Raw genomic sequence first — 57,671 nt, 5'->3', positions numbered from 1 at the left:
CAGGGGTTCTGGATGCCGGGAACGCTTACCTGGCAAGCAAACGGAGGCGGCTGACGGTTTTTTTTCGAGTACGCCGCGGCAGCTTGAGACGGCGTTGCCAAGGCCTGTTTTTGTGCGTCATTCCCCACAACTGGGCGAGCGTGAACCGCGGCGGGTCGTGAGCGGCGCCCGCCCGGTGTGGGTGCCGCCCGCTGCGTTCTACCCGGCGCTCGCCGCGACCCGTGCAGCGAGCCTCGCGTCATAGCTCGAATGCACGTGCACGCGCTTTTGCTCCGGATACGCATACGTATACGCTTTACGCAGCGCCAGCGACGCCTCGTGAAAACCGGACAGTATCAGCTTCTGCTTGTTGGGATAGTTGGCGATATCGCCCACCGCAAAGATGCCGGGGCGCGAACTTTCGTAGTTCGACGTATCGACGTCGACGCGCCCCGCGTGCAGGCTCAACCCCCAGTCCGCGATCGGCCCGAGGTCGGCGACGAGTCCGTACAGCGCCACGATATGCTCGGCCTCGAGTTGCGTGGCGCCGCCTATCTGCCGGATCTCGATTGATTCGAGCTTGCCGTCCGTCGCATGCAGGCCGGCGATTGCCCCGACCATGAAGTCCATCTCGCCGGCTTCTACCGCACGCCGCATCTTCTCGACACTCGAGTCCACAGCGCTAAAGCCATTGCGCCGATGCACGAGCGTGAGCTTGCCCGCCACCGAGCGCAGCGCCAGCGCCCAATCGAGCGCGGAATCGCCGCCACCCGCTACCACTACGTTCTTGCCGGCGAAGTCGGCGAGGTTGCGCACGCTGTAATGCACATGCCGACCTTCCAGCGGCACGGCTTCTTCCAGCGCAAGGCGTTGCGGCGCGAACGCGCCGTTGCCGGCCGCCAGCATGATGGCGGCCGCATCGAATTCGAGGCCTTGACTGGTTTTGACAGTCCAGCGGCCGTCCTCGCGTTGCTCGACGGTGTCGACGCGCTGGCCCAGATGGATCGGCACATCGAACGGCCGGCATTGCTCCAGCAGACGCTCGACCAGATTGCGGGCCGTGCATGAAGGAATGGCGGGAATATCGTAGATCGGCTTGTCGGGATACAGCTCCGTGCATTGACCGCCCACCCGTTCGAGCGCGTCGACAATCTGGCACGACAGGCCGATCACGCCCGCCTCGAACGCGGCAAACAGGCCGACCGGCCCGGCGCCGACGATCAGGACGTCGGTACGCAAGACGCCCCCGGCTTGCTGCGGCGCGGGCGATCCCGGCGATGCATCTGGCGGCGGTGCAGCTTCTGAAGTCATTCGGCGTCCTTGAGGTTGGGCGCGCCCCAGCGGAATGGTGAAAGAGCCGGGCACAGATCCAGCCCCGCTGAGCGCATATGGTCTCTCCACCATACAGACTCAACCGCCCCGCCGCAACGATGACACCACGAACCGTGTGGGCAGCCTCGCCCGCGCCGCTGCCAGTCCTTAGAATTGATGCATGATGCCGACGTATGCGCCCGTCTGCGATTCGCCCTGCAGCGGACTCGTGCTGGAGCTGCCTTCGCGCGGATTGGCGAGCAGCGAGAAGTCGGCCTGCTTGCCGTTGTCCACATAAGCGAGCGTGCCGTAGAGGAAGGTCCGCTTGGTCAGGTTGTAGGTCGTGCTGAGCGTGTACAGGGTGGCGTGGCCGGACGGATCGTGCGTCGTATCGCCGCCACCGTCGCCCACGTTCACGTAGAAGCCCGCGGCCGTCACGGCCCAGGCCCGGTTCACTGAATACGTTGCACCGAGCCAGTAGTAGTTGGCGCTGTCCGCCAGTCCGGCCGGCGTATCCGGCGCCGAGTAATGCGTGTAGGCGCCCTGGATCTTGATCGAATCGAAGTGCACGTTCGCGCCAACGAAGAACTCGCGCGAACTGGTGAAGATGTTGGTGAACTGGCCGTTGTTGTCGCGCAGTTCATCGTAGATGCCGCGCACGTCGAACAACTGCGAGTGGTACGAAAGCATCACGCCGTCCGAGCGGCCGAACTCGCCGGGCGCGCCGTTATTAAAGCCGTTCGCCTGATTGCCGAAGGCGTACTGGCCTTGCACGTCAAAGCCGGCAAAGACCGGGCTGTGATATTCGATGTTGTTGCTGGTCTGCTGCCAGTTGCGCCCGCGTACCAGCGAAGCCGACGAAAACGCCTGCTGCACCATCGGGTCGAATTCCCACACGCCGTCGCTGTCGATAAACAGATTGCGGCCGGCCTGCAGCGTGCCCCACTGATCGCTTTTCAGGCCAACGAATGCCCGGCGTGAAAACATCCGGCCGCCGCTCGTCGTGCCGTTAATCGCCTGCAAGCCGGTTTCCAGGGTGAAGATTGCGTTCAGGCCGCCACCCAGATCCTCATTGCCCTTGAAGCCCAGCATGCTGGTGCCCCAGTCGCCGCCTTCGGCGCTCCAGCTGGTCGCCGTGCCGCCATTGGCGGTGCTGACATGGTTCAGGTATTGCACGCCGGCATCCATGCGGCCATAGAGAACGACACTCGATTGTGCATGCGCGAGAGGGCTTGCCACCAGCAAGGTGGTCATTAGTTTTGTACGTAGTTTCATTGTCGTGTCGAATGCCATATCGTGGTTTCGCCCGTGTGCGGGCCGTCTTTTGCGACGCGGGATACGCTGATTGCGAATGAATCCGTGAATTGCGAAAACCATGCACTGCGCCACGCAGTAGCCCACGCAGTAACGGGCGCACCCGATTAAGGCTTAACTGTTGGAATTGCTTTAAGCGACGGCCGGATAGTGGTTCTTTTAAACACTTGCAAAAGCGCTCGCACTATAGGTGATACAGGTTTAACCGTATATTTCGCTTATGGCAATTACTATTTGACGCTGTTGCACTCGACATACAGCGTGAACGTCTGCCTTGCGCGAAGCATTTCTGGATGCGCCGCGCCGCAGGTCCGCGCTAAGATAAGCGTTTGCTCCCGGCCTGCACGGCTAAACCCGCTTGGCGCCCTCCGATGAATGCCCCTGACCTGACCGACGACGAACACCTTGGCCTGTACCTGCGCAACACCGACACCGGCGCCGAATGGTGGCGCGTCACCGTGGCGGATAGACCACAAACCTATCGCCTCGAACACGCCGTTCAGCCCGCCGAGGGCAACGCTGCGGTCGATATCGATCTGGTGGTCGACGCGGAGAATCTGCGCGCCAAGCTGAAGAAGTGGCATCGCGAAGGGTTTGCTTTCGAGGCGCGCGGTTCGGCGCCGCAAGCGGATGCGCAGCAACGGGCGGCGTTCATGCCTGAGCTGCAACGCGCTGCGGCGCAAAAACGGCGTGCCGCTCCGCGTGCGGCAGAAGCCAGGGGCCCGGATGAAGGATATGCCAACACTGAACCCGGCCACCCAGGGCCAGCCTCGATAACAAACAGCGCTGCCACCGTGCTCATCGGCGAAGTCGCTGTGCCATGTGGCGCCGGCGGCCCGCTGGTGCCGCGCGTCAACCCGGCGTATCTGTTCTCGGCGCGCTTTAACGACATCGTCGAAGATATCGTCGAGAACAAACGGGTCATGCTGATCGGCCACACCGGTGCGGGCAAGACCAGCCTGATCGAGCAGGTTGCGGCGCGGGCCCGTCATGGCGTGGTGCGCTCCAACATGAACGGCCAGACGACAGTCGGCGACTTCGTCGGCTTCTGGACCGTCAAGGGCGGCGAAACGCTCTGGGTCGACGGCGTCTTGCCCACGGCGATGCGCGAAGGGCTCTGGCTGATTGTCGACGAGATCGACTTCGCCGAGCCGTCCATTCTCGCTGCGCTGACTGCGGTACTCGAACCGCATGGCCGGCTCACACTGAAGGAAAAAGGCAACGAGGTGGTCGCGCCGCATCCGGCGTTCCGGTTGTTCGCCACGGCGAACGCAGTTGGCGCAATGAGCCAGTTCCGCCATCTGTATCAAGGCGCGAATCTGATGAACGAAGCCTTTCTCGACCGCTGGCGTGTGTACCTGCTCGACTATCTGTCGCCGGCCGAAGAAACCGACGTGCTGCTGCGCACACTCGCGCCGCATATGACGCGCCCCCTCGCCACCACGCTTGCAGCGATCGCGGCCGACTGCCGGGCGGCGTTCGCGCGCGAGGACCTGTCCAGCGCATTTTCGACACGGCGCCTGCTCGACTGGGCCGAACTGATGCTGCGCACCGGCGACCCCGAACGCGCCGCCGGCCCCGCTATCTACGCCAAGGTGAGCCCGGAAGACGCCACGCTGATCCGCGGCATCATTCGTCATCACATCGCACCCGCGGAGTGAGCGCAATGCACCCGGCGCGCGACGCCAAAGGCTTCGAGTTCGAATCCGCGCTCAGCAAGATTGCGCGCGTCCTCACGGGACAATACGGCGTGAGCGTCGTGTTCAGCCCGGATGGGCCGCGGGTCGAACAGGGACGCATTGTGATTCCCGACTACGAGGTCGGCGACAGCCTCTCCACCGACGTGCTGGTCGGCTATCTGGACCTGCTGGTGGCGCGCGCCAAACATTCCGCGCTGCCGCAACTCGAAGCGTTGCCGCAGGGCGTCGCGGCCAGTCTGGCGCAAGTGATCGAAGACCATCGCGTGTGTACCCAGTTGCTCGACGAGTATCCCGGCGCGCGCTGGTTTATCGGCAAGCTGCGCGCGCATGCCGCCGCGCGCACGCAGCAAAAGTGGAATCGGCTGCGCTGGCGCGACCGTTTCGTCTGGCGTGTGGAACGTGCGTTGTGGGATGAACCTGCCAGCGGCGCGGAGGCAAGCCACTCGCTTTCGGCTGCGCTCGTGGCCGCGCAGGATCTGCTGGAGCGCGCAGGCCGCAGCCGCTCGACCGCGGACAGTATCGCGGCGGCGCAGGCGATCCTCGCGCGGGTTCGCGCGCTCTCGGCGGGTGACGTCAACAACATGATGTTCACCGCCGGCACCGTCGAGGACATCGACACCGATCCGCTGCATGCAACGTTCGAGCCGTTCGAAAGCGACGGCACCCGCGCGAGCGAAGAAAGCGCGGCACCCTCCCCCTCTGAACCGGCCGGCAGTGCCGAAGCGCTGAACGGCGCCGGCATGGGCCACGCGCTCGCCGACGCGCAACCGTCCGCGGCCCGCGCCGACAGCACGACGCAAACGCTGCGCGCTTCCGCGCGCATGGTGATGTCGATCCCGCTCGCCACCGAATTCGACGTCGTCAACGACCAGACCGGGCGCGGCGACCTGGCCGCATGGCGCGAGTTGCGCACGCGGGCCCGTGCCGAAACCGCCCAGCTCAAGGAAAAGCTCGAACGCGCCCTCAGCGCCGACGAACGCACGCGCTGGCGGCGCGAGCAGGAGCGCGGCGAGATTGACACGCCTTCGCTGGCGAAGCTTGCCACCTCGCCCGGCTATCGCACGCCGTTCAAGGTGAAGCGGGCGACCAAAGGACGCGACGTTGCGGTCACCTTGCTGATCGACCGCAGCGGCTCGATGGCCGGGCGCAAGATCGAACTGGCGCAGCTATGCGCGGCGGCGCTCGGCGATGCGTTGACGCAGTTGGGCTTCGATTGCGAGGTGCTCGGCTACAGTTCGATCGAGTCACCGCAGATGAAGCAGCTATACGAGCGCCAGCGTGCCGCCGGCGCCGATCTGCACCGCTACAACCGCCTCGTCGAGCGGCTCGATCTGCAGGTCTACAAGCGCTTCGGCTTGGCGGATCTGAGCGGGTTGACGGGCATCGACTGCGGCCACGAAAACCCCGACGGCGAGGCGCTCGCCTGGGCCGCGACCCGCCTGGCGGATCACGCTGCCGAGCGGCGCATCCTGATGGTGTTCTCCGACGGCTATCCGGCGACCGGCGACGGCGACCCGCTCGTGTTGCGCAGCGATCTGCGCGAACGGGTCGCCGCCATCCAGAAGCGCGGCATCGAACTGGTGGGGATCGGCGTGCTCACGGACGCGGTGGAGGCGTTTTATCCACACAATGTGGTCGTGAGCCGGCTGGCCGAACTGCCCTCGACGGTCTTCTCCGTGCTGAGCGCGATGTTGCTTAAACGCTAGCCGCCTTCGTGGGGTATACGTGGCTGGTCAATCGCGCGTCAGCCATGCCTGGTCGCGCGTACAAGGCGCCCTCACAGTGCATTCAGCGGAATCTTCAGATAGCGCACGCCGTTATCCTCCGCCGCCGGTAGCGCCCCGGCGCGGATATTGACCTGGATTGCCGGAAGGATCAGCGTCGGCATACCGAGCGTGAGGTCGCGCGCCGTGCGCATTGCCACAAACTCTTCTTCCGTCACACCGTCGTGCAGATGTATGTTGCTGCGCTGCTGCTCGGCGACGGTAGTGAGCCACTGAGGCTCGCGCGTGGCGGGCGGATAGTCGTGGCACATGAAGAGCCGTGTATGCGCAGGCAACGCAAGCAGCTTGCGCACGGAGTGGTAGAGCGTCCGCGCGTCGCCGCCTGGAAAATCGCAGCGTGCCGAGCCCACGTCCGGCATGAACAGCGTATCGCCGACAAACACCGCGTCCCCGATCTGGTAAGCCAGGTCAGCCGCCGTATGACCGGGCACGTGGAGCGCGCGCGCCGTCAGTGAGCCGATCGCGAACGTTTCGTCCGCGGCGAACAGATGATCGAACTGCGTGCCGTCGGGCTGGACTTCCACGCCAAGATTGAATATGCCTTTAAATATGCGCTGCACGGCGCGAATGTTCTCGCCAATCGCCGTGCGGCCGCCGAGCGTCTGTTTCAGAAACGGCGCAGCGGAGAGATGGTCGGCATGCGCATGCGTCTCGAGCAGCCACTCCACCCGCAGCCCGTGCTGGCGAACGAAGTCGACTACGCGCTGCGCAGACACCGTCGAAGTACGGCCCGACTTCGGATCGTAATCGAGCACCGGATCGATCACTGCACAGGCCGAACCCTCGCCCGCGTGCACCACGTAGGTCACGGTGGAGGTGGTCTGATCGAAGAAGGCTTCTACGAGGGGCGGCATGGTCGGCTCCGGATAATCGCGCGAAAGCTCTATTATCGATGAACCCGGCAATAGTCCGGGCGACGTCGCGCAATGCGAGCAGTTGGTCCGCCTGGACGGCCGAACCGGTCCATTTGCCGTTCGAAAATTTGCCGTACGAAATCCTGAAGCGCTGCGGCGCCGCAGGGCACCCGGACGCGCCATATTGACGAGCCATATTGACGAGCCACATGGACGTTGCCGGAACGGGACATCCGGCTCATACTTGAATCGTTGAAATAATAAGGATTACAAACATTATTTGAAACAAACGAGGCTGGCATTGCAAAAAAAGCACTGCTCCGGTCTCGTGCGGCAAAGCGCAGGCCCGAAGTCGGGCGCAGACGCTTCATTCCGCCGTCTTCACGGTGCATGTGTCGATAACTTCGAATAACAGTCAATGAGACAAACGACATGAACGAAATACGTCGCACAGCAGGCCGTTCATTGCGTGGCAAGCATGCGCTGCGCCCCATTTCCGCGGCAATCCTGATAGGCGTCGCACCGCCCATTTACGCGTTGACGGTACTGAATTCGAGCACGACAACGCAAACGCTCTCGACAGATACCAGCTATCAGCTCAACGCCGGTTCAATGGTATCGACCACTATCGGAAATGCAATAAACGTCGAAGGCATAGCTCCCGTCACGTTGATAAACGCAGGAACGATCATCAGTTCGGTAAACAATCAGGCCGCAGGAATCCGCTTCGACGTGAGCGGTTCGCTGATCAATCAGGCCACCGGCCGCATCTCCGGCAATACATACGGCGTGTTCATGAATGGTGGCGGCAGCAACAACAACGTGACCAACATGGGGGATATCAGTGTGCAGGCGAGCCACGCCATTGCATACGGCGGTACAACGAGCGGCACCATTGACAATTTCGGCACGCTCAACGGCGGCACTGCCGGGCCGGTCGGCTTGACGGCCGACGGCATTTACCTGGACTCCACGGGAACGGTAACCGTCAACAACCATGTGGGCGCATCGATCCGCTCGGGTGTGAACGGCTCGAGCTATGGCGTGGGCATAGCGGTGGTCAGCGGTTCCGTGACGATCAACAACGACGGGACGATCAACAGCTACCATGAGGGCGTGGTGGCCACCACCACTACCGCGGTGAACGTGACGAACAGCAGCACCGGTGTCATTCGGGGCACCCTCGGGCCGGGTGTCCAGTTCGACTACACGGGCACGCTCGTCAACAATGGGGCGATCTCGAGCACATTGGCACCGGGTGTCGACATCAGCTATGGTCAGATCACCAACAATGGCCAGATCTCCAGTGCATCGGCGGCGGCCATCCAGTTAGGCGGGAAGGACAACAGCGTAACGTTGGGCACCGGTTCCGCATTGAGCGGCGCGAACAACGAATCGATCCTCAGCATCTCCCCCGGCAATACCCTCACGCTGACCGGTACGGATACCGAAAACGGCAATTTCACCTCCGCTTCGCTTTCAACCGGCTTCGCTCAATTGACGCTCACGTCCGGCAGCAACTGGACGCTGGGCGGCAACGTCACCATGAGCGGCAGCTCCGCCGCGACCGAGAGTATCCTGGGCCACCTGACGCTGGGCGGCACGCTTCTCAACAGCCCGGGCAGCGGCGCCACGATCGCCAGCGGCGGCGAACTGATATTGGGCACGGGCGGCGCGGGCGGCAGCGTGACAGGCAATATCGTCAACAACGGTCTGCTCGAATTCAACCGCAGCGACAGCGCGATCTTCAACAACCAGATAACCGGCAGCGGGACGATGCTGCAGGACGGCACCGGAACCACGATCCTGACGGGGACCGGATCGACCCAGGGCAATGTCTCGGTCAACGCCGGCACGCTGCTGCTCGCCCAGAGCGGCACGTTCAACACCGCCGGCAACTACGCCACCGCGGCGGGCGCCACCACCGCGGTGCTGGGCCGGGCCACGCTCGTAGCAGGCAACCAGTTCACGATGAACGGCACGCTCGACAGCGTGGCGGGCAACGCCTCGCCTCCCGTGACGGCGAGCACGGCGACAATTGGAAGCGGCACCACCTTCAACCTGGCGGGCTACACGGCAACGCCAGCCGAGAGCGCCTCGCAGCTTGCTTCCAGCGTCTTTACCGAGATCCATACGACGGCGCCCGGCGGGCTGAGCGGCGCCTTCTCGACCGTCTGGATCGGCGGTTCGGCCGGTCCGGCGGACTACCTGACCCTGACTTCGGCGTACACCGCGCAAGACTATAAGGTTGGGGTAGGACTGACATGGTACGCGGCGTTGAGCACAACGCCGCAAGCAGCCAATGGTGTCTTTACGCTCTCCAGCGCCGCCGATTCGTTCAATATGGACGTCCCGCTCGCCGACCAGCCGGCCAATCCCGCCACCGGCTGGGACGGCAAGACGCTCACCAAGGCCGGCGCCGGCACGCTGCAGCTCTCCGGGGCCAATACTTACACGGGCGCCACCCTGATCGACGGCGGCACGCTGCAGGCCGGCGCCGCCAACGTTTTTGCCAGCAGTTCGCAGGTGGCGGTCGCCGCGGGCGCATTGCTCGACCTGAACAGCTTCGACCAGCAGGCGAACAACCTGACCGGCTCCGGCAACGTCTCGCTGGGCACCGCGACCCTGACGGCCAACAACACGGCCAGCACCACCTTCGGCGGCATCATCAGCGGCAGCGGCGGCCTGAACAAGACGGGGGCTGGCCCCCTGATCCTTTCCGGGGACAGCAGCTACACCGGCGCCACCACGATCGCCGCCGGCGCGCTGCTGCTCAGCAATGGCGCGCAACTCGCCGGCACGCCACAGGTGACGGTAGCCCAGGGCGCGACGCTGGGCGGTTATGGCGGCGTGGGCGGCAACGTGACCAACAACGGCTTGCTGGCCGTCGCCGACGCAGCCCCCGGTTTCTCCGGCGCAGGCGCCGGCAGTTTCACGGTGGGAGGACAACTGGTCAACAGTGGAGAAATCCGTATGGCCAGTCCAACCCCGGCCAGCACGCTGACCGTTGCGGGCAATTACACCGGCAACAACGGTCTGCTGAGCCTGAGTACCGCGCTGGGCGGCGACCCGTCCCCGACCGATCGCCTTGTCGTGCGCGGCAACACCACCGGGCAAACTTCAGTAGCAGTCCAGAATGCTGGCGGCGAAGGCGGAGAGACGGCCAACGGCATCCAGATCATTCAGGTCGACGGCCAGTCAAACGGCGTGTTTTCGCTAAATGGACGGGTGGTTGCAGGCGCCTACCAGTATGACCTGTACAAAGGGGGCATCAATACGCCCGACGATGGCGACTGGTACCTGCGCTCGCTTTCGCTGGGCCCCTCCCCCGAGCCTGTGCCGCGTCCGGAAACAGGCGGTTACCTCAGCAACCAGGTGGCTGCGCAGGACATGTTTATCCATACCTTGCATGACCGGGCCGGACTTCCCGACCCCGCTGGCACGGATGGCGCCGCGGGCGACGCGCCGACGGCCTGGGTACGCGCTACCGGTGGCCGCGTCGACAGTCAGGCGGCGGGAGGACTGGTCGCTGAAGCGACCGACTCGGCGCTCGTCCAGGCAGGCATCGACCTGTTTCATCGCGTGGCGAACAATCAGCGGTGGCAGGCCGGCATCATGGCCGGCTACGGATCGGCTACGACCGACTCCAGTTCGCAGGGCAACCCCGCTACGGCGCGCAGCTATGTCAACGGCACCAATGCAGGCATATACGGCACCTGGCACGGCAACGCAGCGGGTTCCGACGGCCCGTATGTCGATAGCTGGGTGCAGTACACGCACTACGACAATACAGTCAACGGCAGCGGTTTGAGCGGCGAAAGCTACAGCAGCCAGGTCTGGTCCGGATCGGTGGAGGGCGGCTGGGCGTTCATGCTCGGGCATACCAGCACCGGCCCCGTGCTTCTCGAACCGCAGGTCCAGTTCATCTACTCGGGCTACCAGATGGACGACCATACCGAAAGCAACGGCACGGTTGTCCATAGCGAGGACAGCGGCGGGCTGATCACGCGGCTGGGCGCCCGTCTGTTTCACGCGCCCGGGTCGAGCACGGCGCCGGCCTGGCTGCCCTTTATCGAAGTCAACTGGTGGCACAACTCGAGCGGCAATGCGATTGCCTTCGACAATACCGTCATCACGCAGGACGGCCCGAAAAACCGGGCGGAGCTGAAGGTGGGGCTGCAGGCCCAGTTGGCAAAGCAATGGCGGGTCTGGGGACACCTCGGATTCCAGCAGGGCGATGGAGGTTACCGCAGTTTCGACGGACTGCTCGGCGCGCGATACATGTGGTGATCGCGCGATGACCTCCCCTGCATCGACACGCCGGCGCCCGCCGGCCCGACGCCGCGCAATGAAACCGGCGTGCGCGAGCGACTCGCGCAGCGTCGTGCCGATCGGTCCGCCCGCCGACAGCGCTCCTGTGATCTGCACGCCCGAGCCTGCTGCGCTCGCCTGCGGGATCACTCGCCCGGACCAGTGATGTGCGTCGTTGGAGGACGCTTGAGCGACCGGCAGACATATCGACGCGAGGCGCGAGCAGATCGAACCGGGGCCGCGCTCGTCTTGCAGGGTTGTCATGTCCCCTGCAAGACGGATCAGCGTGAGCGCGGCGCCATGAGCGGGCGCCTCGAACGCCCCGGGTGCAGCCGCGGCCAACGTTGCGCTGGGAAACACTGTCGCAACGGAGCACTGCATCGATCAGGATTGCATATCGATCTGCGGCCTGAGATTCGCTTGATTGAACGCATCGACTTTCACCGCCTTTCTCCATGCTCATTGAATAGCACCCTTCGCTTACCGAGGGTTTCACTCTAGAAATCTTCAGTCCGGGAATGCCGATAATTGGGTGAGAGAGCCTTGGGCTCGCTGCTGCAGTGCCGCAGCGGCGCAGGATGGGAGGCGCCGCCCCGCGCCGAAAGTACAAGGCCTGACGTACCCAACAGGCCTTTCACGGAGTGTGAATGCGCAAGCTCGGATTCAAGCAAAAACTCTGGCTGCCGCTCCTCGTCAGCCTGACCGCCCTGCTGCTGGTATCGGTCTCGGCGGCTTATTTGTCGTATCAAACCCGCATCGACGAGCGCAAGAACGACCTGGTCAACGTTGCGCATATCGGCCTGTCGATTGTCGAGGAGTACGCGGCGCTGGCGCAGGCCGGCAAACTCACCGAAGCTCAGGCGCGCCAGCAGGCGCTCGAACGCTTGCGCGGCATCCGTTATGGCGAGGACGGCTACTTTCTCGTCATCAACTCACGGCCGCAGATGGTGATGCACCCGATGAAGCCGGCGATGGAAGGCAAGGACCTGAGCGATGCCGCCGATGCCGATGGCCGCCATCATTACGTGAGCTTCGCCTCGGCTGCGCAGGCGCCGCAAGGCGGCTTCGTCGACTACGTATTTCCGCGGCCGCACCTGAGCGCGGCCAACGCGGTCGACAAGCTCGGCTACGTAGTGCGCTACGCGCCATGGGACTGGATCATCGCAACCGGCGCCTATACCGACGATATCGCCGCCGCGTTCCACAACTCGCTGTACGCGGCAGGCGGCGTGTTCCTCGTGCTGGCGCTGCTGCTGGCCCTGCTGGTGGCGCTCACCAATCGCAGTATCGAACGCACGATTGGCGGCGATCCGCATGATGCCGCCGACGTCACCGAAGCGATTGCGTCGGGCAACCTTGCGGTGCCCATCCGTACCCGCAGAAACGACACCGATAGCCTGATGCAAACCATCCGCCGCATGCGCGACGCACTCAAGCGCACCATCGGCGAGATACGCGGCGTGGCCGATCACGTGGCCATCACCGCGCGCGAAATTGCCAGCGGCAACGCGGACCTCTCGGCCCGCACCGAAAGCCAGGCGGCGGCGTTGCAGCAAACCGCATCGAGCCTCGAGCAGATGACCTCGATGGTCCATCAAACGGCGGAAAACGCCCGCAGCGCGAGCCAGCTTGCCACCAGCGCCGCGCAGGTCACCGACCGCGGCGGCGCGATGGTGGTCGAAGCGGTCGCCACCATGCGCGACATCTCCGACGAATCGCAGAAGATGGTGGACATCATCGCGGTGATCGAAGGCATCGCGTTCCAGACCAATATTCTTGCGCTGAACGCCGCCGTCGAAGCGGCGCGCGCCGGCGAAGAAGGCCGCGGCTTCGCGGTGGTGGCCGGCGAGGTGCGCAATCTCGCGCAGCGCAGCGCGAGCGCCGCGAAGGAAATTCGCGGCTTGATCCAGCACGCCGTGGACAAGGTCGGCGTGGGCGCCGAACTGGTGGAAAGGACCGGTACGACGATTCAGGAAGCGCAAACCGCCATGGCGCGAGTGACCGCCATCGTGCAGGAAATCGCGGCGGCGGTGGGCCAGCAAAGCCAGGGGATCGAGCAGATCAATCTGGCCGTCACACAGATGGACAACGTAACGCAACAGAATGCGGCGCTCGTCGAACAAGCCGCGGCTGCGGCACAGTCCTTCGAAGACCAGGCGCGCCAGCTGCAAGCGGCTGTGGCTGCCTTCAAGGTGGGCGAGGCAGCGCCGGATGCGGTGAATGCAGCGGATGCGGTAGCTTACGGGCGGCGTTAGGCCGCCTTCAGCGGAGTTGAGCCGGGCTCGCCAATCGGGCGCGCCGCCGTGCCTTCAGGCCAGATGCGGCTCGAACGCGTACTGTTCGATTTCGCCGTGGCGCGCGACCACCACGGTGCTCTCCGGAATCTCCTCCCACCAGCCGGGCAGATCGACCAGCGGCTCGGACAAGACCAGGAAAGCATCGACGCCCGCCGCGACGATTCGCGGGTCGTGCGGATACAGCTCGTGCAGGTGGTGAAACGAGGTGCTATGAAACAGCGAGCGCGACTGGTGCTCGCTGGAGTAACGCACGGCGATGATCTGCTCGCCGTCCGTCGCGCAGACGGTCATGTTCAGCGGCTGTTCGACGCCGTTCTTGCGGCCGGTGGCTTCGACAAAGGCGACCATCCGTTCCAGCGCCGTCACCGGCGTGTGCTCGAGACCGAAGGTCAGCGCGAGGAAAAACAGCACCTCCGAATCGGTCGAGCCTTCGATTGACGGGAACAGTTCCGGCTTGATCGCCAGCATCAGCTCGCGCCGCACCGACGGGTATTTGCGCACGAGGCCGTTATGGACGAACAGCCAGCGCCCGTAGCGAAACGGGTGGCAGTTGGTTTCCTGAGCCGGGGTATCGGTGGCTGCGCGGATGTGGGCGACGAACAGCGGCGAGTGGATCGCCCGGGCCGCTTCGCGCAGGTTCCGGTCGCTCCAGGCCGGCTGCATGCAGCGGTAGCGGAACGGAATGTCCGTGGGACGGCCGTACCAGCCGATGCCGAAACCGTCGCCATTGGTGGTGGTTTGGCCGTAGCGCGAGTGCAGGCTCTGATCGATCAGCGAGTGTTTGGCGCGAAACAGCACCGTTTCGAGTTGAACGGGGTTTCCGGTGTAGGCAAGCCAGCGGCACATGAGGGACCTCCTCAGGTAGTACTTTTATCAGCAGCCGCAGCAGCGACGCCTACTGCAGCATGAACCTCGGGCGAATCCAAAGCATAAGCCTTTCCTGACGCAGCTATTTAAGCTGCAACTGCGCAATAGGAATCAGGAACTCGGAAAACCCGGTCAATATGATCTGCACGCCAATGCACAGCAGCAGAAAGGACGACACCCGCATGGCCACCTTGGTGCCCTCGACGCCAAGATAGCGGGCAAAAATGACAGCGCGGCTATAGGTGATATAGACCACGATGGCCACAATGATCGAGATCGCGACTGACGCAATGCTCGACAGCACGAACTCCGAGAGCTTGTGGGTCCGGTTGGCATTGAGCGCGATGGCCGTGGCAACCGAGCCGGGGCCGGTGGTCAACGGGACGGTAAGCGGGAAAAACGCTCTCGAGGTAGCGTTCTCCGCATCGACGCGTTTAACGGCAGATTCGGCGGGCGGCGTGTCCGGCGCGTTGAGCATGTTCCAGCCGCTCACCGCCACGGCAAGGCCACCGCCAATGCGCAGCGCCTCCATGGAGATGCCGAAGAAGTGCAGCACCGGAGTGCCGAGGAAAAACGCCACGAGCAGCACGCACAGTACATTGATGGCGACCTTGCGGGCGAGCACGGTGCGTTCTTCAGTGGTCAGCGACGCAGTCCGGTCAAGGAAAACGAAGGCAATACCGAATGGATTGATGATGCTGATCAATCCGGTAAATCCAAACAGAATGTCCGAGATCAGACTTTCCACCATGTTTGCGATCCGTGTCGAACGACGGCTGATGGTTCCCGGCGGGAGCCCGATGCCGCATCATAGCGTGACGCGGCATTCGTCCGACACTATCCACGAAGCGAAGCGCTGACGCAATGCAACATCGAAGAAGCGCGCCTGGGTCAAACCCCTGGCTGGCTTTCAAGCCACCTACATTTTTTTTGACGGCCTTTACGGAACAGACCTATCAGGCATAAAGTCGGGACGGAAGACAGGCTTCACCAGACGCACCCACCCGTTCGAGGAGTCGCCCCCCATGTACTTTCGTTTCCTCGCCGTGCTGCCGTTCATCGGCATTCTGCTCGGCGTGCCGTTTGTCAATCGTGTCGAGCCGCTGGTATTGGGCATGCCGTTCGTGCTTGCCTGGATCGTCCTGTGGGTGATCCTCATCTCGCTCATCATGGCTCTCATCTACCGGCTCGATCCGAGTAACCGTCAAGCGCCCGCCGATACCGAGGAGGCCCGCTCATGAGCAGCGCCCTGCTTATCATCGCCGCGGTGACGGTCGTCGCACTGCTGCTTGGCTTGCGCGCACGGCGCGGCCACGACATGAGCCTCGAGCAATGGACCGTCGGCGGGCGCAGCTTCGGCACCGCCTTTGTGTTCCTGCTGATGGCGGGCGAAATCTACACCACGTTTACCTTTCTCGGCGGCAGTGGTTTCGCTTACGGCAAGGGTGCGCCGGTTTATTACATCCTCGCGTATGGTTCGCTCGCCTACATCCTCTCGTACTGGATGCTGCCGCCCATCTGGCGCTATGCGAAAAGCCAGCGGCTGGTGTCGCAGCCGCACTTCTTTTCACGCAAGTACGATAGCCCGGCGCTTGGCGTGCTGGTCGCGCTGGTCGGCGTGGCCGCGCTGATTCCGTATCTGGTGCTGCAACTGAAGGGGCTTGGCATCATCGTCGCAACCGCATCGTATGGCGCGATCCCGTCAACGTCGGCAATCTGGATCGGCGCCGCGGTGGTCACCTGCTATGTGATCGTGTCAGGCGTGCGCGGTTCGGCCTGGAACTCGGTCGTCAAGGACACGCTGATTCTGGCGGTGGTGCTGTTTCTCGGCATCTATCTGCCGATCCACTACTACGGTGGACTCGGCGACATGTTCCATACGATCGAAGCGGCCAAACCGGGCTTTCTCACCTTCCCCGCCAAGGGCTCGAGCGTGACCTGGTTCCAGTCGACCGTGCTGCTCACCGCGCTGGGCTTTTTCATGTGGCCGCATACGTTCGGCTCGGTATTCACCGCGAAGGACGAGCGGATTTTCCGCCGCAACGCGATGGTTTTGCCGCTCTACCAGTTGATCCTGCTGTTCGTGTTCTTCGTCGGTTTCGCGGCCGTGCTGAAAGTGCCCGGCCTGAAAGGCGGCGATATCGACCTGTCGCTGTTCAGGTTGTCACTGCAGACCTTCGATCCGTGGTTCGTCGGCGTAATCGGCGGTGCGGGCGTGCTGACCGCACTGGTGCCGGGCTCGATGATCCTCAACACGGCCTCGACGCTGCTGGCCAACGACGTGTACCGCGGCCTGCTCAAGCGCGATGCCAGCGATGCGAGCGTGACCCGCCTGGCCCGCATGCTGGTGCCTGTCGTGGCGCTGGTAGCGGTGGCCTTCACGCTGCACGGCGGCGAGACCATCGTCGCGCTGCTGCTGATGGGCTATAACTTCGTCACGCAGCTATTCCCGGCCATGATATGCAGTCTCGCGCCACATAACCGGGCGACCAAACAGGGGGCGTTCTGCGGCATTCTGGCCGGCGTGGCGGTCGTGGCGGCGACCACGCTGATGCATCTCAGCATGGGCCAGTTGTTCCCGTTCCTGCCGGATGCCGCCAAGGACGTGAACATCGGCTTCGTTGCGCTGGCATTGAATATCGTCGTGTTCGTGGTGGTCAGCGCAGTCACGCAACCGCGCACGAGCGGCGAGTCGCACGCGCAGACGCACGTGCATTGAGTGTATGACAGTCCACGCTTGCGCTTGAGTGTTCGCAAGCGTGGAACGCCTCGCGCAAGGTGTCGCTCAGGCGCCCTTCGCGTACAGCGTCGAATCTGCGAATCCCTCCGCTGCCAGCACCCGCCCCACCAGAATCAGGGCGGTGCGCTCGATCTGCGTGCCCTGCACCTTGCCGACAATATCGGCCAGCGTCCCCGTGACCTTTTCCTCATCCGGCCAGCTCGCCCGGTAGATCACCGCAATCGGACACGCGTCGCCGTAGTGCGGGCGCAGTTCCTCGACGATGCGTGCCAGATGCCGCACCCCCAGATGAATCGCCATGGTCGCGCGATGCCGCGCCAGCTCGCCTAGCTGCTCGCCTTCCGGCATGGACGTCTTGCTGGCAAAGCGCGTGAGGATCAGCGTCTGTGAAACGTCGGGCAGCGTCAGCTCGCAACCGAGCGTCGCCGCGCATGCCGCCGTCGCGGTGACACCGGGGACAATTTCATAGGGAATCCTCAATTCACGCAAACGGCGAATCTGCTCGCCAATAGCACCGTACAGGGACGGGTCGCCCGAATGCACGCGCGCCACGTCGTGTCCGTGGTCATGCGCGTCCTTGAGCAAGGCGACGATCTGGTCGAGATCGAGCTCGGCGGTATTCACGACCTGCCCGGCGGCATGGCCTTCCAGCACCGCCGCAGGCACCAGCGAGCCGGCGTACAGGATCACCGGGCAACTGCGCACGAGGCGCTGCCCCTTCACCGTGATGAGTTCGGGGTCGCCTGGCCCCGCGCCGATAAAAAACACTGTCATGCAAACTCCGTGATTCGATGGTCCGATGCCCGCAGTGGCGCCTCGCGCAGCATCCATTGTGCGGTCAGGACGGCAAGCTTCGCAGCGCGTCGAGCAGATCCGCCGGGCGGGTAAATTCACGCTCGACGGCGGGTAAATCCGGACGCCGCAGCATGATCACCGGCAGGCCGCGCTCGCGGGCGACTTCGAGCTTCGCTTCGGTCGCCGTGCCGCCGCTGTTCTTGCTGATCAGCACGTCGGTCCGGCTCGCGGTGAAAAGCTCGCGCTCGCCGTCCAGCGTGAAGGGTCCGCGTGCGCCGAGGATGCGTGCCCGGGGGGTGTCTGGGTGAGCGTCGAGGCAACGGATCGTCCAGTACTGTCCCGCGGGAATTTCGTCGAGATGCGCGAGCGGTTCGCGGCCGAGCGTGAACAGCGGCCGCGCGAATGATTTCATCGCATCCATCAGGCCGGCCCAGTTACCGGCCATGCGCCAGTCGTCACCGGGCTGCGGCTGCCAGGCGGGACGGCGCAGCGCCCAGCACGGCACGTTCGCGGCACGGCTTGCGGTCCAGGCGTTGGCGCTGATCTGCGCGGCGTAGGGATGTGTGGCGTCGACCAGCAGGCCGATGCCTTCGTCATGGAGATAACGGGCAAGGCCTTGCGCGCCGCCAAAACCGCCCACGCGTACCGTGCACGACAGGCCGGAGGCGACTTTGCCCACTCCGGCGAGGCTATAGATATGTTCGGGGCCGAGCGCACGCGCGATTTGCAAAGCGTCGCCGGTGCCGCCGAGGAGGAGGATGCGGGTCATCATTCTTAAAAGCCGCCAGCACTACCAAACGGTCTTGACGTGAGCGTAGGCGCGAATTTTTTCGTCCTTCGTCACCAGAGGCACGGCGAATTTGCACGCGTTCGACCAGCGTCATCATCATAGCAAACATGGCCGATCCAGCCACGCAATCTTGCGCTGAGCCGTTCGATGAGTCCTATCCGCCGGATACCGCCGCCGTATCTGATTCGCTATCCGGCTTCCCAACCTCCAGCAGAGTAATCGGCAACGCCTGCCGCCACGTATCGAAGCCCCCCAGCGGTTGCGCCTCGGCGAGTGCAATTCGCGTCAGTGTGCCGCCGTGCTGCTCGCGCCACGCCATCAGCACGGCCTCGCCCTGCAGCGTGACAGCATTCGCGATCAGGCGGCCGCCCGGCCGCAATTGAGCCCAGCACGCATCGAGCACACCCGGCACCGTGACGCCGCCACCGATAAAAACCGCATCGGGCATTGCCAGCCCCTGCAACGCCTCAGGCGCCCTGCCCGCGACCAGTTGCAAACCCGGCACGCCGAGCGCGTCGCGATTGTGTTCGATAAACCGCTGCCGCTCGGGATGCGCCTCGATCGCGATGGCCCGGCAGGATGGATGCGTGCGCATCCATTCGATGCCGATCGAACCGCTGCCCGCGCCCACATCCCACAGCAGTTCACCGGGCGCCGGTGCGAGACGGGCGAGCGTGATGGCGCGGACATCGCGCTTGGTCAACTGTCCGTCGTGGCGAAACGCGTCGTCGGGTAAGCCTGGGGTGAGCGGCAAACGCGGTGCGCCGTCGGCCGCGCAGCATTCGAGTGCGACCAGGTTCAACGCCGCAACCGCTGCGCCGGACCACGCGTCGGCGCGGCCATCGAGGCGGCGTTCGCGCTCGCCGCCGAGGTGCTCGAGCACGCTCATGCGGGTGGCCCCGAAACCGCGCGAGGTCAGCAGCGCCGCCAGCGCGGCCGGTGTGCTCCCGTCGGCGCTCAGGATGAAAATCCGCGCACCCGCGTGCAGATGCGCGTTCACTGTAGCGAGCGAACGGCCCACCGCTGACACCACCGCAACCTCCTGCAACGGCCAGCCAAGACGTGCCGCCGCCAGCGAGAGCGACGACGGCGCGGGCAATACACGCAGTTCGCCTGCGGGCACCTGACGTGCGAGCGTCGCACCCACTCCGAACAGCATCGGATCGCCGCTGGCCAGCACGCACACCGGGGTGTCGCGCCTCGCCAGCACGGCGGCGACGTCGAACGGGCGCGGCCACGCTTCGCGCCGCGCGGCGAGACGCGCGGGCAGCATGGCCAGATGCCGCTCGCCGCCGAATATCACCGCCGCGTCGAGCAGCGCGCGGCGTGCCGGACGCCCCAGACCGGCAAAACCGTCATCGCCGATGCCTACCACGGTCAGCCATGCCGGCATGAACCCTTCCTCATACTTGATCGTCAATTAAGCCGCTGCGGCTCGCCAAACAAGGCCGCAGCGTCGTTGTGCCGTTCGAAAAAAGGCATAATACCGTGTCTGTCGCCAGTGCCCTTCGGGGCCGAAGAGGGAACACGGCTCGGGCCGTCGCGCGACGCTAACCCGGTGCTCTCTTGAATCACGCCTCATCGTCCTCCGTTACCTCTGTTGCCGCCCGGCCCTCGGCTTGCCCGGGCTTGCTGCGCATCGTCGCGGCTCGCGACGGCGGGCTCTGCCGCATCAAGCTGCCCGGCGGTGTGTTGCAGGCGAGTGAGGCGCGTGCGATTGCGGATGCCGCGCAGCGGCACGCGGCGGGCGTGATCGAGCTGACCAATCGGGCCAATCTGCAACTGCGCGGCGTGCGTGCCGGACATGAGGCAGCGTTGATCGAGGCGCTGATCGGCGCAGGGTTAGGGCCGCAGGCAGGTTTGGCACAGGCGTGGAGCGGCGCAGCCGGGTCTGCGGCATGTTCCGCTGCGTGCGCTGCATTAGAGCCGCCCGCCGTGCTCGCCGTTTCCGCTGCCGACGACGTGCGCAATCTGATGATCAGCCCGAGCGCCGGCCGCGACCCTCATGCCCTGATCGACACTACGCCGCTCTGCGCACAGATTCTCACGCTATTGCAAAGCGAGCCGCGTTTCGCCGCGCTTTCGCCGAAGTTTGCGCTGTTGCTGGACGGCGGCGAACGGCTGGCGATGCTCGAACATCCTCACGATGTCTGGCTCGCGGCGATGGATCATGCAGACGGTGTGCGCTTTGTGTTCGGGCTGGCCGGGTGTCCGCCGCTGTCGTCCGAGTCCGAATCCGGGGCCGGGGCCGCGAACCGTTGTAACGCGACCGCTACGCCAGCGCTCGGAGCGGTGATGCCCTCACAAATCCCCGCGCTGGTGAAAGCGCTATTGGACACATTCCTCGATCTGGCCGAACCCGATCAGACGCGAATGCGCCAGCTGCTCGCCGCACACTCCCTTGATACGGTGTTGCAGCGCGTTCAGACGTACCTCGACTTCCCGCTCTCGCGCGCACCGGCGCTATCTGCCTGGCGGCGCGGGGCTGCCGACGCGTCGCTGCGCTTCGGCATCCAGCCGCAGCACAAGGCCGGGGCCGGGGCCGGGATGTATCAGGTGGGCGGCCAACCGCCGCTCGGCCGTCTGGATGGAGCCACCCTCAGCGCCCTCGCCGCGCTGGCGGACGACCTGGGCAGCGCCACACTGCGCATCACCCCGTGGCAAAGCGTGCTGCTCCCCGACGTCGCCGCCGCCGCCGCGTCGTCCGTGCTCGCGCGCCTTACCGCGCTCGGCCTGGCATGCGAGGCCAGTCACCCCATGGCCAGGTTGATCGCCTGCGCCGGTTCCAGCGGTTGCGCGAAAAGCCACGCGGACACCAAGGCCGACGCGTTACACCTCGCCGCCCATTTGCCCGCTGACATCGCGCAGGTCCACCTGAGCGGCTGCCCGCGCTCCTGCGCCGCCGCGCACTGCGCGCCGTACACACTGCTGGCGGTGGAACCCGGCCGCTACGACCTCTATCGACGCGCCGACGCACCTGGTTTCGGCCATTGCGTCGCGCACCATCTGACGATCGAACAGGCCGCCGATGCACTCGCGCCGCCGGCACGCAACCCTCGCAGTTCCCGGAGTTCCATTGATGCTTGATTACATCCGCGACGGTCAGGAGATCTATCGCCAGTCCTTCGCGACGATCCGCGCGGAGGCCGACCTGTCGCACATCCCCGCCGACCTGGAAAAGCTTGCCGTGCGTGTGATTCACGCCTGCGGCATGGTCGACGTGATCGACGATTTGCGTTTTTCACCCGGAGCAGGCACGGCGGGCCGCGCGGCGCTCGCCAACGGCGCGCCGATCCTGTGCGACGCGCGGATGGTGTCCGAAGGCATCACACGAGCGCGTTTGCCAGCGGACAACAAGGTGATCTGCACGCTGGGCGATGCGTCGGTGCCCGCTCTGGCGCATGAGCTCGGCAATACCCGCTCGGCGGCGGCGCTGGAACTGTGGCGCCCGCATCTCGCCGGCAGCGTGGTGGTGATCGGCAATGCGCCTACCGCCCTCTTCTATCTGCTCGACATGCTGGACGATGGCGCACCGCGTCCCGCGCTGATTCTCGGCTTTCCGGTGGGTTTTGTCGGTGCGGCGGAATCGAAAGCCCTGCTCGCTGCGAACAGCCGCGGCGTGCCCTACGTGGTCGTGCAGGGACGCCGCGGCGGCAGCGCGATGGCCGCCGCGGCAGTGAACGCACTTGCTTCGGAGGCCGAATAAATGACCGCAGAAGGACGCCTGTTCGGAATCGGTGTCGGCCCCGGTGACCCTGAGCTGATTACGCTGAAGGCGCTGCGTTTGCTGAAAGCAGCGCCCGTGGTGGCGTATTTTGTCGCCAAGGGCAAGAAGGGTAACGCGTTCGGCATTATCGAGGCGCATCTGAGCGAGACACAGCAACACTTGCCGCTGGTCTATCCGGTCACCACCGAAGCGCTGGAGCCACCGCTTTGCTACGAAGCGATCATCGCCGATTTCTACGACACCGCCGCGCAAGTCGTCGCTGCGCATCTGGATGCGGGACGCGACGTCGCCGTGATCTGCGAAGGCGATCCGTTTTTCTACGGCTCCTATATGTACCTGCACGACCGGCTCGCGGAGCGTTTCGAAGCGCAAGTCGTGCCCGGCGTGTGTTCGATGCTCGGCGGCGCGGCGGTGCTCGGCTCGCCGCTGGTGTATCGCAACCAGAGTCTTTCGGTGCTCTCGGGTGTATTGCCGGAAGACGAATTGCGCCGGCGCCTGGCCGACGCGGATGCCGCGGTCGTGATGAAGCTCGGACGCAATTTCGACAAGGTGCGGCGCGTGCTGGGCGAACTCGGACTCGCGCAGCGCGCGCTGTACGTCGAGCGTGCGACGATGGCGAACCAGCGTATCGTGCCGCTCGCCGAGGTCGATCCAATGGCTTCGCCGTACTTCTCCCTGCTCGTCGTGCCGGGGCAAAAATGGCAAGGATGACACCGCCCGCCATCGTGATTCTGGGCACGGGCGCACTCGCCACCGCCAGATGCATCCAGGCGCGCTATCCCGGCGCTCAGGTGCATGGTTTGCGCGGACGCGTCGAAGCCGACATTGACTACACCGAACTCGCTGCGCATTTGTGCAATCTGTATGCACAAGGCACGCCGATCGTCGCGCTGTGCGCGGCAGGTATTGTGATTCGCTGCGTGGCGCCGCTGCTTGCCGACAAGGGCGTCGAACCGCCCGTGCTAGCCGTTGCCGAAGATGGCAGCGCCGTGGTGCCGTTGCTCGGCGGACTCGCCGGCGTGAATGTCATGGCACGTGAAATAGCCGCTGCGCTCGCGGTCGCGCCGGCGATCACCACAAGCGGCGAATTGCGCTTCGGCGCCTGCGTGCTCAATCCGCCTGAAGGCTATGCGCTGGCAAGTCTCACGCAAGGCAAGCGCTTTGTCTCGGACATGCTCGCGGGCGAAAGTACGCGGATCGAAGGCGACGCGCCGTGGCTCGACGACGTGCAGTTGCCGCGTGCGAGTACGGCGCGGCTGGCGATTCGCGTGACGCCCAAGGCCTGGGACGGCGGCATGGATGAACTGGTGATTCATCCACGGAGTGTGGTTGCTGCGGTAAGCGGCGCCGGCGAGCGTATCGCGGAAGACGTCCAGACAGCACTGCGGGCGCATGAACTGGCGCCGCTTTCGCTCGCGGCGTTGCTTGCGCCTTCGGAGCAGATGGGCGACGCAGCGCTTGCCGAAGCCGCCCATCTGCTGGGCGTGCCGTTGCGGTTTGCCGATGCTGCCCGTGATGAAATACCGGAGGCGGCAAATCGGTCGCAAGCCGATAAGCGGGCTGCACAACGCTTGCTGGAAGCTGCTCTGCGCGTGCCCTATGCGACGCTGCAAGACGACGCCAACGTGGGCGTTGCATTGGCATTGAGCCGCGTACCCGTCGACCCGGACACGGTCGGGCAGGCGCGCGGCAGTCTCACCGTCATCGGTCTCGGCCCCGGCAGCGCGGAGTTGATGGTGCCCGCGGCACGCTCGGCGCTCAGCGAAGCCACGGATATCCTCGGCTACGAAACTTACGTGAAAATGGCCGGACCATTGCGCGCCGATCAGCACGTGCACTGCACCGACAACCGCGAAGAAATGCAGCGCGCCCGTCATGCCTTCGAACTGGCGAGTACGGGACGCGCGGTCGTGGTGGTGTCATCCGGCGATCCGGGGGTGTTTGCGATGGCCGCCGCGGTGCTCGAAGCGCTCGACACCTCCGGCGATCCCCGTTGGGGCGCGGTCGCTCTCGAGATCGTGCCGGGCGTCTCGGCCGCCATGGCCACGGCCGCGCAAGCCGGTGCACCGCTCGGACACGACTTCTGCATGCTGTCGCTGTCCGATAACCTCAAGCCGTGGTCGATTATCGAAACGCGTCTGCGCCACGCCGCACAAGCCGATCTGGTGATGGCGTTCTATAACCCCATCTCACGGGCACGGCCGTGGCAGCTCGACAAGGCGCTCGATATCGTGCGCGAGTATCGCGCTGCTGAGACGAAGGTGGTGCTCGGGCGGGATATCGGCAGGCCCGGCTCGTCGCTCAGAAGCACCACGCTTGGCGAGTTGCGCTCGGCAGAGGTGGATATGCGCACGATGGTCATCATCGGCTCGTCCACGACGCGCGGCTTCACGCGCGGCGCACAGGGAGAATGGGTTTATACGCCGCGGTGGTATCCCTGAGCCATCGCGGCAGCGTGCGGGAAGGTGCGCCTGACGGCGAACGCAGACGGTGGTGAGATCACCCGGCTTCGGGCATGCGCACCGGTTTCGCCACCCGCCGCCCCGTGGGCCAGAAATACCATACCGCCGCCATAACCTGCAGCACGCCAAGCACAGTCCACGCGCTCATATGCGCCTCGACCGGATAGTGCGCGCCATCGGCCGCGGCTTGCGCCGGATACGCGCTCAAAATCGTCCCCACCCCCGTCTGGCACAAAAAGATCAGCACAAAGATAACCAGTGTGAGCGAGGTATTCACACGCCCCATCAGGTGCGCGGGGAAATGTTCGGCCAGTACCGCATAGCTGAGAATGCCGCTGCCGCCGAAGATCCCGTAAGCAGCCCACAGCCACGCCGCGGGAATCGGCACGTGGGCCATGATGGCGCCCTGGACGCAGATGAACAGCAGCATACCCGCTCCGGAAAACGCGGACAGACTCATCCCGTACTGCTCCAGCCGCCGCGCAACCGCGCCGAATCCCACACAGCCCGCCATCATCGCCAGCGCGACGACCGAGACCAGCGTAGCCGTGGCGTGCTCACTGAGGCCCATGACGTCGCGCATATACGGCGCCATCCAGAGCGACTGCATCGCATAGAAGACCCCTTGGGCCATCCCGGCGAAGGACGCGATTTTCCAGAACACGCGACTGCGCAGCACATGGCCCACGCCGCGCAACTGCTCGACGAGTCCCGCTTGCCGGTGAGTATTCGCTGCATCGGGTGCGCCGAACCAGATCGCAGCCGAGGTCGCCACGGTCACAGCCGTCAGTCCGAAGCAGATCATCCGCCAGTCCGTGAAGCGCAACAGCCAGTTCAGCGGCGAGCCGACCACCACGCCGCCGAACCCGCCCACCGCCATCACGAGTCCGTTGAGCAAAGGCAGGCGGTTGACCGGGAACCATTGCGCCAGCGCCTTGAACGCGCCGCCGAGGCAGACGGAAACCCCAACGCCGATCAGGAGCCGCCCTGCCATCAACGTCGCCAGACCATGCGCCATGCCAAACACGGCGGCCCCGGCGGCCGCGACCAGCAATAACAGCGCGCACACCCGCCGGACCCCGAAGTGATCGAGCAGAACGCCCGCCGGCAACTGCGCACCGGCAAAACCCAGGAAATAAAGACTGGTCAGCAAGCCGAGATCGGCCGCCGACAGGCCAATATCGTGCGCCATAAAAGGTGCGAACTCGATATTGATACCCCGATAGACATACGAAATGAAATATCCGCAAGAGAACAAAACGAATATACGCAACGCTTTCGACATGATGAAAAGCCCGGGCAAGTGAATCCGACGCTCATTGTCCCGAGTTGCGCGACAGATGACCAACGAAACGTTTTTGCCGGAATTGTGAGTAGAATTTGACATCATGTTCAAACAGCTCCCCCCTCTGCAGGCGCTCCGCGCCCTTGAAGCGGCCAGCCGGCACCGCAGCTTTACGCGCGCGGCCGACGAATTGAATCTGACGCACAGCGCGATCAGCCACCATCTGCGCAACCTGGAGGATACGCTCGGCACCCCGCTGTTCCGGCGGGTGGGGGCACGCATGATCCCGACCAGCGCGGCAGCGCGCCTCGCCGAGCGGGTGCGCCTCGGCCTCGCGGAAATCGAGGACGCCTTCACCGAAGCGCAGGCAAGAGAGCAGACCGGGGCGGTGCGCCTCGAAGTCAGCGTCATGTCCGACCTCGCCGGCAACTGGCTGATCCGGCGCCTGACGGGCTTCTCGGCGCTGCACCCGCACATCGATCTGATGCTGCGGGTGCATGCCGAACTGCAGCCTCCCGACCCTTACACGGTAGACCTGGGCATCTGGCACAAACGCGTCGACGAGCCAGGTTTCGTGTCGCACAAACTGGTCGATGACCATGTGATCGCCGTTGTCAGCCCGGAGCTGGTGGCGCGGATCCCCAACTTCACGATCGCGGACACCCGTGCCTTGCCCATGCTGCGCTTCGCTCACCGCTCCTGGCGCGACTGGCTCAAGGCGGCCGGCCTGCCGCTGGGGGAACCCTCGTTCGGCCCGATTTTCGACAGTGCCGATTCGCTGGTGCAGGCTGCCGTCGCCGGCCAGGGCGCGGTCACCTCGCGGCGCCTGGTGGTGCGCGATGCGATCGAATCGGGCGCGCTGATGCAGATTGGCACGGTCTGCGTGCCGGCCAGTCTGGAGTACTTCGTCAGCTGGCGCGAACACCATCCACGCGAGGCGGAGATTCACACGTTCTTTGCATGGCTGCGCGAGCAGGTTGCGGCCTGAGCGAGGCTTGCGCGTCAAATGCCGCTCACATTGGCCGTGCGCCCCGCTGCTGGCGGCTCGCCGCAGCTTGATTGCGGCTTGATTGCCGCCACGCCAGCCAGCCGCTTCTGGAGACAAACTCTGGATACAGATTCAAGCGCGCGTTATAAAACCCATCATTCGCCATTGCGGCGATATACGCGACGAGATCCAATTAACAATTAATCACTAAACTTTCCGTCAAGCCTGACGTTAATATAACTAATCCGCCACCTGCTTCGCTACTAAAAACGTCAATGAACGAAGATACCGTGGAGTCACCCGTCAAGGGAGTGCCGGCCGCACTGACCTCAGACACCGTACCGGTCGGCACGCCGCTCGACTGGCCTATCGTCGATCGCGACGGAACACTGCTATTCGACACCGGCGCCATTCTGGTGGGCGTCGAGGAACGCAAGTTCCTGTTCGACAATTTCAGCCCGCACCGTGGCGACCTGTGCGACAACGCCGCCGCGTCGGGCGAGGCCGCGCACAGCACGCCGGAAACGGCCGAGCCGCTGACCGTCAAGGACATGCACCTGACTATCGGTGCGCTCCTGGGCTTGCGCCAGCAGATCGGCAGCGCCGCGCCAATGCATCCGTGCCGCATCATCGGCTTCGCGCCGAACGAAGCGCTCTTTACCACGCCGCCGTTGTTCGAAGGCAAGCCCCTGTCGCTCGGCGTGGGAGAAAACGTAGAGATCGTCGCGATCGCCAGCCAGGCGGTGTTCCGCTTCGTCTGCACGGTCGAAGCGGTCTGCCAGTTGCCGTTCGACTACCTCGTCCTGTCTAAACCCGGTGTGATCCGGCGTCTGCGCGAACGCAAATCGATCCGGGTCCGTGCGCACCTGCCCGTGCGCTACGGCATCGGCGAAACCGGCGAAACGTACGAAGGGCTTGGTCTCGCGAAGGGTATCAGTGCGCTCGGGATGTCGCTCACGGCGGCCTGGCCGCTAGGGCAGGTCGGCGACCGGCTGCGCGTCGCGTTTGCGCTCAAGTCCAAAGACCTCGATACGCTGATCGAAACCAATGCCGTCATCCGCAACCTGCAACGGGGTGCGAACGGCGTAGGTGCGACCGGCGAGCCCGCCGTGCATGGTCTCGAGTTCGACCGCCTCGATGCGGCGCAGCAAATGGCCATGAAGGTGTTCGTCTTCGACCGCCAGGACGATGTCCTGTACTGGACCAACGGCACCAAGTAGGGAGTTCGGCTGGGGTCGGCTGGCGCTGCTACGCTAGCCGATCAGCTCTTCCGGCGTAATCCACATGGCGCCCCATGCTTCGGCTAGCTGCTGGCAACGCCCGAGGCGGATCGCACCGCGTTCGAAATCCACGAACACAATCTGGTCGGCTTGCGCGGGACGCACCGGCAGCTCGCCACTGCGCCCATCGGTCAGTACCCAGAGCCAGCGCTGCTGCAAAGGCTTGCGGTGTGCGGCGCGCTCCAGCAGTTGCCCAGCGCGGCGCATGCCGGCGGCCAGCGGTGTGCCGCCTCCACCGCCCAGCGGCCGTAGCCAGCGCTCGTTCCACCAGCGCGGCACCGCCGGTCCAAAACGCAACTCCACACCCGTGCCGCCAAAACCCACCAGCGCCGCCTCGGCACGCGCCGAGCTGGCGCGGTCGAATAGCGCGACGAGCAAGCCTTTGGCGAGCGCGAGCCGCTGCCCCGCCAGCATCGAACCGGAGCAATCGAGCAGGAAGCAATGCAGGACACCGCCCTGTGGTGCCGTGGGTACAAAGCGCAGATGCTCGGCGCGCAGGCGCTGCCGGCGTTTCGCGGCAAAGGTCTGCGGCCACGCAATGCGCGCGCCCTGCCCGTTGCCGCGTGCAGCCCCACCCGCGCCTTTACGCCATCGAAAACCGCCGTGCAGGTCAGCGGCAGCGCCCTTCCGATGGCTCAGCGTTTTTTTGCGTTGAGCGGAATCACGCCTTTGACCGGTGTTGTACCGGTCGGCTGAGGCGGAAGGTAGCCCCATTCGCTGTTGCTGTTGCTGTTGCTGTTGCCGTCCGGTTGGGCTCCAGCAGCGGATTGATCAGGACTCTTGAGCGTGGTGTCTTGCTGGCGCGGCGCCGGTGGTTGCCTGGACGCATCGGTTTGCGGCGCGGTTTCACGCTGATGCCGGCGGTGTTTCAACACCGTTTCGGCAACGCGATCGACATGCTCTGTCGTCACCGCACCCGCCTGTTCGAGCGCCGCCAGCGCACGTGCTGCGCGCAGCATCACCAGATCGGCACGCAAGCCATCGACCGCAGCCGCAATGCATAGTGCGCTGACATGGGCATGCACGGCGTCATCGAAGACGAGGCCCGGCAATGCGCCGCGTGCAGCGTGAATCCGCTGCACCTGCTGCGCCTGCTGCTCCGCATAGGCGGCGCGAAACCCCGGCGGGTCGAGGTCGAACGCGAGCCGCGCCTTGACGATCTGCTGGCGCACAAGCGGATCGAAACAGTTTTCCAGCTCCACCATCAGGCCGAAGCGGTCGATCAGTTGCGGCCGCAACTCACCTTCCTCCGGATTCATTGTGCCGATCAGGACGAAACTCGCTTCATGGCTGTGCGAAATACCGTCGCGCTCGACGATGTTCACGCCGCTGGCGGCCGCATCGAGCAACGCATCGACCAGCGCATCCGGCAACAGATTGACTTCGTCGACATAGAGCACGCCACGATGGGCCTTCGCCAGCAGACCCGGCGAAAACCTCACGGCACCGTCTTGCAGCGCCCCTTCGATATCGAGCGTGCCGATCAGGCGATCTTCGCTGGCGCCAAGCGGCAGGCTCACCAGTTGCCCCTCGGGCAGCAGTTCGGCAAGCGCGCGTGCAGCCGTCGATTTGGCGGTCCCGCGCGGGCCGCTTACGAGCACGCCGCCGAGACCCGGATCGATGGCCGCCAGCAGCAGCGCCTGCCGTAGCGGCGCTTGCCCGACGAGCGCGGTGAACGGAAAGGCGGGGCGCGCCGCGGGCGTGTTGCGAAGCTCGGTCGCTGCGTTCATGGTCGGGTTCCTTCAATGGCCTGCTCGGTTGCCAGCAGATGCTGTTCCACCTGTCTGCGGTAGTCGCCCGGCGCTTGCCATAAGCCGCGCTGCATCGCTTCGAGCAGGCGCTCGCAGATCGAATGCAAGGCGTGCGGATTGTGCTGTTGCAGAAACTCGCGCGTATCCGCATCGTTCAGATAGGCGTCCGTCACCAGCGCATACTGATGGTCGGCAATCACGCGAGCGGTTGCATCGTAGCCGTACAGATAATCGACCGTCGCGGCAATCTCCGCGGCGCCCTTGTAGCCATGACGCTTCACGCCGTCGAGCCACTTCGGATTGACCACACGCGAACGGATCACCCGGGCAATCTCTTCATGCAGCGTGCGCACGCGCGGTGCGTCCGGATTGCTATGGTCGGCGTGGTACACGGCCGGCTGATTGCCCGCCAGATGCCGCACGGCTGCCGCCATGCCGCCCTGGAACTGGTAGTAGTCGTTCGAGTCGAGCAGGTCGTGCTCGCGGTTGTCCTGATTCTGCAGCACGACGTCCATGGCAGCGAGCCGGGCGCCAAAGGCGTGACGCGCTTCCTCACCGGCGCTTTTCTGGGTGTAGGCGTAGCCACCCCATGCCTGATATGCATTTGCCAGATCGGCGTCAGTCTGCCATTGCTGAGTGTCGATAATCTCTTGCAGGCCCGCGCCGTATGCGCCCGGCCGCGCGCTGAAGACGCGCCAGCCGGCGCGCTTGCGGGCCTCGGCCGCATCCATGCCGCGGGCAATCAAGGCATCGCGTTCGCGCAGCACGCGCGCACGGATCGGGTTCAGATTCTCGGGTTCGTCGAGTTCGGCCACCGCTTGCACCGCCGCGTCGAACAGATGCATCACGTTCGCGAACGCGTCACGGAAGAAACCGGACACGCGTAGCGTGACGTCGATACGCGGCCGGTCGAAAGCCTCCATTGGCATGATCTCGAAGTCGGTCACGCGATGGCTGCCGGGCGCCCACTTCGGCCGCACACCGATAAGCGCCATCGCCTGGGCGATATCGTCGCCGCCGGTGCGCATGGTCGCGGTGCCCCACACCGAGAGACCAATCGCCCGCGGATAATCGCCGTGCTCCTGCAGATGCCGCTCGATCAGGTGCTGCGCCGACTTCAGGCCCAGCGCCCAGGCAGCCTGGGTGGGAATGGCGCGCGTGTCGACCGAATAGAAATTGCGGCCGGTAGGCAGCACATCGGGCCGGCCGCGCGAGGGCGAACCGCTGGGCCCGGCCGGCACGAAGCGGCCTTCGAGCCCGCGCCTGAGGTGCCGCATCTCTTCGGCGCCGCATGCGTCGAGTCTCGGCAGCACGTCGTTGCGCAAACGTTCGAGCACGAGTCCGGTTTGCGGCAGCGTCCCCGCGGCGGGCAGGGTCACGCCGGCATCGGGGCCGCCGCACATTGGCGTCAGCAACGCGCTGGCGAGCAATTCGAGCCGTTCACGGGTGTCGCCGTTGTGACGCCACGGCGCATCGCTGACCTGCTGCAGGACCGCGGGCCGCGGACCGTCCCATACCGCTGCCCAGTCCGCCGAGAGCGGGTCGAACAGATGCGCCATCTGCAGATCGCGCGCCAGGGCATCGACAAGACCCGCTTTGCTGCCGCGCCCGTCGCCCACCGGAAAGCGTCCGAGCGCGAGCAGCGTATCGCGCCGCTGCATGCCCTCGGGCGAGCGGCCGAAGGTGTGCAGGCCATCGCGAATCTGCGCTTCCTTGAGCTCGCATAGCCATGCATCGACGCGCGTCAGCAGCGCATCTTCGGCGTCCTGCCCGTTCGGCTCGCTCAGACTCAGCTCTTCATGCAGACGATGTTCGACGATGGTGGCCAGAATCGTGCGCCGCAAGAGCTTCGAGCGGCGCGGGTCGACCATCAATGCTTCGCAGTACTCGTCGACCTGGCGTTCGAGGTCCTGCAACGGGCCATAGCTTTCGGCACGCGTGAGCGGTGGCATCAGATGATCGATGATCACAGCCTGGGCACGACGCTTCGCCTGACTGCCCTCGCCCGGATCGTTGACGATAAACGGATACAGATGCGGCAGCGGCCCCAGAATCAGATCGGGCCAGCACGCGTCGCTCAACGCGACGCTCTTGCCCGGCAGCCATTCGAGGTTGCCGTGCTTGCCGACGTGAACGAGCGCATCGACGCCAAACTGGTGACGCAACCAGAAGTAGAACGCGAGGTACGCATGCGGCGGCACGAGCTCGGCATCGTGATAGCTTGCGTAATCGCCCTGCTCGCGCGAGCGTGACGGCTGAATCCCCACGAACACGTGGCCGCAGCGCCAGCCGGCGATCATGAAGCGGCCGCGCCGCAGTGTCGGGTCTTGCTCGGGCGGCCCCCAGCGTGCGACCAGGGCGTCTCTTGCCTCGGCCGGCAGACGCGCGAAATGCATCAGATAGTCGTCGAGCGCGAAGCTCTGCAATGCGGGGCGCAGATCGCGCACCACCGGGTCGTTGGTCACGCCTTCGGTCAGCTTGCGCAGCAATGCATCGCCGTTCGCGGGCAACTCGGGCAGGCGATAACCTTGTGCCGCGAGCATCTCGAGGATGCCCACCACCGAAGCCGGCGTATCTAGCCCCACTCCGTTGCCGATGCGCCCTTCGCTCATCGGATAGTTCGCGAGGATCAACGCGAGCTTCTTATCCGCGTTATCCAGCGTGCGCAAGCGGCACCAGCGGTGGCTCAGCGCCGCCAGAAATGCAATGCGTTCGTGATCGGGCTGGTAGCGCACCACGTCCACTTCGGTATGCGGGCAGCGATACGCGAGCCCCTTGAAGCTGATCGCCCGCGTGATGATGCGGCCGTCCACCTCGGGTAGCGCGATATGCATGGCAATATCGCGCGAGTTCAATCCCTGGTTATCCTTGACCCAGTCCTCGCGGTTTCCCCCGCTCAGGATCACCTGCAGCACCGGGGCGTCGCCGGCTAGCGCCAGCGGATCGGGATCGTCGATTGCCGTGGCGGCGAACGCGGTCGTGTTCAGCACCAGCGTGACATCATGTTGCGCGCACAACTGCTGCAACACCTCGCGGCTCATGGCGTCCTTGAGCGAGGTCAGCGCAATCGGCAGTGGATTCATGCCTTGCGCTTCGAGCGCCTCGATCAGCGCATCGAATACCGCCGTATTGGCGGCCTGCAGATGCGCCTTATAGAACAGGATCGCGACGACCGGCGCGTCCGCGCGCCAGCGGGCTTGCCAATCATCAATCGTCGGCGTGTGGTGTTCAGGGTGATAAAGCGTGGCCGCCGGCAATACGCGCGGCGCCGCCGGCTCCTGCCCCCAGCCGAGCGCACGGTAGGCGATGCAGCGCAAAAACGCCTCGGCGTTCTGCGCACCGCCCTCGCGCAGATAGCGCCAAAGCTGATGGCACAGCGCCGCATCTGCCGTGCTGCGGGCGAGCAGGTTCGGATCTTCCTGCAAATCGCCGGAGAACATTGCCAGCATCTGCTGCTTGCGTCCGGCAAACGCGACGACCTGCTCGATACCATACGGCCAGTAAGCTTCGCCGCCCAGGTGATCGACCACCACGACACGCGCATGCTGCAAAACGTCGTCGACGTAGAAATCGACCGAAGCCGGTTGCCGCAGATACGTGACGTTCGCGAGCCGCACGCTCGGAAAACCGGGACCGAGGCGTGGCACGACGCTGGCGAGCAAGGACAGCGTCGTATCGGCGGAGCTGAGCACCACGATCTCGGCGGGCTGCTGATCGATACGGATGACACCCTGGGTGTCGTCGACGAAGCCACCCGGCGTGGTGCGCAGCAGATGCATGACTGGTTACTCCTGTTGCGCTTCGGCGTGAAGCGCGGCGTCGAACGCCGCTTGCAAGGCGGCCTGGTCGAGATCTTCGCCGATCAGCACAAAGCGGCTTTGCTGCGCTTCACCGGCTTGCCAGCGGCGGTCGAAATAGCTGTCGAAGCGCCGGCCCACGCCTTGAATGACCAGACGCATCGGCGCACCCGGCAAGACAGCGAAACCCTTCACCCGGTAAATCGTGTTGCTCTCCACAAGGCTCTGCAACGCGGCAATCGCGCCTTCGCGCGACGGCGTCTGCGCCTGCACCACCACCGAATCGAACTCGTCGTGATGGTGATCCGCATCTTCGGCCGAGCCGTGATGATCGTGGCGCAGGTGGATCGTCGCTTCCGAAGCCGCTTCCAGACCGAGCAGCGTGTGCAGGTCCAGTTGCCCCATGTGCGCGCGCACGACCTTCACCTGCGACGGAATCTCTTCGCGGATCAGCGCTTCGACCGCGCCTTGCTGCACCTCGTCGAGCAGATCCGTCTTGTTCAGGATCACGAGATCCGCCGCCGACAACTGGTCTTCGAACAGCTCATGCAGCGGCGATTCGTGATCGAGGTTCGGATCGGCCTTGCGTTGCGCATCCACGGCCACCGGGTTATCGGCAAACTGGCCGCTCGCCGCAGCCGGGCCATCCACCACCGTTACCACCGCATCCACCGTGAAGCTGTTCTTGATGGCCGGCCAGTTGAATGCCTGCACCAGCGGTTTCGGCAACGCAAGGCCGGAGGTTTCGATCAGCACGTGATCGATCTGCTCGCGCCGTTCCACCAGCTTTTCCATTACCGGGAAAAACTCTTCCTGCACCGTACAGCACAGGCAGCCGTTGGCCAGTTCATACAATTGACCTTCGGTCTCGTTGCCGTTTTCGTCACAGCCGATACCGCAGCCCTTGAGGATCTCGCCGTCAATGCCGAGTTCGCCGAACTCGTTGACGATCACCGCAATGCGCTTGCCGCCTGCGTGCTGAAGAATGTGCCGCAATAGCGTGGTTTTACCGCTGCCGAGAAAGCCTGTCACGACCGTGACGGGGATTTTGCATGGTTAGTCCGTCCAAACGTGTTTCACATTGGGCAGGCCGGCGAGACCGCGCAACGGGTGCTCAAAGCGCGAGTGCATCGCCGGCGAGGGCGAGAGGTTTCTGACGAAAACGCGGGGACAGCGCGGGGACCAATAAGGGCGCAGCAACAGCGCCAGAAAAGCATCGTGACGTGGTGAACTGAAGTGGTGGAAACAGGCCGCATCCCCGCGGCGCCAACCGTCTTCTCTGGCCGGTATCCGGGCTGGCGAAAACGCCGCTTCCCCTTCCCAGGCGAGGGGTTTCCCGCCCAGTGGTTGCATGCGTGCGCGACCTTGCGCGCAGACATTGAAGCCGGCTTTGCACCGCTTGCGCGATGCCTTCGCTTACCGTTGCGGGGGCAGCACAGGTTGGTCCGGTCCGTTGCAGGCAGACGCCCTGTTTCCCGTTTAACTGCGCGCGCAGGAACGCGCGCGCGAGCACCAAAGTGCGTGGGAGTGTAGGCCCGGGAGGCCCGCGCGTCAAGGAAGCGGGCGGGGTCAGCCACGGCTGCGCGCTCTATGACGCATTGCGTTATATAACGCGACGCGTTATAATTGGCCATGGCGATCAACAACATCACTGACAAAGAGACCGCGCTAATCTGGTCCGGCGAGCGCTCGAAGCGACTGCCGGCGGAAATTCAGCCAGTGGCGCGCCGCAAATTGCGGATGTTGAACAACGCCCACGCGTTGGCCGATCTGAGAATTCCGCCTGCGAATCGTCTCGAACTGCTCAAAGGCGACCGCGCTGGCCAGCACAGCATCAGGATCAACGACCAGTGGCGCATCTGTTTTCGTTGGCATAACGGCAGTGCCTACGACGTGGAAATCGTCGACTACCACTGAGGAGCAAACCATGGACAAACTTGGAAATATTCACCCGGGCGAAGTCCTCAACGAGGAATTTCTGGTCCCGATGGGCATGAGCCAGAACGCGTTGGCGCGTGCGATGAAGGTGCCGCCGCGGCGAATCAATGAGATCGTGCACGGCGAGCGCGCCGTGTCAGCAGACACGGCGCTGCGGCTCTCGATCGTGCTCGGAACCACGCCGCAGTTCTGGCTTGGCCTGCAGTCCGACTACGATCTTGAGGAAGCGGCCAAGATCGATCTGTCTGATCTTCACCCGCTGAGCGCTGCCTAGAGTGTGAAGGAAAGCAATTTCGACGGTGCCGATAAAACCCTCAGCATCGGCATAGGCTGCAAACGGCACACCTGCGCGGACCAGATTGCAGCAGCGGTTCAGGCCGCACTCGGCGCCTACCCGTTGGCGGCGATCCGGACCGTTGCCACCATCGAATCCAAAGCCGACGAACCCGGCCTGCTTGAATTCTGCGCGCGCCACGCGCTGCCTTTGCGGATTTTCAGCCGCGCCGAAGTGGCAACCGTGTCCGAACTGCCGACTCCCTCATCCACCGTGCGTGTACATCTCGGCGTGGACGGCGTCTGTGAACCCTGCGCGCTGCTCGCCGCCTCCGCGGGCCGCCTGCTCGTCCCCAAAACCGTGCTCGACGGCGTGACTGTTGCCATTGCGATGCACGCAGCTACGTCGCTCACCCACACAACCGAATCCGACTCACCAGCAAACAGGACCCGCCATGAAAACCGATCCCGAATCGCATCTGCGCATGACCCAGCGGCGGCGCGAAGGCCACGAGAAAAAGCAGGCTGAAGCGACCATCGAAAAGGGTCTGCTGATCGTCAATACCGGCACCGGAAAGGGCAAGACCACCGCCGCGTTCGGCATGGCGGTACGCGTGCTCGGCCACGGCATGCGGCTTGGCGTCGTGCAGTTCATCAAAGGCGCGTTGCATACGTCTGAGCGCGACTTTCTCGGCAAGATCGCCAACTGCGATTTCGTCACGATGGGCGACGGCTACACGTGGAATACCCAGAACCGCGAAGCGGACATGGCCACCGCCCGCAAGGGCTGGGACGAAGCACGGCGGATGATCGAAAGTGGCGAATATCACATGGTGATCCTCGACGAGCTGAACACCGTGCTGAAGTACGAGTACCTGCCGCTCGACGAAGTGCTGGCGGTCGTGGGCGCCCGCCCTGAGATGCTGCATGTGGTCATCACCGGGCGCCACGCGCCGGACGCGCTGATCGAAGCGGCGGACCTCGTTACCGAAATGCGCATCGTCAAGCACCCGTACCGCGAGCAGCACGTGAAAGCGCAGCGCGGCGTGGAGTTCTGAGCGTGCCGTCCTGTCCCGCCCTGTTCATCAGCGCACCGGCCTCCGGTCAGGGCAAAACCACGATCACGGCCGGCCTCGCCCGCTACCACCGGCGGCAAGGGCGGCGCGTGCGCGTCTTCAAGACCGGCCCGGATTTTCTGGACCCGATGATCCTCGCCCGCGCAAGCGGCGCACCGGTCCTGTCGCTCGATCTGTGGATGGTCGGCGAGCACGCCTGCCGCGAGCTGCTCGCGCAGGCGGCGGCCGAGGCCGATCTGATCCTGATCGAGGGCGTGATGGGCCTGTACGACGGCACGCCGAGCAGCGCCGATCTTGCCACCGTGTTCGGCGTGCCGGTGGTGACGGTGATTTCGGCCAAGGCGATGGCGCAGACCTTCGGCGCGGTGGCTTTCGGCCTCGCGCAATTCCGGCCCGGCGTACCGTTTCATGGCGTGTTCGCCAACCGGGTCGGCTCGGCGCGCCATGCCCAGATGCTGCAAGAGGCGTTACCCGCGGGCATGCGCTGGACCGGGCATATCGGCAGCGCGGAAGAAATCGAATTGCCCGAGCGGCATCTGGGCCTGCACCAGGCCGGCGAGGTCGACGATCTGGACATGAGGCTCGATCGCGCCGCGGACGCGCTCGCCGCTACGCCGCTGGCCGAGTTGCCGCCCCAGGTGGCATTCGATGCGCCCGCCAGTGCCCCGCTACCGCGCTGGCTCGCCGGCCAGCACATCGCGATTGCACGCGACGCGGCCTTCTCCTTCATCTATCCGGCCAATATCGCGCTACTCGAAGCGTTGGGCGCGCACCTCAGCTATTTCTCACCGCTTGCCGACGAACCGGTGCCGGACGGCGCGAACGCGCTCTATCTGCCCGGTGGCTATCCTGAGCTGCACGCGGACGCGCTGTCACGGCATACGCAAACCGCAGACGCGATTCGTGCCCATGCAGCAGCACGAAAACCCATCGTCGCCGAATGTGGCGGTATGCTCTATCTACTCGACCGGCTCACCGATATCCACGGCGCAACCACGCCGATGCTCGGCCTGCTGCCGGGCGAGTCGGCGATGCAGCCCCGCCTTGCCGCACTGGGCATGCAGCAGATAGACGGCATCCATGGCACCATGACCGGTCATACGTTTCACTACTCGAAGCTGACGACGCCGCTCGCACCCGTGCGAACAGCCACTCGCGCGCAAACCGGCGCGCCGGGTGAAGCCGTATTCCGCGCCGGCCCGATCGTCGCCACCTATATGCACGCCTACTGGCCCTCCAACCCGGCCTTCGCGGCCGCCCTGTTTCATGGCGAACTGTTTTAACGATTCCGATCGCGAGGCCGTCTACCGCGCCATCCATGAACGGCGTGACATGCGGCACTTCGTGCGCGACCCGGTCGACCCGGCCGTGCTGCAACGCCTGCTCGAGGCGGCGCACCATGCGCCGAGCGTCGGCTTCATGCAGCCGTGGCGAATTGCGCGCATCACCGATCCGGCGCTGCGTGTTGCACTGCATGAAGCCGTCGAGCACGAACGGCTCGCCACCGCCGACGCACTCGGCAAGCGGCGCGACGAGTTCATGAAGCTGAAGGTCGAAGGCATGCTCGAATGCGGCGAGCTGCTGGTAATAGCGTTGATGGACGGCCGCGAGAAACACATCTTCGGACGCCGCACGCTGCCCGAAATGGATCTCGCCTCGGTGGCCTGCGCGATCCAGAACATGTGGCTCGCGGCGCGCGCCGAAGGGCTCGGCATGGGCTGGGTGTCGCTGTTCGACGTCGACGCGGTGCGCGCCCTGCTGCATATGCCCGAGGGCGCACGGCCCGTGGCGATTCTGTGCCTCGGCCACGTCGATCGGTTTTATGCGGAACCGATGCTGGAAACCGAACGGTGGGCAAGCCGCCTGCCGCTCGCCGATTGCGTGTTCGAGAATCGCTGGCCTAAAGATGGCAAGGCGGAGTGAGGCGCTGCCTATGCGTCTATACGCCTATACGCCGGCGCCGCACCGCCTCTACGTGATCCCGAGACCTTTAAGCCTTCGGGCCATCCAATCCTCACGCCGCCAGCTCCGTGCGTTCCCCGCGCCGCTCCACGAAGCGGCGCACGTAATCGTTCGCCGGATTGCGCAAAATCTCCTGCGGACTGCCCTGCTGCACCAGCTCGCCGTCACGCAGAATCGCGATCCGCGTGCCCAGGCGCAGCGCTTCGTCGAGGTCGTGGGTAATGAACACCACGGTCTTGTTGAGCGTCGCCTGCAACTCAAGCAACTGATCCTGCATTTCCGTGCGAATCAACGGGTCCAATGCGGAGAACGCTTCGTCCATCAGCACGACGTCCGTATCGGCGGCAAGCGCGCGGGCAAGGCCTACGCGCTGCCGCATTCCACCGGAGAGTTCGTCCGGAAACTTCTCCGCATAGCCTTCAAGACCGACTTTCTTCAACCAGTCACGCGCAGCAGCAAACGCCGCCGCGCGCGCTTCGCCACGGGTGCGCAACGCATAGGCCGCGTTTTCCAGAACCGTCGCATGCGGCAGCAGCCCGAAGTTCTGAAACACCATGCTGATGCGATAGCGGCGCAACTCGCGCAGGCCGCTCGCATTGAGCTTCAGGATGTCCTTGCCGTCCACCAGAATCTCGCCGGCGCTCGGATCGATCAGGCGGTTCAGATGACGCACCAGCGTCGACTTTCCGGAACCTGACAAACCCATGATGACAAAGATCTGACCCGGCTCGATGGTCAGGTTCACGTTATTGAGCCCGACGTTGCAGCCGGTTTTCGCCAATACGTCCGCTTTGGACGCGCCTTGCCGCAACAGTTCGAGCACGCGCGCATGCGCGCTCGCCGGTCCGAAGATCTTGTAGACGTTCTTGACGTGAATCGCTTTCATCTTCCCGCTCCTTACGCAGCGTTCTGCAGACTGCATCAGTAAAGTGAGGCCTGGGTGCAGGCGAGGCAGCGCACGCAAGCGCCATCCGCGCCGCCTGCACAGGACATCAATGGCGTGCTTCGCCGGCCAGTTCCGCGCCTTCGGGGTGTGCAGCATGTTGCAGCGCCTGGGCCCGCACACGCCTTTGACGGCGAGCCTGCAGCCGTGCGTCGCGCTGGGCCGCCGCGACACGCCGGGCGCGGCGCTCCTGTCCATAGCCCTGGCTGACCCGGTCGATCACAATCGCCAGAATCACGATGGCAATGCCGGCCTGCGTGCCCTTGCCGACATCGAGTGTCTGGATGCCGGCCAGCACGTCCTCGCCAAGACCACGCGAGCCGATCATCGAGGCAATCACCACCATCGACAGCGACATCATCGTGGTCTGGTTGATGCCCGCCATGATGCTCGGCCGGGCGAGCGGCAACTGCACACCGAGCAGCAACTGCCAGCGGGTCGTGCCGAACGCGCGAGCCGCTTCGACCACATCGCCATCGACATGGCGAATCCCCAGATCGGTCAGGCGGATCAGCGGCGGCAAGGCGTAGATCACGGTGGCGAAAATCGCCGGCACCTTGCCGAGGCCGAACAGCATCAGCACCGGGATCAGATACACGAAGCTCGGCAGCGTCTGCATGATGTCGAGCACCGGCAGCAGGATGCGCCGCAGCAGGCTGCTCTGCGAACAGACAATGCCGAGCGGCACGCCGATCGCGATGGACAGGACGGTCGCCACCAGCATCAGCGCAAGTGTTTCCATCAGCTTGTCCCACAGCCCAAAGCAGCCAATCGCGTAGAGCAGCAGCACGAAGAAGGCGGCCACGCCCATGCGCCGCGTCGCATGCCAGGTGATCACGCCCGCCAGCACCAGCACGAGCCAAGGCGGCAAAACCCGCAAGCTGCTTTCGAGCGGTACCAGCAGATACTTCAGCACTAGCAGACTGAAGGCATGAAACGTGTCGCCATAGTTCTGGACGAGTGCGCCGACCTTGTCGTTCACGACATCGACAATCGACAGATGCAAAAAGAACCCATTCATGACTGACTCCTGTAGACCTGAGTTAGCGTTAAGCGCTAACCCGGTCCCACGCCAGGCGATCACGCGCAGCTCACACGATGAGCGGGACCGGCCTGGCTTCGGTTTCGCTCAGGCTTCTCTCATGTTCCGAGATTCGCCTGCACCTTCGAGGCGACGTCCGCGGGCACCCACTGCTTCCACATTTCAGGGTGATCGCGCAGGAACTGCGTGGCCATCGCGGAGCCGTCGAGCTTCTTCGTGCTCATCTCGAGGATGGTGTTGTTCAGGAAGTCCATCGGAAACCTGACCTTGGCAAGCATCGACATCAGATCCGGGTCCGCGTCATAGAACGGCGCCGACACACCCACCGTCACATGCGACACCATGTACGAGGACGCGCATTGCTGCGTGCTGCTCTCGTCGCGCAGGGTCTTCCAGCAGGCGTCGTTGAACGGCGGCATCTTCAGTTGCGCAAACTTGTACTTCGCCATCAGCGCGGCCGGTCCCCAGTAGTAGAAGACAATCGGCGCGCCGCGCTGGTAAGCGGAGGCGATCGCGGCATCCAGCGCGGCGCCGGTGCCCGGGTGGAAGTTGGTGTACGTCGCGTCGAGGTTCAGCACTTTCAGGAGGCGCGTATTCACGCGCTCGCAGTCCCAACCGGTCGGGCAGTTCAGAAAGCGGCCCTTGTCCGGTTCCTCGTCGTCGGCGAACACGCTCTTGTACTTCGGCAGATCCGTCACCGACACAAGATCCGGCGCCACCGGCTTGATGCCGCGCGCCGGATCGCCCTTGATCACGTATTCCGGCACGAACCAGCCTTCCTTCGTGCCGCCCGGCAAAGTGTCCCCCACCAGCTTGACCGAACCGCTGGCGACCGCCTTGGCCGTGATTTCGCTGCGGCCCGTCCACTGCTCGGCCCACACCTGCACGTCGTTATGCGCGAGCGCCGTTTCGGTCGCCGCCGTGCTGCCCGGCACGACATCGGTCTTGCAGCCGTAGCCCTTTTCCATGATCTGCCGCAGCACCTCGGTGGCGAATGAACCGCTTTCCCACGTGATACCCGCGAAATGCACGGTCTTGCCTTGCGTACACCAGCTATCGGCTGCATTGGAAGCTGCATGAGCCGCCGTGCCGGTCAGGGTCAGCGCGGCAGCGGCGAGCGCCGCCCGGAGTAGTCTGAATTGCATGGTCGATCACCCTTGTAGATGTAAACAGGTTGAGTTCGAACGCGGAAAGCCTCGCGCTTTGCCGTCCATCAGGCGAGCAGGCGTTTCTCGAATGGATAGTCGGACAGCAGTTCCAGCTGGCCGTCGTCGCGGATATAAACCTGCTCTTCGAGCTTGACGCCTTCACCGCCGTCCTCGTGACCGATATAGCTCTCGATGCACAGGGTCATGCCCGGCTCCATCACGCCGTCATAGCCCTTCGCTTCGTTATCCTCGCGATGCACGATGTACGGGTATTCGCCCGTCATGCCGACGCCATGCGCCAGCGCGAAATAGCGGCGAGCCTGATACGGACCGGGGATCCTCCAGGCCTTGGCGATAAACTCCTGGAAGGTCGTGCCGGCGCGCACGTTTTCCATGTTTGAATGAACCTGCTCATAGGCGAGCTTGTAGAGGTTCTTCTGTGCGGGTGTCGCCGGGCCGTCGCCGCACAGGAAAGTGCGCGAGAAGTCGGCGTAGTAGCCGAACCGTCCCACCACGTCGGTGTCGAGTCCGACCAGCTCGCCCGCCTGGATCTTGCGCGGGCTGCTTTCCTGGAACCAGGGGTTGGTGCGCGGTCCTGAGCTGATCAGGCGCGTCTCCACATAGTCGCCGTCCGTTTCGATGATGTGCTTGTGCAGATGCGACCACAGCTCGTTTTCGCTGATGCCGGGCACGAGCGCCGCTTCGAGCTTGTGCACGCCCTCTTCCGCCGCGCGCAGCGACGAGCGGATCATCTTGATCTCGTTGGGCACCTTGATCGCTCGCGCCCGTTCCAGCGGCTCCTGGGCGTCGGAGATCTGGTAGCCGCGCGCCTGCAGCGCGAAGGCCGCTGCGGATGTGGCGCTTTCGATGGCGATACGCTTGCCGCCGCCGCATTGCCTGATCAGATCGTCGATCTCGGCGGCCCAGCGTTCGGTCACGCGGCCGAGCATGTCGTCGCAGAAGTAATAGGAAATCGCGGTGGCCGGGCGAATCTCGTCGACCGTATCGAGCCCTTCGGCGAGAAAATCGCAGCCCGCGTATTCGAACAGCACCACCTTGCCTTCAGCCGGAATGAACGCGTAGCGCGCCGGGTTGCGCATCGAATAGACCTGCATGTTGCGCGAGCCGGTCGCGTAGCGCATGTGAGTCGGGTCGAACAGGATGGCAGCGCTCAGGTCGCGCTTTTTCAGCTCACGGCGCACGGCGGCGAGCCGGTCGCGCTGGATCTGCGCAATTTCTTCCGCAGTCGGTTCGCAGTCTTCCGGGCGATGAGTCGGGCAAAGAATCGTCATGGTTTCCAGTGGGGAACGTTATAGATATCGGGAGCAGCAAAGACTACGGTTTCAAAGCTGTAGCGGCGCGCGCGCTCAATCGACCAGATTGTCGGCACGCACCAGCCGTTGTTCGGCTTCCAGATGCATCTCGGAGACCCGGCCATAAAGCTGCCGCGTGCGTTCGAGCCGGCCGATCACGCCTGGCTTCTTCGAGTACGCGAAGATCGCCGTGTGACGGTCGATTCCACCCTGCACCTGGGTGACGCGATGCAACGAGAAGCGGCCCTTGAACAGTTGCAGATCGCCCGGCTGCAGCGTGATGACGTTGATCGGCGCACGCGTCTCGCCGCGCACCACCGCACCGACGCCGCCATAGTTCTCACCTTCAGGAGAACGGATGTTCGGGCAATACTCGAAGTCGCCGCCCGCGTCGGGCTGCTGCGTCATCATCGACACGATGAATTCGTTGGTGTCGTAGTGCCACGGCTGCTCGGTGCCAGGCGGCATGACGTTCTGCACGAGACCGGCATACGGATCGGCGTATTCCCAGACACGTTCCTCGCCAAGGCACGCGGCCACGAAGCGCTTCATTGCCTGCGCCACATAGATGCGATGGATGATCGCGTCGGCCGGAATCACGTCGCGCGTCACAAAGCCGCTGGTGCGGTCCATGAAGACGCGCCGCGGGTCTCCTTCGGGCAACGTCGGGTCGTCCGCCGTGAAATAGGCATTGACCTTGCGGCTGGAAAAATAGGTCTTGGCAGCGAGCGCCAGGCCTTCGGCGCGTGCCTGCTCCAGTGCAGCGGGACGCAAAAAGCCGTGCAGCACGGCGCTGCCGTTGCCGGCAAGATGCGCGCGGCAGTTCGCGATCAGCTCGCGCGTGCGGGGGTGGTCCGGATCGTGCAACGGATAACGCCCGGTATCGACGATATCGCTCAGATCGGTGCATTCAGCATCGGCAAAAGGCAGGCTGGCTGACACGGTGTGACTCCAGTTTCGTGGTTTGCAGGTTGATTTGTGAGTTGAATTGTTTTCGACAACAATCAGCTCATCGACGTCCCCATGTTTCGATCACCAAATTTCTTTGGAAAGCGAGTAATTCCGATGGCAGCCATCAGCGGACCCGATTGGTCCAAACTCAGCTCTCTGGACCCCGAACTGGTGCGTGCGTTCGTCGCCGTGGTGGACAGCGGCGGTTTCACCGCGGCGGCGAAGCAGCTCCATCGCACGCAATCCACCATCAGCCTGCGTATCCGCACGCTCGAAGAGCGGCTGGAAACGCATATGTTCCTGCGCAATAGCCGACGTCTTGCCCTTTCACGCGACGGGGAAAACTTTCTGATTCACGCCCGGCGCATTATTCAGGTGCAAAACGAGGCGATCGCCGCACTAAACCGGAGCAGCCGCGAGGGCGTGATCCGTTTTGGACTGCCGGAGGATTACGCCGAATTGTGGTTGCCGGACCTGCTCAAGAAGTTTTACGAGCTGCGCCCAGGCGCGCGGCCGCACATCCATTGCCGGATGTCGCTCGAATTGCTCGAACGCCTGCAGGCGGGTGAGCTGGATATTGCACTGGTGGTCCGGCACGGCTCGCAGAACGGCGGCCGGCATCTGGGGAGGGAGGAAGTGGTGTGGGCGGCCCACAAGGATTTCGCGCTCGACCGTCAGGCATCGGTGCCGCTCGCGCTGTTTCCGGAGACCTGCTGCTACCGCCAGCGCGGACTCGAAGCGCTAGCAGCGCTCGACCGCCCTTATCACGTGGTCTATACGAGCCAGAGCCCGACCGGCATCAAGGTGGCGGTGAACCACGGCGCGGCCGTGACGATCATCGACCGCTGCACGCTGCCGGAAAGCTGGCGCGTGCTCGGCGCGGCGGAAGGCTTGCCGACGCTGCCGCCCGCCGATCTCGAACTGCATCGCTCGTCGCGGATCTGCGATCCCGCCACCGACGATCTTGCTTCGTTGATCGAAACAATGGTGGAAGAGCGGCGCCGCGCATCGGTCGAGCTGGCGTTAGGCTAAACAGCGCCAGCCACGTGCCGGATGGAAAATCGGCGCATTGCCCCGGCGCTCAGGGCTGCACCGGTTTGACTGAAGTGATCCGGGGTGAGCCGCCGGCATCGTCGGCGCGCAGTTTCACACGCCAGTCAGGATGATCGGCGAAGGGGAATTGCGCCAGCGCGCTCTTCACCAGATAGGGAATCGCGTGCAGCGGATCGGCATCGTGATCCTGGCTGCTCGCGCTCACCTTGTAGACTTCGTGCCCATTGGTCTGCTCGAAGAAACGCAGCGTCAGCGAATGCCTGTACGTCTTGCCGCCGAACAGCGAGAAGGACGCTGTGCCCGGGCTATCGCACCCCGCCTGCGCACAATCCGCCGTGCCAACGCCCACGCCGGCAAGGCGCGTGTCGTACGCAATCGAGAGCAGATAGTGAGCGCTCTGCTGCTGCACATCGACAAAGCCGTATTGCACGAGTTCGCTACGAATCAGCGTTTCGTACTGCATATGATCCTGGCTGGCGTCCTGCAGCGGCGATCGCGCCAGCGCATAGCTGTGCTCGCCGGCAAGCGGCGTTGCCGGGGGCGACGCGCGCACCTCGGTGCTGACGCCGGCACACCCTGTCAGGCCGGCGGTAAGGCTTGCTGCGACGAGCGCAGCACAGATCAGCGTAATTTTCATGTTCTTCTCGCTTCAGGAAAATACGGCGCGCCCATCAGGCGTGCTCAAGCTGGGTGGCGAGCTTCGTGTCGTCGAGCGCCGGCAGCAGCACGGTAAACGCGGTGCCCTTACCCGGCGCGCTGTCGACGCGCACATCGCCCCCATGGCGCGTCACGACCGTTTTGACAAACGCCATCCCGAGCCCTGCGCCGCCGGTCTCCGGCTGTTCGGTCTCGTGAAAGCGCCGGAACCGCTGAAACAGTTTGCTCTGCTGTTCAAGCGGAATGCCGTAGCCCTGGTCGCGGATCGTGCACTGCACACGCCGCGGCAGGCCGTCGGCCGGCCCGATCGTGCAGGTGATGCGCGAGCCGGGTGGGCTGTACTTGACTGCATTGTTCATGATATTGACGAGCGCGCGTGTCATCAACGAGCGATCGGCGCAGATCCAGTAACCGTCGTCATCGCTCTCACTGCCGGTTTCCATCTGGATCTGCTTGGCGTGAGCCTGGGGCCAGACTTCGTCGCTGGCGTCGATGGTCAGCTCGCTCAGGCTGACCGGTTCGAGCACGTAAGCCTGCGACTCGGCGCGCGCCAGTTGCACGAAATCGTCGGCCAGCGTCAGCGCGCGGCGCGAGTAACGGGCAATGCGCTCGAGCAGTTCGTGCACGTGGTCCGATTCGATGCGTGCGCGTTCGATCTCGACTAACGCCAGAATCGAGGCCTGCGGCGAGCGCATGTCGTGCGACAGGAGCCGCAATGCGTCCTCACGCTGGCGCTCTGCCGCATGCAGCGCCGAGACGTCGACCAGACCCGCGATCCAGCCGGTTACTTCGCCCTCTTCGTTGGTACAGGTGGCGTAGCGCAGCAGGTGGTCGCGCTCGGCCAGATCGCGCACTTCGATGCCGTGCGCCATCAGGTCTGCGAATTCGCGCTGCGCCGGGTCGAGGATCGCCGGCCAATGCGTACGCGCCAGCGCATCGCTTTCGGCGTCACCGCCCTCGGTTCCATCGTCGATGGTCTTCACGAACGCCAGATCGCCAAGCACCTCGCGCATCAGACGGCCTTGTGGCCTGAGCGAACCGAGGCGCGCAAAGTGCGCCGTGGCCGCATGATTGGCGATCAGCACAACGCCACGCACGTCGCTCACCAGAATCGGCTCGGGCACGCTGTCGAGGCTGTCCCACACAAAGCGCTTCATGTCCTGCACCCGCTGGGCGGCCTGCGCCATCAGCGCCATGTGCTGCTCCAGCACGTCGCCGCCGAACTCGCGGCGGCGCGGCGGCGTCTCCGGCAACAGATGCGGTTCGTCGGCAAGGCGCTGCAGTTCCTTGCGCAGATAGGTCATGGTCATTTCAAGGCGCCGCCAGTTCCAGATCGGGTACACCACGACCAGCGCAAGCACCGCGGGCACCGGCGACATCCACAGACGCGCGCCGTACAGCAAGGCGGCACTGCCGCCGATGATGACGAGGCTCAGGCCCAGCGTCAGCAACAACGAGCGCCGCGGCGACAGCACCAGAAAACCCGCCAGCAACGCGGCCAGCGGCAGCAGCGCGACGAGCACCACCGGCAAGGCCGTGACCGGGTCGATCGCCCGGCCGGTCATCAATGTGTCGAGCACATTGGCATGAATATAGACGCCGGGTAGCGGCCCGAGCTCGCCCGAGACCGGCGTCGCAAAGCGGTCGTACAGTCCCGAGGCCGTCACGCCGATCAGCACCAGGCGGCCGCGCAACTGCTCCGGCGGCACCTCGCCGGCAACGACGCTGGCAAACGAAACATGCGCGTAGTTCGCGGCATTCAGGCTGAAAGGAATCAGAAAACGCGCTTCGTCGACCCGCTCGAGCGTGCGGTCGCGCAAGCCCGCGGCGCGTTCGAGCGGTTGCGCGAGATGGATCGCACCGCTTTTGAGAGCGCGCCAGACCGGCACCATCAACTGCGGCCAGCGCGAATGCGCGTCGCCTTCGAACAGCGCGACGCTGCGCACGATGCCGTCGCTGTCCACTTCCAGGTTGATATGGCCGAGTCCGGCCGCCGCCTCGGCGAGTGGCGGCACCGGCTTCACCACGACCCGCTGGCCCTCGCTATCCTCCGGGCTGAGCAGCACCGGCAGGTAGGTGGGACTGAGGGAAATGGCGTGCGCGAGCTGCGCATCGTCGGCGGCGGCTTCGGTGAACAGGACATCGTAGATCACCGCCGCCGGTTGGGCTTTGGCCAGTTGCGCGAGCAGGCTCGCGTGGACCCTACGCGGCCACGGCCAGTGACCGAGCCGCGCCACGCTCGCGTTGTCAATCTCGACCACCACGATATCGGCTAGCGTAGGCTGCTTGTGCAATGCCAGGAAGCGGTCGTAGACCAGATGATCGATGCCCGCGGTCCAGCGCCCGAGCGCGCTTGCGAGGATCACCGCAATACCCAGGCAGCCGATCGCGCCCCATTCGAACAGGAAGCGTCGGCCAGCCGGCCGCCCTAGTCGTGCACGCGGATCGAGGCTCATGCGAGGATGGTTGGAGTCCTAGCGGGCAAGCGTGAACGACCGGATCGAGCTGCCCTTCTCGTAGAACCGGCCGTTTTCGAACTGCTCGGCAATTACGGTCCAATAATAAACGCCGCGCGGCAGATCCGTCACCACGATCTCGCCGGCCGGCAGATCGGGCCGGTCCACAAGCGGGTTGCGCAGGTCGGGCGACGCGCCCAGCACGAAGCGAAAACGCGTCTCGACGCCCGGACGGCTTGCGAACCAGCGGAACGTATAGTCGCGGGTGCCGGCGCGCGGCCCGGCCGACGCGGCCAGACCCAACTGGCGCCGCTCGAACGCGTAGATCTGCGGCAAGCCCTCGAGGCCGTTGCGATCCACCGAGGAGATGCGCACGAAGTAGGTGCCGTCCGGCAGATCGCCGAAGTCGGCATGGGGTGCCTTCACCGGCATGTCGCGGATCAGGTCGAGTAGGTCCGCGTCGCGGGCGATCTGCACCCGGTAGCCGGCCGCCTGGCTGTCCGGCACGAGGTCGAAGGCGACCGTCTTGCCGTCCTGGATCTTGCCCGGATCGGTCAACGAGGGGGCGGCCAGCAGCGCGATGGGGGCGCCGATCGCGCCGCTCGCGCCCGAGACATTGCCGAAGTGCGCCGAGACGAGCTGCACGGAGGCCTGCAGCGGCACGCCTGGCGCCGGCGGCCGGACGCTGGCGGGGTCCACGCCGACCGCACCGTCCAGCACTTCAACCGAGGTTTGCCGTTCGTCCGTGTCGTAGCTGACCCGGAAATGCGTGCCGCGCACGCCCGCCACCACGGACGGCGAGCGGATCTGGAAGCGATCGTCTTTTTGCGTGGCATGCGTGACTTCGCTCTCCACCTGGCCGTGCTGCAGGTTGAGCACGCGGTCAGAGGCGCCGGTCAGGACGGTCTGACGCAGCTTGCCGACCTCGACCATGGCGTCCTGCGACACCGTCACGTGCGAACCGTCCACCAGTTCCAGTGTCACGAAACCTTCATGGCCGGTGCGCAGGCGATCGCCCTCGCCGAGCGTCATGCCGGCCGCGAGCGGCGTGTAGGGACCGGCGCCGAACGCACGCTCGGCCGGACCGCTGGTGGCCACCACCCGGGCGGATTCCTGCTGCTGGCGCAGCAGCGCGGCCGGTAGTCGCAACTGGATGCCGGCCTGCAGATGACGCGGCGCGGGAATTCCGTTCAGACGACTGAGCTCGGCCCAGTCGCGCGGATCGCGCAGATAGCGCGCGGCGATTTCGTAGAGCGTGTCGCCGGCGTTGGTCGTATAGGGTACCGTGACAATGGGCGCGTTCCTGTTCTTCTGTGCCTGGGCGAGCGCGGGCGCCAGCCCGAGCGCCGCGACGAGGCACGGCACCAGGAGCGCCAGCGCACGACGCGCGCCGGCCGCCGGCAGACATGCCGGCGGTGTGTAAACGGAAACCGTCACGCATCCCCCTTTTCAATGCGCTCGAGCCGGTATCCATAGCCGTAAATCGGCGTCAGGCGATAGCCGTTTTCCGGTCTCAGCCCGAGTTTACTGCGTAGCATCGAAACGTGCGTGTCCATGGTGCGCGACGGGATTTCGGTCGCCTGTTTCCAGATCACGTCGAGAATGTGTGCGCGCGACAACGGCCGGCTCAGGTGCTGGAACAGCAGCAAGGCGAGGTCGAATTCCTTTTGCGTGACGGCGACGGCCGTGCCGCGCACCACCACGTGCTTGGAGCTCAGATCGAACTCGTACTCGCCGAACACTTCCTTGAAGGCGGTGGCATTGAGCCTGTAGGCGCGCCGCAGCAGCGAGCCCACGCGCGCCAGCAGGACGCCGGCCGACACCGGCTTGACCACGTAGTCGTCAGCGCCCGTGTTGAGAATCGACGTGATGTCGGTCTCGCGGCTGCGGCTCGTCATGAACAGCACGGGCAGACGCTCGGACAGGCTCTCGCGTACCCAGCGCAAAACCTCTTCGCCCGACATGTCGGGCACGTTCCAGTCGAGCACCAGCAGATCGAAAGTCTGGCGCCGCAGTTGCCGCACCAGTGCGCGGCCCTCGGCGTAGGCGTGGCAGATATGGCCGGCGGCCGCAAGCGTTTGACATACCAGATCGGCCTGAGCCGGATCGTCATCCAGGACTGCAATTCTCATAACACCCCGCAATGCAACACCGTTATTCGTATCTGGATGGCCGGCTCCCGACTGCAGACGCACCGCCCCTCGTGATGGGCCGCACCCGCCTCGTGGTCCTGGACCTGCGCGCAGTAATACGCACGCACGTCCGTGACCACGAGGCCCTGCATCGACAACTCTATTTATCGATTATTCGCCGCGCCACACGGGCACCGGTTTAAAACAGGTATCCGATATATCTCAAAAATGGCGCGCAATTTTCCCTGACACGTAGTACGTGCTTGGGCAATTTCATAATAATCGAAAACTGCCATCCCCTTCCGAATGCCATCCTCCTGCCATCCGGCATCGGCTCAAGCTCTTGAGCCTGTCTCTCAGATTCTTGTCGACCTCTTTACTTGGGTCATGCAGGTGTCCAGCAGGTCTCGCTCGCGCTATGTAACTGGCCCCGTCTATTCCATCCTGATGGACGCGAAACTTTCCGCCTCGTGCTCACCATCCTCACTCCCGTCGTCTTCTTCTTGCTTCAGACGGCGGTTTAACGCCGCTTCCAGATGAATCCGCACATGCTCCCAGGCGTTTCGTGCGTAGTCCGGTTGCGATGCCGCCCAATCCTGAGCCAGCCCGAATACGCGCCGCACGGTGGCGGCGCACAGACTCAGATCGTCCGAACCCTGCGTTGCCGAATGGCGCAGCAACTCGGCAAGCCACGGCATCTCGATCGAGCACGAATCGGCGTAGGCCTCGGCGGCTGCACGCGCGTGGCGGTCGTTCGACAGATCAAGTTCGATACGTTGCCCAAGTTTGCGCTTCTGCTCGTTCCGCTTGAACGGAATGCGCGTCGTGTGCAGTGTAAAAAGCATCCAATCCCTCGCTCGCCGCGGCAGAACCTCTCACTTCACGCCATTCAACGCTATGCGGTTCGCATGAAAACTGGCAACGCGGAGTGCCTGAGTGTCAACAATGATTTCATTCTGCGAGACAGTATAAGAACTGTCTCAATTTAAATCGTTTAAAGATTGTTAGATCGGTTTCCGGTTGTGTGCGCCGGCACGCATAGCCGCGCTCGAAGCACGCGAAGCGCGCCGGAATTGATTTTTCCCGGTTCGATACTGGTATCCAAGTGGAGTGCTCAGGCTATCTGCTCACTGGGTTCGAAAAATCGATGCGCGAGGTGGCGCCACCACAGGGCATCAGTCGATTACTCGACAGCGCCTGTGCGGAAATTGGGAATTCTCAAGCAGTTCGTATGCACTTAATCTGGCCATTCATTTACGCGACGGCGCGCACGCTGCGCGCGCGCTTTCCTGCATACTTCATGAGACTTCCGATGCTCTATGAACTGACCACCCTTTCGTCTCATCTTCTGGAGATAGATCGGGTTATCGAAAATGCCGAAGCCTATTTGCAGCATCCCGACACGCGAGGCGAATGGCTCGGCGCCTGGACCGCGGAACACGGGCGCCTGGGCACGCTGCGGATTCTGCGCGGGTTTGCCGACGCGCAGGAACTCACGCAGGAGAGGACGCGAGCGCTGCATCATGTGAATCCGTTTGGCGCGGCCGGGGTTGTCGAGTCGATCGAGATGGAGAGCTACGCGGGCTTTCCTTTTCTTCCGCCTGTTCGGCCCGGACGGCTTGGCAGATATTACGAGTTTCGGACTTACTGGCTCCGTCCCGGCGGCCTGACGCCGACAATCGAGGCATGGGAAGCGGCCATGCCCGAGCGCTCGAAGCTGTCGCCGTTGCTGGTGAACATGTATGCCCTCGATGGGGCGCCGCGGATCACGCATATCTGGCCGTTCGACAGCCTCGATGAGCGTGTTGCAATTCGGGCCGAGTCTTTCGCGATGGGAATCTGGCCGCCCAAAGGCGGCCCACAGCAGTTTTATGAAGCGACTTCGACGATCTGGATACCCACCGGAAGATCGCCGTTACGATAGCCGCGATTGGTTCGCACACCGATATGATTCAGACTACGCCGCAGCCCATTCAGCCAGGGTTGCCACGGTATTCATATTGCGTGCGGTTCCGTTCTTCGCGGCCGGGATTTTCAGCCTGGAGTGAGCCATTCCGTTAGCGTAATGCACGTAGATTTCGCGCGTTCCCAGCGCGATTTCTTCAGCCTGCCGGCCGCTGATCGCGGCCAGCGTGTCCGGCGGCGGCGGCGCATCGAGAAAGATGGCCATCGTGCGGTTCGGTGCGGCAGACCTGAAAGGATTGCCATCAAGGACCGCCGACAGTTCCGCACCCGTTCGGATCAACGCCCCCACGGGTTTGCCGGCGTATGCCTCGAGGCGGCGCTCCAACTGGGTCTTGACCGAGGATTCAGAAAGCCTGCTCGAAAAGACCACGTTGCCACTGGCGATATAGGTGCGAACGCTGGTAAAGCCGATGGACTCGCACATGTCCCGAAGCTCGGACATCAGGAGCTTGCCGGTTCCGCCGACGTTCACGGCGCGTAACAGGGCGACATAGGTGCTCATTGAGTTAGTCTTCTGGTCGTAGTCGATGTCCGGGCTAAACGGTGCACGCGCACAGTCGCCCCCCTCACCCCGCCCGCGCGATCTCCGGCATCGGTGCAAACAGCGCATCGAGATCGTCATCGGAGAACTTCACCGTGCCTGCCGCGTCCTCGGAAAGAATGCTATCGGCAAGCTCGGCCTTCTTCTCCTGCAGCCTCACAATCTTCTCCTCGATACTGCCGGCCGCAATCAGCTTGTAGACAAACACCGGTTTGTCCTGGCCGATACGATGCGCGCGGTCGGTCGCCTGGTTTTCAGCCGCAGGATTCCACCACGGGTCATAGTGAATCACCGTATCGGCAGCCGTGAGGTTCAGCCCGACACCGCCCGCCTTCAGGCTGATCAGAAACAGCGGCACCTCGCCGTTCTGAAAGCGCCGCACGGGCGTGGCGCGGTCGGTGGTGTCGCCGGTCAGCGTGAGGTACGGAATCGCGGCCTTGTCGAGCGCCGCCGCAATCAGTTCCAGCATGCCCGTGAACTGCGAAAACAGCAGCACGCGCCGGCCTTCCTCGATCAGCGCCGGCAGCATCGCCAGCAGCAGTTCGAGCTTGGCCGACTCCTTGACGCGCGCGGCCTTCTCCAGCTTCACGAGACGCGGGTCGCAACATACCTGGCGCAGTTTCAGCAGCGCATCCAGCACGATGATATGGCTGCGGGCCAGCCCCTGCGCCGTGACGGCCGCCCGCACCTTCGACTGCATCGCAGTCCGGACGATTTCATACAGATCGCGTTGCGCGCCCTCCAGATCCACGGTGCGCACGATGGTGGTTTTTTCAGGCAGCTCCTTCGCCACCTCGTCCTTGCGGCGCCGAAGCATGAACGGCCGGATCCGGCGCGCCAGCAGTTCACGCCGCACACCGTCGCCGTTACGCTCGATCGGATTGCGCCAGCGCCTGGTGAAGTCCTTCTGCGCGCCGAGAAAACCCGGCAGCAGAAAATCGAACTGCGACCACAATTCGCCGAGGTGGTTTTCCAGCGGTGTCCCCGTCAGACACAAACGATGCCGCGCCCGCAGATCGCGAACCGCCGCCGCCGATTTGGTCGTAGCGTTCTTCACGTACTGCGCTTCATCCAGAATCAGCAAGTGGTACTCGTGCTCGGCCAGCACCGCGTGATCGCGCCACAGCAACGCATAGGTCGTGAGAACCAGTTCGTGCTCGCCGATCAGTTCGAAGCGCTCCTTGCGCTGCGGCCCATTCAGCTCCAGCACCTTGAGATCGGGCGCAAACCGCCGTGCTTCTTCGCGCCAGTTGTGCACGAGGGTGGTCGGCACGACGATCAGCGCCGGGCGGTCGAGGCGCCCGGCTTCCTTTTCCGCCAGTACGTGCGCCAGCGTCTGGACCGTCTTGCCCAGCCCCATGTCGTCGGCCAATACGCCAGCCAGGTTGTGCTCGCGCAGGAACTGCATCCAGCTCAGGCCCTGGTGCTGGTACGCGCGCAGCTCGGCCTGCAAACCGCGTGGCACCGGCGCTTCGCGCACCCCGGCGCCGTCCTGCAGACGCTCGGCCAACTGGCGGATCGACGCGTCACCCTGAAACTGCCAGCGGCCCGTATCGGTCAATGCAGCGAGCCGCCCTGCGTCAAGCTCGGGAATCCTCAGGTTATCGTCGCCCTTCCAAGTGCCGATTCCATCAAACAGGTCGACCAGCACCCGCACCACCGGTTTGAGCCGTCCGGCCCGCAAACGCAAGCGCTCGGCACGATCGGTCGTGAGTTCGATGGCTTCTTCGTCGTCGATCGTTTCCAGCGCGCCGCCCAGCCAGCGGCGGTCGCGCCGGAACAGGCCGGCCAGCAGCGGCTCCAGGCGCACCGTGCGATCGCCAAGGGTGATACCCATCTCGAGGTCGAACCAGCCGTCGCCGGCCTGGCGTGCGGTGCCTTCAATCGCGTCGATCTCGATCACGTGATGGCGGAAGGCCGGCGCTATTGTCACGCGCCAGCCCTGGCCCGCGAGCGCAGGCAAGGTAGCGTCGACGAACGCCGGCCAGTCTTCGGTCTCGGGCAACGCCAGCAGCGTCTCGGGGAGGGTTTGCCGCGAATATCCGCCGCTCGCCGGCACCACCTTGAGGCCCACTTTACGCAGCTCCAGCAGGCGCTGCTTCTCGGTATCGTAACGGCGCCGGATATGCAGCACGCTGCCGCCGGGCACGGGCACCACCGTGGCACTGCTCTCGGGCCTGATGCTGACGCCTTCATAGTCGAAGCTGACTGTCGCGAAGTCCAGCACCTGATTGCGCTGCGTGGGTTTGCCCAGACCGAGCGCTGCCATGGTCAGACTGTTAAGCGCCAGCACCGGCACCGGCTCGACGTCGATCACGCGGACTTTGGCGGTGTCGAGCGCCGGAGGCAATGGCAAGCCGGGCGCCACCTCGCGCAGCACCGCGGCCACCAGCGGCGCCTCGGCGAGCGAGATGGGCGGCATCGACAGGTAATCGGGCAGTTGCGGAAACGGCAGGGACAGCTCGACGATCCCCGCTTCGCCCGCCTCGGCATCGACATACCAGACCGGCTCGGTGGCGAGCACCATGGCGGCCGCCGGCTCGGTGCGCAGCACCGGCCGCAGACGGTCGTCGGCCTGCGCTTCCCACTCGATACGCCCGGCGCGCGCCGCGCCCATCGAGAGCGGCCGCAGCGTCTGCCGCGAGTCGCCCTCGCCCTCTGCCTGCAGGGCCGGAAACAGGCGGCCCGTCGCGATCAGCTTGTGCAGCACGTCGCCGCCGCTTGCGCCGCGCAGAATGAAATGCCCGTGGTTCTGGCGCGAATGGCCGAGCCACAAGCTGCGCAGAATCACCAGATCGTCGTCCGAAACGAATTTGGGGGCCTTGATCAAGGCCGCTTCGACATTGCTCCACGGCTCGTCGATCGAGCGGATCTCGCCATTCGCGTTCACCCGTGCCTTAAAAAGCTGGATTTCGTGGCGCTGCTGATAGCGCGACCAGCCGAGGCGATAGGCCAGTGCATGGGCCGCCGCCGTGCCCGGGCCGCTGCGGCCGGGCTCGCCGTGCTCGGCACGGGCGCGGAACGTCTCCATCCATCTGACCAGTTCGGGCCGCACGCCAGGCTCCGCCGCGGCGGATGCTTCAAGTCCCGCGATCAGCAGCGCCGCCATGTGCTTGCACTGAAAACCGACCGGACACGAGCAATCGCCCTCGACCCACAGGTCGTCGCCGATGTCATGAAACTGCACGTCCACGACGTACGGGTGGCGTTGCGTGCCCTGGACTTCACCGCTCAGGGTGTTGTTTTCCCAATGCAGGTTCGAAACCGCATCGACGTAGTCGCGCGCCTTCTCGACGGTCCTGGCTCCCAACCACTTCTTGACGTGTTCGCGATCGTAGAAAACTGACGACATCCGGGTGACCCATCCATGCGTAACCAACTATTTTACGCATGTGTCGGATATCGCCGCCAAGGGCACGCCGGTGGGCGCCCCAACACTCACCTCGAGGTCCGCCGCCGCGAACACCTGTGCCAGCGCCGGGGACGGCGCTTCGTCCGTGATCAGCAGATCCACCGCTTCCGGGCCAAATGCATGCACCAGCGCGCTATGGCCGAATTTGGCGTGATCCGCCACCACCACCCGCCGCTCGGCCTGGGCAAACGCAGCCAGCGAGTAGGACACGTCGTCGGGTTGCGCATCCATGAAACGGCCTTGCGCGTCGATTGCCGTCACCGAGACCAACGCATAGCGCACATGGAACTGCCGGATAAACGCCAGCGCGCTTTCGCCGAAGGCAGCCGAGTCGTCGGCGCGCAGTTCGCCGCCCGCGATGAACACGCGGTTGTCATTGCGCGGCGCCAGGGTACGGGCAATCTCCGCGGAATTGGTGACGACCGTCAGCCGCGAGCGCGCACACAGTGCCTGAGCGATATGCACGCAGGTCGTGCCGCCGTCGAGAATCAGCGAATCGCCGTCGCGCACCAGATCACAGACCCGTGCCGCAATCACCCGCTTCGCTTCGAGATTCTCCTGCAAGCGGCGCTGGAACGGCGGTTCGTCGAGCCGCTCCGGCAGCATCACGCCGCCATGCACCTTGAGCAACACACCCTCGGCAATCAACGGCTTGATATCGCGACGGATGGTCTCGTCGGACACGGCGAAGGCTTCGGCCAGTTCGGTAATCGTGCAGGTGTGCTGGGCCCGCACGGTGCGCAGGATTTCGGCTTGGCGTTGGGTGGAGAACATACG

General features: G+C 64.4%; 46 protein-coding genes and 1 riboswitch. Of the genes, 20 read left to right on the top strand and 26 right to left on the bottom strand.

All coding sequences use genetic code 11. From position 1 onward, the window contains the following. Positions 1-198: 198 nt before the first annotated feature. Complete coding sequence (locus FFS45_RS08560; protein ID WP_137954194.1) at positions 199-1,290, bottom strand: NAD(P)/FAD-dependent oxidoreductase; 1,092 nt, start codon at positions 1,288-1,290, stop codon at positions 199-201. A gap of 168 nt (positions 1,291-1,458) precedes the next feature. Then, positions 1,459-2,565 (bottom strand): porin, encoded by a 1,107-nt coding sequence (locus FFS45_RS08555; protein WP_171029603.1) that lies wholly within the window; start codon positions 2,563-2,565, stop codon positions 1,459-1,461. A gap of 410 nt (positions 2,566-2,975) precedes the next feature. Here FFS45_RS08555 and FFS45_RS08550 point away from each other — a divergent pair, with 410 nt between their 5' ends. Together FFS45_RS08550 and FFS45_RS08545 are read left to right on the top strand one after the other, a co-directional pair. Continuing rightward, positions 2,976-4,265 (top strand): AAA family ATPase, encoded by a 1,290-nt coding sequence (locus FFS45_RS08550; protein WP_137954193.1) that lies wholly within the window; start codon positions 2,976-2,978, stop codon positions 4,263-4,265. A 5-nt stretch (positions 4,266-4,270) separates the two neighbouring features. Continuing rightward, on the top strand, positions 4,271-6,010 hold the full coding sequence (locus tag FFS45_RS08545; RefSeq protein WP_137954192.1) for a cobalamin biosynthesis protein CobT: 1,740 nt from the start codon (positions 4,271-4,273) through the stop codon (positions 6,008-6,010). Between the two features lie 71 nt (positions 6,011-6,081). On the opposite strand, the gene FFS45_RS08540 is transcribed toward FFS45_RS08545, so the two are convergent. Beyond that, positions 6,082-6,942 (bottom strand): MBL fold metallo-hydrolase, encoded by an 861-nt coding sequence (locus tag FFS45_RS08540; RefSeq protein WP_137954191.1) that lies wholly within the window; start codon positions 6,940-6,942, stop codon positions 6,082-6,084. Between the two features lie 432 nt (positions 6,943-7,374). On the opposite strand from FFS45_RS08540, the gene FFS45_RS08535 reads away from it, so the two are divergent. Beyond that, positions 7,375-11,232, top strand: coding sequence for an autotransporter outer membrane beta-barrel domain-containing protein (locus tag FFS45_RS08535; protein WP_249362727.1), 3,858 nt, complete (start codon positions 7,375-7,377; stop codon positions 11,230-11,232). A 668-nt stretch (positions 11,233-11,900) separates the two neighbouring features. After that, a complete protein-coding gene (locus FFS45_RS08530) occupies positions 11,901-13,508 on the top strand; it encodes a methyl-accepting chemotaxis protein (protein WP_137954190.1) in 1,608 nt (535 codons plus the stop codon). Positions 13,509-13,562: 54 nt separating this feature from the next. On the opposite strand, the gene FFS45_RS08525 is transcribed toward FFS45_RS08530, so the two are convergent. Next, positions 13,563-14,396, bottom strand: coding sequence for a class II glutamine amidotransferase (locus FFS45_RS08525; RefSeq protein ID WP_137954189.1), 834 nt, complete (start codon positions 14,394-14,396; stop codon positions 13,563-13,565). Between the two features lie 103 nt (positions 14,397-14,499). After that, a complete protein-coding gene (locus FFS45_RS08520) occupies positions 14,500-15,168 on the bottom strand; it encodes a MarC family protein (protein WP_137954188.1) in 669 nt (222 codons plus the stop codon). 274 nt (positions 15,169-15,442) lie between these two features. Between FFS45_RS08520 and FFS45_RS08515 the strand changes: the two genes are divergently transcribed. Together FFS45_RS08515 and FFS45_RS08510 are read left to right on the top strand one after the other, a co-directional pair. Beyond that, a complete protein-coding gene (locus FFS45_RS08515; protein WP_137954187.1) occupies positions 15,443-15,658 on the top strand; it encodes a DUF3311 domain-containing protein in 216 nt (71 codons plus the stop codon). After that, on the top strand, positions 15,655-17,136 hold the full coding sequence (locus tag FFS45_RS08510; protein ID WP_137954186.1) for a sodium:solute symporter: 1,482 nt from the start codon (positions 15,655-15,657) through the stop codon (positions 17,134-17,136). Before FFS45_RS08515 ends, FFS45_RS08510 begins: the two co-directional genes overlap by 4 nt. Before the next feature lie 66 nt (positions 17,137-17,202). Here the strand turns inward: FFS45_RS08510 and cobM are convergent, their stop codons facing one another. The 3 genes from cobM to cbiE all read right to left on the bottom strand — a co-directional run bounded on the left by cobM (position 17,203) and on the right by cbiE (position 20,135). Further along, positions 17,203-17,931: a precorrin-4 C(11)-methyltransferase gene (gene cobM / locus FFS45_RS08505; RefSeq protein ID WP_137954185.1), complete on the bottom strand. Its 729-nt coding sequence runs from the start codon at positions 17,929-17,931 to the stop codon at positions 17,203-17,205. Between the two features lie 64 nt (positions 17,932-17,995). Continuing rightward, positions 17,996-18,721: a cobalt-precorrin-6A reductase gene (locus FFS45_RS08500; RefSeq protein ID WP_137954349.1), complete on the bottom strand. Its 726-nt coding sequence runs from the start codon at positions 18,719-18,721 to the stop codon at positions 17,996-17,998. A gap of 175 nt (positions 18,722-18,896) precedes the next feature. Beyond that, complete coding sequence (gene cbiE / locus FFS45_RS08490) at positions 18,897-20,135, bottom strand: precorrin-6y C5,15-methyltransferase (decarboxylating) subunit CbiE (protein WP_137954348.1); 1,239 nt, start codon at positions 20,133-20,135, stop codon at positions 18,897-18,899. Between the two features lie 173 nt (positions 20,136-20,308). Here cbiE and cobG point away from each other — a divergent pair, with 173 nt between their 5' ends. The 4 genes from cobG to cobJ are packed head-to-tail and all read left to right on the top strand — an operon-like array spanning position 20,309 to position 24,910. Beyond that, complete coding sequence (gene cobG / locus FFS45_RS08485) at positions 20,309-21,829, top strand: precorrin-3B synthase (RefSeq protein WP_249362726.1); 1,521 nt, start codon at positions 20,309-20,311, stop codon at positions 21,827-21,829. Beyond that, positions 21,822-22,448, top strand: coding sequence for a precorrin-8X methylmutase (locus FFS45_RS08480; protein WP_137954184.1), 627 nt, complete (start codon positions 21,822-21,824; stop codon positions 22,446-22,448). The genes cobG and FFS45_RS08480 overlap by 8 nt, the downstream gene beginning before the upstream one ends. After that, positions 22,449-23,180: a precorrin-2 C(20)-methyltransferase gene (locus FFS45_RS08475; protein ID WP_137954183.1), complete on the top strand. Its 732-nt coding sequence runs from the start codon at positions 22,449-22,451 to the stop codon at positions 23,178-23,180. After that, complete coding sequence (cobJ, locus tag FFS45_RS08470) at positions 23,177-24,910, top strand: precorrin-3B C(17)-methyltransferase (RefSeq protein ID WP_171029615.1); 1,734 nt, start codon at positions 23,177-23,179, stop codon at positions 24,908-24,910. The genes FFS45_RS08475 and cobJ overlap by 4 nt, the downstream gene beginning before the upstream one ends. A 58-nt stretch (positions 24,911-24,968) precedes the next feature. On the opposite strand, the gene FFS45_RS08465 is transcribed toward cobJ, so the two are convergent. Further along, entirely contained in the window at positions 24,969-26,219 is a 1,251-nt protein-coding gene (locus tag FFS45_RS08465) for an MFS transporter (protein ID WP_137954346.1), read from the bottom strand. 100 nt (positions 26,220-26,319) lie between these two features. On the opposite strand from FFS45_RS08465, the gene FFS45_RS08460 reads away from it, so the two are divergent. After that, a complete protein-coding gene (locus FFS45_RS08460; protein WP_137954181.1) occupies positions 26,320-27,204 on the top strand; it encodes a LysR substrate-binding domain-containing protein in 885 nt (294 codons plus the stop codon). Positions 27,205-27,479: 275 nt separating this feature from the next. Further along, the gene (locus FFS45_RS08455) at positions 27,480-28,424 is read left to right on the top strand and encodes a flagellar brake domain-containing protein (protein ID WP_137954180.1); all 945 of its coding nucleotides are present in this window, start codon (positions 27,480-27,482) and stop codon (positions 28,422-28,424) included. Between the two features lie 33 nt (positions 28,425-28,457). On the opposite strand, the gene FFS45_RS08450 is transcribed toward FFS45_RS08455, so the two are convergent. The 4 genes from FFS45_RS08450 to cobW are packed head-to-tail and all read right to left on the bottom strand — an operon-like array spanning position 28,458 to position 35,064. Then, on the bottom strand, positions 28,458-29,093 hold the full coding sequence (locus FFS45_RS08450; protein ID WP_249362736.1) for a VWA domain-containing protein: 636 nt from the start codon (positions 29,091-29,093) through the stop codon (positions 28,458-28,460). A 26-nt stretch (positions 29,094-29,119) separates the two neighbouring features. After that, entirely contained in the window at positions 29,120-30,214 is a 1,095-nt protein-coding gene (locus tag FFS45_RS08445; protein WP_137954178.1) for an ATP-binding protein, read from the bottom strand. Continuing rightward, the gene (gene cobN, locus FFS45_RS08440; protein ID WP_137954177.1) at positions 30,211-34,014 is read right to left on the bottom strand and encodes a cobaltochelatase subunit CobN; all 3,804 of its coding nucleotides are present in this window, start codon (positions 34,012-34,014) and stop codon (positions 30,211-30,213) included. The genes FFS45_RS08445 and cobN overlap by 4 nt, the downstream gene beginning before the upstream one ends. 6 nt (positions 34,015-34,020) lie before the next feature. Then, positions 34,021-35,064: a cobalamin biosynthesis protein CobW gene (gene cobW, locus FFS45_RS08435; RefSeq protein ID WP_249362725.1), complete on the bottom strand. Its 1,044-nt coding sequence runs from the start codon at positions 35,062-35,064 to the stop codon at positions 34,021-34,023. Positions 35,065-35,295: 231 nt separating this feature from the next. Further along, a riboswitch (cobalamin riboswitch) is annotated at positions 35,296-35,564 on the bottom strand. A gap of 100 nt (positions 35,565-35,664) precedes the next feature. Between cobW and FFS45_RS08430 the strand changes: the two genes are divergently transcribed. The 6 genes from FFS45_RS08430 to bluB are packed head-to-tail and all read left to right on the top strand — an operon-like array spanning position 35,665 to position 39,242. After that, on the top strand, positions 35,665-35,949 hold the full coding sequence (locus FFS45_RS08430) for a type II toxin-antitoxin system RelE/ParE family toxin (RefSeq protein ID WP_137954175.1): 285 nt from the start codon (positions 35,665-35,667) through the stop codon (positions 35,947-35,949). Positions 35,950-35,959: 10 nt separating this feature from the next. Further along, positions 35,960-36,244 carry a HigA family addiction module antitoxin gene (locus FFS45_RS08425; RefSeq protein ID WP_137954174.1) on the top strand — a complete coding sequence of 95 codons (285 nt, stop codon included), beginning with the start codon at positions 35,960-35,962 and terminating at the stop codon, positions 36,242-36,244. A 3-nt stretch (positions 36,245-36,247) separates the two neighbouring features. Beyond that, a complete protein-coding gene (locus FFS45_RS08420; RefSeq protein WP_137954173.1) occupies positions 36,248-36,772 on the top strand; it encodes a cobalamin biosynthesis protein in 525 nt (174 codons plus the stop codon). Continuing rightward, entirely contained in the window at positions 36,699-37,301 is a 603-nt protein-coding gene (gene cobO, locus FFS45_RS08415) for a cob(I)yrinic acid a,c-diamide adenosyltransferase (protein ID WP_137954172.1), read from the top strand. Before FFS45_RS08420 ends, cobO begins: the two co-directional genes overlap by 74 nt. A 2-nt stretch (positions 37,302-37,303) precedes the next feature. Continuing rightward, positions 37,304-38,602: a cobyrinate a,c-diamide synthase gene (locus FFS45_RS08410; protein ID WP_137954171.1), complete on the top strand. Its 1,299-nt coding sequence runs from the start codon at positions 37,304-37,306 to the stop codon at positions 38,600-38,602. Continuing rightward, positions 38,586-39,242: a 5,6-dimethylbenzimidazole synthase gene (gene bluB, locus FFS45_RS08405; RefSeq protein ID WP_137954170.1), complete on the top strand. Its 657-nt coding sequence runs from the start codon at positions 38,586-38,588 to the stop codon at positions 39,240-39,242. Before FFS45_RS08410 ends, bluB begins: the two co-directional genes overlap by 17 nt. A gap of 91 nt (positions 39,243-39,333) precedes the next feature. Here the strand turns inward: bluB and FFS45_RS08400 are convergent, their stop codons facing one another. From FFS45_RS08400 to FFS45_RS08380, 5 genes are all read right to left on the bottom strand, one after another. Then, positions 39,334-40,167 carry a betaine/proline/choline family ABC transporter ATP-binding protein gene (locus FFS45_RS08400; RefSeq protein WP_137954169.1) on the bottom strand — a complete coding sequence of 278 codons (834 nt, stop codon included), beginning with the start codon at positions 40,165-40,167 and terminating at the stop codon, positions 39,334-39,336. A 106-nt stretch (positions 40,168-40,273) separates the two neighbouring features. Further along, positions 40,274-41,245, bottom strand: coding sequence for a proline/glycine betaine ABC transporter permease (locus FFS45_RS08395; protein WP_137954168.1), 972 nt, complete (start codon positions 41,243-41,245; stop codon positions 40,274-40,276). A gap of 119 nt (positions 41,246-41,364) precedes the next feature. Then, positions 41,365-42,411 carry an ABC transporter substrate-binding protein gene (locus FFS45_RS08390; protein ID WP_137954167.1) on the bottom strand — a complete coding sequence of 349 codons (1,047 nt, stop codon included), beginning with the start codon at positions 42,409-42,411 and terminating at the stop codon, positions 41,365-41,367. A 68-nt stretch (positions 42,412-42,479) separates the two neighbouring features. Continuing rightward, positions 42,480-43,706, bottom strand: a complete 1,227-nt coding sequence (locus FFS45_RS08385; protein WP_137954166.1) for a Xaa-Pro peptidase family protein — start codon at positions 43,704-43,706, stop codon at positions 42,480-42,482. A gap of 75 nt (positions 43,707-43,781) precedes the next feature. After that, a complete protein-coding gene (locus FFS45_RS08380; protein WP_137954165.1) occupies positions 43,782-44,669 on the bottom strand; it encodes a hypothetical protein in 888 nt (295 codons plus the stop codon). Positions 44,670-44,792: 123 nt separating this feature from the next. Between FFS45_RS08380 and FFS45_RS08375 the strand changes: the two genes are divergently transcribed. After that, entirely contained in the window at positions 44,793-45,710 is a 918-nt protein-coding gene (locus tag FFS45_RS08375; RefSeq protein ID WP_137954164.1) for a LysR substrate-binding domain-containing protein, read from the top strand. A gap of 49 nt (positions 45,711-45,759) precedes the next feature. On the opposite strand, the gene FFS45_RS08370 is transcribed toward FFS45_RS08375, so the two are convergent. The 5 genes from FFS45_RS08370 to FFS45_RS08350 form a co-directional block, all read right to left on the bottom strand. After that, complete coding sequence (locus FFS45_RS08370) at positions 45,760-46,368, bottom strand: DUF4136 domain-containing protein (RefSeq protein WP_137954163.1); 609 nt, start codon at positions 46,366-46,368, stop codon at positions 45,760-45,762. Between the two features lie 34 nt (positions 46,369-46,402). Further along, complete coding sequence (locus tag FFS45_RS08365) at positions 46,403-48,844, bottom strand: CHASE2 domain-containing protein (protein ID WP_137954162.1); 2,442 nt, start codon at positions 48,842-48,844, stop codon at positions 46,403-46,405. A gap of 18 nt (positions 48,845-48,862) precedes the next feature. Then, positions 48,863-50,281, bottom strand: a complete 1,419-nt coding sequence (locus tag FFS45_RS08360; RefSeq protein ID WP_137954161.1) for a FecR domain-containing protein — start codon at positions 50,279-50,281, stop codon at positions 48,863-48,865. Beyond that, a complete protein-coding gene (locus FFS45_RS08355; RefSeq protein ID WP_137954160.1) occupies positions 50,278-50,976 on the bottom strand; it encodes a response regulator transcription factor in 699 nt (232 codons plus the stop codon). The genes FFS45_RS08360 and FFS45_RS08355 overlap by 4 nt, the downstream gene beginning before the upstream one ends. A 434-nt stretch (positions 50,977-51,410) precedes the next feature. Next, a complete protein-coding gene (locus FFS45_RS08350) occupies positions 51,411-51,821 on the bottom strand; it encodes a hypothetical protein (RefSeq protein ID WP_137954159.1) in 411 nt (136 codons plus the stop codon). Positions 51,822-52,123: 302 nt separating this feature from the next. On the opposite strand from FFS45_RS08350, the gene FFS45_RS08345 reads away from it, so the two are divergent. Further along, positions 52,124-52,900, top strand: coding sequence for an NIPSNAP family protein (locus FFS45_RS08345; RefSeq protein WP_249362724.1), 777 nt, complete (start codon positions 52,124-52,126; stop codon positions 52,898-52,900). 33 nt (positions 52,901-52,933) lie between these two features. On the opposite strand, the gene FFS45_RS08340 is transcribed toward FFS45_RS08345, so the two are convergent. From FFS45_RS08340 to FFS45_RS08330, 3 genes are all read right to left on the bottom strand, one after another. Continuing rightward, positions 52,934-53,443: a DUF1697 domain-containing protein gene (locus FFS45_RS08340; RefSeq protein WP_137954158.1), complete on the bottom strand. Its 510-nt coding sequence runs from the start codon at positions 53,441-53,443 to the stop codon at positions 52,934-52,936. Between the two features lie 64 nt (positions 53,444-53,507). Continuing rightward, positions 53,508-56,834, bottom strand: coding sequence for a DEAD/DEAH box helicase (locus FFS45_RS08335; protein WP_137954157.1), 3,327 nt, complete (start codon positions 56,832-56,834; stop codon positions 53,508-53,510). Positions 56,835-56,861: 27 nt separating this feature from the next. Beyond that, positions 56,862-57,668 carry a DeoR/GlpR family DNA-binding transcription regulator gene (locus FFS45_RS08330; RefSeq protein WP_137954344.1) on the bottom strand — a complete coding sequence of 269 codons (807 nt, stop codon included), beginning with the start codon at positions 57,666-57,668 and terminating at the stop codon, positions 56,862-56,864. Positions 57,669-57,671: the final 3 nt, after the last annotated feature.

It is taken from the genome of Burkholderia sp. 4M9327F10 (assembly GCF_005503145.1).
GTDB lineage: Bacteria > Pseudomonadota > Gammaproteobacteria > Burkholderiales > Burkholderiaceae > Paraburkholderia.
This window is presented reverse-complemented; position numbering and strand designations above follow the sequence as displayed.

Bases quoted from the DNA above. Each gene is read 5' to 3' on its own strand.
- FFS45_RS08560 (WP_137954194.1), bottom strand. From the start codon at position 1,290: ATGACTTCAGAAGCTGCACCGCCGCCAGATGCATCGCCGGGATCGCCC.
- FFS45_RS08555 (WP_171029603.1), bottom strand. From the start codon at position 2,565: ATGAAACTACGTACAAAACTAATGACCACCTTGCTGGTGGCAAGCCCT.
- FFS45_RS08550 (WP_137954193.1), top strand. From the start codon at position 2,976: ATGAATGCCCCTGACCTGACCGACGACGAACACCTTGGCCTGTACCTG.
- FFS45_RS08545 (WP_137954192.1), top strand. From the start codon at position 4,271: ATGCACCCGGCGCGCGACGCCAAAGGCTTCGAGTTCGAATCCGCGCTC.
- FFS45_RS08540 (WP_137954191.1), bottom strand. From the start codon at position 6,942: ATGCCGCCCCTCGTAGAAGCCTTCTTCGATCAGACCACCTCCACCGTG.
- FFS45_RS08535 (WP_249362727.1), top strand. From the start codon at position 7,375: ATGAACGAAATACGTCGCACAGCAGGCCGTTCATTGCGTGGCAAGCAT.
- FFS45_RS08530 (WP_137954190.1), top strand. From the start codon at position 11,901: ATGCGCAAGCTCGGATTCAAGCAAAAACTCTGGCTGCCGCTCCTCGTC.
- FFS45_RS08525 (WP_137954189.1), bottom strand. From the start codon at position 14,396: ATGTGCCGCTGGCTTGCCTACACCGGAAACCCCGTTCAACTCGAAACG.
- FFS45_RS08520 (WP_137954188.1), bottom strand. From the start codon at position 15,168: ATGGTGGAAAGTCTGATCTCGGACATTCTGTTTGGATTTACCGGATTG.
- FFS45_RS08515 (WP_137954187.1), top strand. From the start codon at position 15,443: ATGTACTTTCGTTTCCTCGCCGTGCTGCCGTTCATCGGCATTCTGCTC.
- FFS45_RS08510 (WP_137954186.1), top strand. From the start codon at position 15,655: ATGAGCAGCGCCCTGCTTATCATCGCCGCGGTGACGGTCGTCGCACTG.
- cobM (WP_137954185.1), bottom strand. From the start codon at position 17,931: ATGACAGTGTTTTTTATCGGCGCGGGGCCAGGCGACCCCGAACTCATC.
- FFS45_RS08500 (WP_137954349.1), bottom strand. From the start codon at position 18,721: ATGACCCGCATCCTCCTCCTCGGCGGCACCGGCGACGCTTTGCAAATC.
- cbiE (WP_137954348.1), bottom strand. From the start codon at position 20,135: ATGCCGGCATGGCTGACCGTGGTAGGCATCGGCGATGACGGTTTTGCC.
- FFS45_RS08480 (WP_137954184.1), top strand. From the start codon at position 21,822: ATGCTTGATTACATCCGCGACGGTCAGGAGATCTATCGCCAGTCCTTC.
- FFS45_RS08475 (WP_137954183.1), top strand. From the start codon at position 22,449: ATGACCGCAGAAGGACGCCTGTTCGGAATCGGTGTCGGCCCCGGTGAC.
- cobJ (WP_171029615.1), top strand. From the start codon at position 23,177: ATGACACCGCCCGCCATCGTGATTCTGGGCACGGGCGCACTCGCCACC.
- FFS45_RS08460 (WP_137954181.1), top strand. From the start codon at position 26,320: ATGTTCAAACAGCTCCCCCCTCTGCAGGCGCTCCGCGCCCTTGAAGCG.
- FFS45_RS08455 (WP_137954180.1), top strand. From the start codon at position 27,480: ATGAACGAAGATACCGTGGAGTCACCCGTCAAGGGAGTGCCGGCCGCA.
- FFS45_RS08445 (WP_137954178.1), bottom strand. From the start codon at position 30,214: ATGAACGCAGCGACCGAGCTTCGCAACACGCCCGCGGCGCGCCCCGCC.
- cobN (WP_137954177.1), bottom strand. From the start codon at position 34,014: ATGCATCTGCTGCGCACCACGCCGGGTGGCTTCGTCGACGACACCCAG.
- FFS45_RS08430 (WP_137954175.1), top strand. From the start codon at position 35,665: ATGGCGATCAACAACATCACTGACAAAGAGACCGCGCTAATCTGGTCC.
- FFS45_RS08425 (WP_137954174.1), top strand. From the start codon at position 35,960: ATGGACAAACTTGGAAATATTCACCCGGGCGAAGTCCTCAACGAGGAA.
- cobO (WP_137954172.1), top strand. From the start codon at position 36,699: ATGAAAACCGATCCCGAATCGCATCTGCGCATGACCCAGCGGCGGCGC.
- bluB (WP_137954170.1), top strand. From the start codon at position 38,586: ATGGCGAACTGTTTTAACGATTCCGATCGCGAGGCCGTCTACCGCGCC.
- FFS45_RS08400 (WP_137954169.1), bottom strand. From the start codon at position 40,167: ATGAAAGCGATTCACGTCAAGAACGTCTACAAGATCTTCGGACCGGCG.
- FFS45_RS08395 (WP_137954168.1), bottom strand. From the start codon at position 41,245: ATGAATGGGTTCTTTTTGCATCTGTCGATTGTCGATGTCGTGAACGAC.
- FFS45_RS08390 (WP_137954167.1), bottom strand. From the start codon at position 42,411: ATGCAATTCAGACTACTCCGGGCGGCGCTCGCCGCTGCCGCGCTGACC.
- FFS45_RS08385 (WP_137954166.1), bottom strand. From the start codon at position 43,706: ATGACGATTCTTTGCCCGACTCATCGCCCGGAAGACTGCGAACCGACT.
- FFS45_RS08375 (WP_137954164.1), top strand. From the start codon at position 44,793: ATGGCAGCCATCAGCGGACCCGATTGGTCCAAACTCAGCTCTCTGGAC.
- FFS45_RS08370 (WP_137954163.1), bottom strand. From the start codon at position 46,368: ATGAAAATTACGCTGATCTGTGCTGCGCTCGTCGCAGCAAGCCTTACC.
- FFS45_RS08365 (WP_137954162.1), bottom strand. From the start codon at position 48,844: ATGAGCCTCGATCCGCGTGCACGACTAGGGCGGCCGGCTGGCCGACGC.
- FFS45_RS08355 (WP_137954160.1), bottom strand. From the start codon at position 50,976: ATGAGAATTGCAGTCCTGGATGACGATCCGGCTCAGGCCGATCTGGTA.
- FFS45_RS08350 (WP_137954159.1), bottom strand. From the start codon at position 51,821: ATGCTTTTTACACTGCACACGACGCGCATTCCGTTCAAGCGGAACGAG.
- FFS45_RS08345 (WP_249362724.1), top strand. From the start codon at position 52,124: ATGCGCGAGGTGGCGCCACCACAGGGCATCAGTCGATTACTCGACAGC.
- FFS45_RS08340 (WP_137954158.1), bottom strand. From the start codon at position 53,443: ATGAGCACCTATGTCGCCCTGTTACGCGCCGTGAACGTCGGCGGAACC.
- FFS45_RS08335 (WP_137954157.1), bottom strand. From the start codon at position 56,834: ATGTCGTCAGTTTTCTACGATCGCGAACACGTCAAGAAGTGGTTGGGA.
- FFS45_RS08330 (WP_137954344.1), bottom strand. From the start codon at position 57,668: ATGTTCTCCACCCAACGCCAAGCCGAAATCCTGCGCACCGTGCGGGCC.